45 protein-coding genes and 1 riboswitch are annotated in these 57,221 nt (G+C 74.6%); of the genes, 22 read left to right on the forward strand and 23 right to left on the reverse strand.

Annotated features, from left to right (window positions below; translation table 11 throughout):
* Positions 1–126: 126 nt before the first annotated feature.
* Positions 127–315, reverse strand: a complete 189-nt coding sequence (locus ACFYUY_RS10310) for a DUF1508 domain-containing protein (protein ID WP_360208089.1) — start codon at positions 313–315, stop codon at positions 127–129.
* Between the two features lie 169 nt (positions 316–484).
* Between ACFYUY_RS10310 and ACFYUY_RS10315 the strand changes: the two genes are divergently transcribed.
* The 4 genes from ACFYUY_RS10315 to ACFYUY_RS10330 all read left to right on the forward strand — a co-directional run bounded on the left by ACFYUY_RS10315 (position 485) and on the right by ACFYUY_RS10330 (position 5,098).
* Positions 485–910 (forward strand): HIT family protein, encoded by a 426-nt coding sequence (locus ACFYUY_RS10315; RefSeq protein ID WP_360208092.1) that lies wholly within the window; start codon positions 485–487, stop codon positions 908–910.
* Between the two features lie 333 nt (positions 911–1,243).
* On the forward strand, positions 1,244–2,335 hold the full coding sequence (locus tag ACFYUY_RS10320) for a glycoside hydrolase family 19 protein (protein ID WP_360208095.1): 1,092 nt from the start codon (positions 1,244–1,246) through the stop codon (positions 2,333–2,335).
* A 303-nt stretch (positions 2,336–2,638) separates the two neighbouring features.
* On the forward strand, positions 2,639–3,709 hold the full coding sequence (locus ACFYUY_RS10325) for a serine hydrolase domain-containing protein (protein WP_387899826.1): 1,071 nt from the start codon (positions 2,639–2,641) through the stop codon (positions 3,707–3,709).
* A gap of 213 nt (positions 3,710–3,922) precedes the next feature.
* A complete protein-coding gene (locus ACFYUY_RS10330) occupies positions 3,923–5,098 on the forward strand; it encodes an alpha/beta hydrolase family protein (RefSeq protein ID WP_387899828.1) in 1,176 nt (391 codons plus the stop codon).
* A 291-nt stretch (positions 5,099–5,389) separates the two neighbouring features.
* Here ACFYUY_RS10330 and ACFYUY_RS10335 read toward each other — a convergent pair whose 3' ends face one another.
* Together ACFYUY_RS10335 and ACFYUY_RS10340 are read right to left on the reverse strand one after the other, a co-directional pair.
* Entirely contained in the window at positions 5,390–5,857 is a 468-nt protein-coding gene (locus ACFYUY_RS10335; RefSeq protein WP_387899830.1) for a hypothetical protein, read from the reverse strand.
* Between the two features lie 158 nt (positions 5,858–6,015).
* Entirely contained in the window at positions 6,016–6,192 is a 177-nt protein-coding gene (locus ACFYUY_RS10340) for a winged helix-turn-helix domain-containing protein (protein WP_387899831.1), read from the reverse strand.
* Positions 6,193–7,069: 877 nt separating this feature from the next.
* Here ACFYUY_RS10340 and ACFYUY_RS10345 point away from each other — a divergent pair.
* Together ACFYUY_RS10345 and ACFYUY_RS10350 are read left to right on the forward strand one after the other, a co-directional pair.
* Positions 7,070–10,750 carry a SpoIIE family protein phosphatase gene (locus ACFYUY_RS10345; RefSeq protein WP_387899833.1) on the forward strand — a complete coding sequence of 1,227 codons (3,681 nt, stop codon included), beginning with the start codon at positions 7,070–7,072 and terminating at the stop codon, positions 10,748–10,750.
* A gap of 243 nt (positions 10,751–10,993) precedes the next feature.
* Positions 10,994–11,398, forward strand: a complete 405-nt coding sequence (locus ACFYUY_RS10350; protein WP_387899835.1) for a nuclear transport factor 2 family protein — start codon at positions 10,994–10,996, stop codon at positions 11,396–11,398.
* Positions 11,399–11,402: 4 nt separating this feature from the next.
* Here ACFYUY_RS10350 and ACFYUY_RS10355 read toward each other — a convergent pair whose 3' ends face one another.
* The 3 genes from ACFYUY_RS10355 to ACFYUY_RS10365 all read right to left on the reverse strand — a co-directional run bounded on the left by ACFYUY_RS10355 (position 11,403) and on the right by ACFYUY_RS10365 (position 14,304).
* A complete protein-coding gene (locus tag ACFYUY_RS10355) occupies positions 11,403–12,470 on the reverse strand; it encodes an S-adenosylmethionine:tRNA ribosyltransferase-isomerase (RefSeq protein ID WP_387899837.1) in 1,068 nt (355 codons plus the stop codon).
* A complete protein-coding gene (locus ACFYUY_RS10360; protein ID WP_387899839.1) occupies positions 12,467–13,231 on the reverse strand; it encodes an SDR family NAD(P)-dependent oxidoreductase in 765 nt (254 codons plus the stop codon). Before ACFYUY_RS10360 ends, ACFYUY_RS10355 begins: the two co-directional genes overlap by 4 nt.
* Before the next feature lie 113 nt (positions 13,232–13,344).
* Entirely contained in the window at positions 13,345–14,304 is a 960-nt protein-coding gene (locus ACFYUY_RS10365) for a pseudouridine synthase (RefSeq protein ID WP_387899840.1), read from the reverse strand.
* A gap of 133 nt (positions 14,305–14,437) precedes the next feature.
* Between ACFYUY_RS10365 and ACFYUY_RS10370 the strand changes: the two genes are divergently transcribed.
* The gene (locus ACFYUY_RS10370) at positions 14,438–15,526 is read left to right on the forward strand and encodes a PP2C family protein-serine/threonine phosphatase (protein WP_387899842.1); all 1,089 of its coding nucleotides are present in this window, start codon (positions 14,438–14,440) and stop codon (positions 15,524–15,526) included.
* 86 nt (positions 15,527–15,612) lie between these two features.
* Complete coding sequence (locus tag ACFYUY_RS10375) at positions 15,613–16,002, forward strand: DUF3224 domain-containing protein (RefSeq protein WP_360208119.1); 390 nt, start codon at positions 15,613–15,615, stop codon at positions 16,000–16,002.
* Between the two features lie 108 nt (positions 16,003–16,110).
* Here the strand turns inward: ACFYUY_RS10375 and ACFYUY_RS10380 are convergent, their stop codons facing one another.
* Positions 16,111–17,550, reverse strand: coding sequence for a GuaB1 family IMP dehydrogenase-related protein (locus tag ACFYUY_RS10380; protein ID WP_360208121.1), 1,440 nt, complete (start codon positions 17,548–17,550; stop codon positions 16,111–16,113).
* Positions 17,551–17,829: 279 nt separating this feature from the next.
* Here ACFYUY_RS10380 and ACFYUY_RS10385 point away from each other — a divergent pair, with 279 nt between their 5' ends.
* Together ACFYUY_RS10385 and ACFYUY_RS10390 are read left to right on the forward strand one after the other, a co-directional pair.
* Positions 17,830–19,338 (forward strand): SDR family NAD(P)-dependent oxidoreductase, encoded by a 1,509-nt coding sequence (locus tag ACFYUY_RS10385; protein WP_387899845.1) that lies wholly within the window; start codon positions 17,830–17,832, stop codon positions 19,336–19,338.
* Positions 19,339–19,358: 20 nt separating this feature from the next.
* Positions 19,359–19,808 (forward strand): NUDIX domain-containing protein, encoded by a 450-nt coding sequence (locus tag ACFYUY_RS10390; RefSeq protein WP_360208124.1) that lies wholly within the window; start codon positions 19,359–19,361, stop codon positions 19,806–19,808.
* A 141-nt stretch (positions 19,809–19,949) separates the two neighbouring features.
* Here ACFYUY_RS10390 and ACFYUY_RS10395 read toward each other — a convergent pair whose 3' ends face one another.
* The 3 genes from ACFYUY_RS10395 to ACFYUY_RS10405 are packed head-to-tail and all read right to left on the reverse strand — an operon-like array spanning position 19,950 to position 23,388.
* Entirely contained in the window at positions 19,950–22,184 is a 2,235-nt protein-coding gene (locus ACFYUY_RS10395) for an FtsX-like permease family protein (RefSeq protein WP_387899847.1), read from the reverse strand.
* Positions 22,181–22,867 (reverse strand): ABC transporter ATP-binding protein, encoded by a 687-nt coding sequence (locus ACFYUY_RS10400; RefSeq protein WP_360208129.1) that lies wholly within the window; start codon positions 22,865–22,867, stop codon positions 22,181–22,183. Before ACFYUY_RS10400 ends, ACFYUY_RS10395 begins: the two co-directional genes overlap by 4 nt.
* The gene (locus tag ACFYUY_RS10405; protein WP_360208132.1) at positions 22,864–23,388 is read right to left on the reverse strand and encodes a PadR family transcriptional regulator; all 525 of its coding nucleotides are present in this window, start codon (positions 23,386–23,388) and stop codon (positions 22,864–22,866) included. The genes ACFYUY_RS10400 and ACFYUY_RS10405 overlap by 4 nt, the downstream gene beginning before the upstream one ends.
* A 433-nt stretch (positions 23,389–23,821) precedes the next feature.
* Here ACFYUY_RS10405 and ACFYUY_RS10410 point away from each other — a divergent pair, with 433 nt between their 5' ends.
* On the forward strand, positions 23,822–24,481 hold the full coding sequence (locus ACFYUY_RS10410) for a hypothetical protein (protein ID WP_360208135.1): 660 nt from the start codon (positions 23,822–23,824) through the stop codon (positions 24,479–24,481).
* A 62-nt stretch (positions 24,482–24,543) separates the two neighbouring features.
* Here ACFYUY_RS10410 and ACFYUY_RS10415 read toward each other — a convergent pair whose 3' ends face one another.
* The 3 genes from ACFYUY_RS10415 to ACFYUY_RS10425 all read right to left on the reverse strand — a co-directional run bounded on the left by ACFYUY_RS10415 (position 24,544) and on the right by ACFYUY_RS10425 (position 27,782).
* The gene (locus ACFYUY_RS10415) at positions 24,544–25,224 is read right to left on the reverse strand and encodes a YoaK family protein (protein ID WP_360208137.1); all 681 of its coding nucleotides are present in this window, start codon (positions 25,222–25,224) and stop codon (positions 24,544–24,546) included.
* Between the two features lie 80 nt (positions 25,225–25,304).
* Positions 25,305–26,039 (reverse strand): MgtC/SapB family protein, encoded by a 735-nt coding sequence (locus ACFYUY_RS10420; protein WP_360214764.1) that lies wholly within the window; start codon positions 26,037–26,039, stop codon positions 25,305–25,307.
* 69 nt (positions 26,040–26,108) lie between these two features.
* Positions 26,109–27,782, reverse strand: a complete 1,674-nt coding sequence (locus ACFYUY_RS10425; protein ID WP_387899849.1) for an NRAMP family divalent metal transporter — start codon at positions 27,780–27,782, stop codon at positions 26,109–26,111.
* Positions 27,783–28,137: 355 nt separating this feature from the next.
* Positions 28,138–28,314: riboswitch (M-box (ykoK) riboswitch) on the reverse strand.
* A 167-nt stretch (positions 28,315–28,481) separates the two neighbouring features.
* On the opposite strand from ACFYUY_RS10425, the gene ACFYUY_RS10430 reads away from it, so the two are divergent.
* From ACFYUY_RS10430 to ACFYUY_RS10445, 4 genes are all read left to right on the forward strand, one after another.
* Positions 28,482–29,243, forward strand: coding sequence for an ABC transporter ATP-binding protein (locus tag ACFYUY_RS10430; protein ID WP_387899851.1), 762 nt, complete (start codon positions 28,482–28,484; stop codon positions 29,241–29,243).
* Positions 29,240–32,005: an FtsX-like permease family protein gene (locus ACFYUY_RS10435; RefSeq protein WP_387899853.1), complete on the forward strand. Its 2,766-nt coding sequence runs from the start codon at positions 29,240–29,242 to the stop codon at positions 32,003–32,005. Before ACFYUY_RS10430 ends, ACFYUY_RS10435 begins: the two co-directional genes overlap by 4 nt.
* A 186-nt stretch (positions 32,006–32,191) precedes the next feature.
* Complete coding sequence (locus ACFYUY_RS10440; protein ID WP_387900023.1) at positions 32,192–32,560, forward strand: BlaI/MecI/CopY family transcriptional regulator; 369 nt, start codon at positions 32,192–32,194, stop codon at positions 32,558–32,560.
* Positions 32,557–33,456 (forward strand): M56 family metallopeptidase, encoded by a 900-nt coding sequence (locus ACFYUY_RS10445; protein WP_387899855.1) that lies wholly within the window; start codon positions 32,557–32,559, stop codon positions 33,454–33,456. The genes ACFYUY_RS10440 and ACFYUY_RS10445 overlap by 4 nt, the downstream gene beginning before the upstream one ends.
* A gap of 91 nt (positions 33,457–33,547) precedes the next feature.
* Here the strand turns inward: ACFYUY_RS10445 and ACFYUY_RS10450 are convergent, their stop codons facing one another.
* Positions 33,548–34,618 carry an NlpC/P60 family protein gene (locus ACFYUY_RS10450; RefSeq protein WP_387899857.1) on the reverse strand — a complete coding sequence of 357 codons (1,071 nt, stop codon included), beginning with the start codon at positions 34,616–34,618 and terminating at the stop codon, positions 33,548–33,550.
* Between the two features lie 337 nt (positions 34,619–34,955).
* Between ACFYUY_RS10450 and ACFYUY_RS10455 the strand changes: the two genes are divergently transcribed.
* Genes ACFYUY_RS10455 through meaB form a run of 3 tightly spaced genes read left to right on the forward strand, consistent with a single transcriptional unit; the run spans position 34,956 to position 40,054 of the window.
* Entirely contained in the window at positions 34,956–36,833 is a 1,878-nt protein-coding gene (locus ACFYUY_RS10455; protein WP_360214782.1) for a methylmalonyl-CoA mutase subunit beta, read from the forward strand.
* Positions 36,830–39,037 carry a methylmalonyl-CoA mutase gene (scpA, locus tag ACFYUY_RS10460; protein ID WP_387899860.1) on the forward strand — a complete coding sequence of 736 codons (2,208 nt, stop codon included), beginning with the start codon at positions 36,830–36,832 and terminating at the stop codon, positions 39,035–39,037. The genes ACFYUY_RS10455 and scpA overlap by 4 nt, the downstream gene beginning before the upstream one ends.
* Before the next feature lie 12 nt (positions 39,038–39,049).
* A complete protein-coding gene (meaB, locus tag ACFYUY_RS10465) occupies positions 39,050–40,054 on the forward strand; it encodes a methylmalonyl Co-A mutase-associated GTPase MeaB (protein ID WP_387899862.1) in 1,005 nt (334 codons plus the stop codon).
* A gap of 131 nt (positions 40,055–40,185) precedes the next feature.
* On the opposite strand, the gene ACFYUY_RS10470 is transcribed toward meaB, so the two are convergent.
* Both ACFYUY_RS10470 and ACFYUY_RS10475 read right to left on the reverse strand, forming a co-directional pair.
* Positions 40,186–41,031, reverse strand: a complete 846-nt coding sequence (locus ACFYUY_RS10470; protein ID WP_387899863.1) for a polysaccharide deacetylase family protein — start codon at positions 41,029–41,031, stop codon at positions 40,186–40,188.
* 202 nt (positions 41,032–41,233) lie between these two features.
* On the reverse strand, positions 41,234–41,836 hold the full coding sequence (locus ACFYUY_RS10475) for a superoxide dismutase (protein ID WP_387899865.1): 603 nt from the start codon (positions 41,834–41,836) through the stop codon (positions 41,234–41,236).
* A 370-nt stretch (positions 41,837–42,206) separates the two neighbouring features.
* On the opposite strand from ACFYUY_RS10475, the gene ACFYUY_RS10480 reads away from it, so the two are divergent.
* Positions 42,207–44,522, forward strand: coding sequence for a M9 family metallopeptidase (locus ACFYUY_RS10480; RefSeq protein ID WP_387899867.1), 2,316 nt, complete (start codon positions 42,207–42,209; stop codon positions 44,520–44,522).
* A 136-nt stretch (positions 44,523–44,658) separates the two neighbouring features.
* Here ACFYUY_RS10480 and ACFYUY_RS10485 read toward each other — a convergent pair whose 3' ends face one another.
* The gene (locus ACFYUY_RS10485; protein WP_360214814.1) at positions 44,659–45,129 is read right to left on the reverse strand and encodes a DUF5990 family protein; all 471 of its coding nucleotides are present in this window, start codon (positions 45,127–45,129) and stop codon (positions 44,659–44,661) included.
* Positions 45,130–45,143: 14 nt separating this feature from the next.
* Positions 45,144–47,153 (reverse strand): ABC transporter ATP-binding protein, encoded by a 2,010-nt coding sequence (locus tag ACFYUY_RS10490; protein WP_360214817.1) that lies wholly within the window; start codon positions 47,151–47,153, stop codon positions 45,144–45,146.
* A gap of 668 nt (positions 47,154–47,821) precedes the next feature.
* Between ACFYUY_RS10490 and ACFYUY_RS10495 the strand changes: the two genes are divergently transcribed.
* Positions 47,822–48,418 (forward strand): hypothetical protein, encoded by a 597-nt coding sequence (locus tag ACFYUY_RS10495; protein ID WP_360214820.1) that lies wholly within the window; start codon positions 47,822–47,824, stop codon positions 48,416–48,418.
* Between the two features lie 200 nt (positions 48,419–48,618).
* On the opposite strand, the gene katG is transcribed toward ACFYUY_RS10495, so the two are convergent.
* Positions 48,619–50,835, reverse strand: coding sequence for a catalase/peroxidase HPI (katG, locus tag ACFYUY_RS10500; protein WP_387899870.1), 2,217 nt, complete (start codon positions 50,833–50,835; stop codon positions 48,619–48,621).
* 188 nt (positions 50,836–51,023) lie between these two features.
* On the opposite strand from katG, the gene ACFYUY_RS10505 reads away from it, so the two are divergent.
* Positions 51,024–51,437 (forward strand): Fur family transcriptional regulator, encoded by a 414-nt coding sequence (locus ACFYUY_RS10505; protein WP_360214826.1) that lies wholly within the window; start codon positions 51,024–51,026, stop codon positions 51,435–51,437.
* 73 nt (positions 51,438–51,510) lie between these two features.
* On the opposite strand, the gene ACFYUY_RS10510 is transcribed toward ACFYUY_RS10505, so the two are convergent.
* Positions 51,511–52,830, reverse strand: a complete 1,320-nt coding sequence (locus ACFYUY_RS10510; protein WP_387899872.1) for a cytochrome P450 — start codon at positions 52,828–52,830, stop codon at positions 51,511–51,513.
* Between the two features lie 165 nt (positions 52,831–52,995).
* Positions 52,996–53,883, reverse strand: a complete 888-nt coding sequence (locus ACFYUY_RS10515; protein ID WP_387899874.1) for a helix-turn-helix domain-containing protein — start codon at positions 53,881–53,883, stop codon at positions 52,996–52,998.
* A 167-nt stretch (positions 53,884–54,050) separates the two neighbouring features.
* Between ACFYUY_RS10515 and ACFYUY_RS10520 the strand changes: the two genes are divergently transcribed.
* Positions 54,051–54,713: an NAD(P)-binding domain-containing protein gene (locus ACFYUY_RS10520; RefSeq protein ID WP_360214835.1), complete on the forward strand. Its 663-nt coding sequence runs from the start codon at positions 54,051–54,053 to the stop codon at positions 54,711–54,713.
* Between the two features lie 82 nt (positions 54,714–54,795).
* On the opposite strand, the gene galK is transcribed toward ACFYUY_RS10520, so the two are convergent.
* Positions 54,796–55,950, reverse strand: a complete 1,155-nt coding sequence (gene galK, locus ACFYUY_RS10525) for a galactokinase (protein WP_360214930.1) — start codon at positions 55,948–55,950, stop codon at positions 54,796–54,798.
* A gap of 53 nt (positions 55,951–56,003) precedes the next feature.
* Positions 56,004–57,104, reverse strand: coding sequence for a galactose-1-phosphate uridylyltransferase (gene galT, locus ACFYUY_RS10530; protein WP_360214838.1), 1,101 nt, complete (start codon positions 57,102–57,104; stop codon positions 56,004–56,006).
* Between the last annotated feature and the right edge of the window lie 117 nt (positions 57,105–57,221).

The following is a 57,221-nucleotide window of genomic DNA, read 5'->3' on the forward strand; positions in this document are numbered from 1 at the left end:
AGCAGTCGGCACGGTGGGGGCCGGTCCGGGTGGACCGGCCCCCGGCCGTGTTCGGCACGGTGGGCGCGCGGTCGGCGCTCACCCGCGCCGTGCACGACCGTGGGTCCGGCCCGCTCAGGCGGCCGCTCAGGCGGCCCTGGGGAGGTCCACCACCGGGGCCCCGTCCGCCGCCCGCTGGACGGCCTCCACGCCCTTGTGGGCGGCCTCCTTGCTGGAGTAGCCCTGGCCGGTGGCGACGATCTCGCCGTTGCCCGCCTTGAGCCGGAACCGGTACTTGCCGCCGGCGTCCTCGTAGACCTCGAACTTGCCCGCCATCCGGGCCACCTCCTCCTGGGGCGCGCAGTGCGCACGTTGGTCGGCCCCCTCCAGCACGGTGCGCCCCGCCGCCCGGCCGCCGCACCCCGTCCGGGGCCGGACGGGTGACGCCGGGCGCGGGCCCGTTGCGGGGGGTGCCCATCCCGCCGCCGCTGGCTTGAATGGACGGATGGACGGACGGACGGACTGCGTCTTCTGCGCGGTGGTGGCGGGCGGGGCGCCCGCCCACCTGGTGCTGGACGACGAGGCGGCGGTCGCCTTCCTGGACCGGCGGCCGCTCTTCCCGGGCCACGTGCTGGTGGTGCCGCGCGCCCACCACGGCACCCTCGCGGACCTGCCGGCCGCCGAGGTGGGGCCGTTCTTCCTCCGGGTCCAGCGGATCGCGGCCGCGGTGGAGCGGGGGCTCGGCGCGGCGGGCAGCTTCGTGGCGGCGAACAACCGGATCAGCCAGTCCGTGCCGCACCTGCACGTCCACGTGGTGCCGCGCAATCCGAAGGACGGGCTGCGCGGGTTCTTCTGGCCGCGCGGGACGTACCCGGACGAGGCGGCGGCGGCGGAGGTCGCGGCCCGGCTGCGGGCGGCGCTCGAGGAGTGAGGGGCGGGGGCCGGTAGGGCGTCGGGGAGGGTTGGTGGGGGGTTGGTGGGGGCTCGGAGACCGGCGGGGAGCCGGTGGGGGGTCCGGGGCGGTCGGGGCCGGGGTGGTTCGTGGGCGGCGCGGACGGTGCCGTTCCCCGCCCACACTGAGCCGCTTTCACCGACCCTCTTGACAGGTATAGACCACTCCGCTTGAGTCGGTGTCGGCCCCGTACCGGCCCACACCCCGGTCGGCCGTCCCCCACGACGCGCCCCCACCCGGGGCCAGGCTCCCAGCCCCGCTCAGGTCCCTGTCCCGACGACGTGCGGCCCCCACCGCACAAGGGGTGATGACGTGTCAACGAAACGCCTGCTCGCACTGCTCTGCGCCGTGGTCACGGCGCTGGCGGTCGCGGTGCTCCTCCCCGCCTCCGCCAGCGCGGCCGCCTGCGGCACGCCGTGGAACGCGACCGCCGTGTACACCGGCGGCGCGTCCGTCTCGTACAACGGGCACAACTGGACCGCCAAGTGGTGGACCCAGAACGAGCCCCCGAGCGCCGGCGGCTCCGGCGTCTGGGCCGACCAGGGCGGCTGCGGCGGGTCCACCGACCCGACGCCCACGCCGACGCCCACCCCCGGCACCTGCAGCTACCCCGACTGGGTCGCCGGCCGCACCTACACCACCGGCGCGATCGTCCGCTACACCAACGGCGGTTACTACCGCGCGACCCACGACAACCCGGGCTACGACCCGGTCATCAGCACCTGGTACTGGGAGCCGTACGCCTGCGGCACGACGCCCGACCCGACCCCGACCCCCAACCCGGGCGGATTCCCCGTCAGCCAGGCCCAGTTCAACCAGATGTTCCCGAGCCGGAACGCCTTCTACACCTACCAGGGGCTGGTCGACGCGCTCGGCGCCTACCCCGGCTTCGCGGCCACCGGCAGCGACACCGTCCGCCGGCAGGAAGCCGCCGCGTTCCTCGCCAACGTCAGTCACGAGACCGGCGGACTGGTCTACGTGGTCGAGCAGAACACCGCCAACTACCCGCACTACTGCGACACCTCGCAGCCCTACGGGTGCCCGGCCGGGCAGGCCGCGTACTACGGCCGCGGGCCGATCCAGCTGAGCTGGAACTTCAACTACAAGGCCGCCGGCGACGCGCTCGGGATCGACCTGCTGCACAACCCGAACCTGGTGCAGACCGACCCGGCCGTGGCCTGGAAGACCGGTCTCTGGTACTGGAACACCCAGAACGGGCCCGGCACCATGACCGCGCACAACGCCATGGTCAACGGCGCCGGCTTCGGTGAGACGATCCGCAGCATCAACGGCTCGCTGGAGTGCAACGGCAACAACACCGCCCAGATGCAGCACCGGATCAGCCTCTACCAGAGCTTCACGCAGATCCTCGGCACCGTTCCCGGGGGCAACCTGAGCTGCTGACGGGCCGTCGCCCGGGCGGGCGTCCCGCTCCGCCCGGGCGGGGTGCCGTGGCGCGGCGCGGCGCTTCCGGGTGCCGCGTCGCGCTGCGTGGCGCTTCCCGGTGCCGCGTTGCGCTTCGTTGCGCTTCGTGGTGCCGCATTGCGCTTCGTGGCGCTGGACGGTGCTTCGAGGTGCGTACCGACCTGCGTGGTGCGTACCGTGCGGAGCGTAGTGGGGCGTACGCCTGGAGGAGCAGTCGGGACCGGTGGAAATCGTCGTTCCGGCGGACGATTTCGCTGGTCGCGACGCTCTAGGCTCACCACCATGAACGAACTCGCCCGCCTCGACCGCCTCGTCCAGCAGACCGCCGACCGGCTCGCCGGCCAGCAGGTCGGCACGGTGGTCGCCGGGCTGGCCGGCGGCGCCGTGCAGATCCACGGCGCCGGGCGGACGAGCCCGGGCGGCGGCGTGCCCGGGCCGCGCACCCTCTTCGAAATCGGTTCCGTCACCAAGGTGTTCACCTCGATCGTCCTCGCACGGCTGGTGCTCGACGGCTCCGTCGAACTCGACGCACCGCTCGCGGAGGTCCTCGCCGACGCCCGGCCCGGCGGCGCCACCGTGCCGAGCAGGGGCGACACACCCATCACCCTCCGACACCTCGCCACCCACACCTCGGGGCTCCCCCGCCTGCCCCGGGGCATGACGGCGACGGCCCTGCTCAGGCCCAACAAGCCCGATCCGTACGCCCACTGCACCGCGGCACACGTCCTCGACGGCCTAGCCCGGACGAGGCTGCGGGCCGACCCGGGGCGCGCCTTCCGCTACTCCAACCTCGGCGCCGGACTGCTCGGGCTCGCCCTCGCCCACCGGGCCGGCACCGGCTACGAGGAGCTGGTGACGCGTGAGGTCTGCACGCCGCTGGGCCTGGTGGACACCTGCCTGCACCCGGACGCAGCCCAGGCGGAGCGGATGGCGCACGGGCACACCGCCGGCGCCCGTCCGGTGCCCCACTGGGACCTCGCGGACATCCCCGGCATGGGCGGGCTCCGCTCCACCGCCGCCGACCTCGCGATACTCCTGCGGGCCCAGCTGGCCGCCGAACACGAGCCGGACGCGCCGCTGTCGCCCGCGATCACCCTCACCCGGGAGACCCGACACCGCGTCAACCCGTTCGCCTGGATGCACCTGGGGTGGCTCGGCCACCGCCTGCACACCCAGCAGGGCGGACACCTGCAGATCTGGCACAACGGGGAGACGGGCGGCTTCCGCTCGTTCGTCGCCTTCGATCCGGAGAAGCAGGTCGGCGTGGTGGTCCTCGCCAACACCCGCCGCTCGGTCGACGCGGCCGGGACGGCCCTGCTGCGCACGCTGCAGAACGAATTCGCGGCGGCGTGAGGCCGTGGGGGCACGGGGGCCTGCGGGCTTGCGGTCGTGGGGCCGTGGGGCCGTGGGGCCGTGCCATCGCGGGAGGTCGTGCGGTGCGAGGCCCGTACCCCCTAGGGGTCCCCACGGAGGTGCCCCGGAGCGACCGCCGCCACCGTCTCCGGAGCCACCCCTACGCCCCTGAGGCGACGTCAGATGCCGTGCCGGAAGCCTACGGTCGAAGACATGAGCCGACTCCGTCGAACCTCCGCCGCGGCAGCCCTCCTGCTTGCCCTGCCGCTCTCCGTCGCCGCCGCGCCCGCCCTGGCCGCGCCCTCGCCCACCACCGCCTCCCCCTCCGCCACCACGCCCGCGATCCGGGTCGACCTGCCGCGGCCCACCGGTCCCAACGCGGTCGGGCGGGAGGTCCTGCACCTGGTGGACCAGGACCGGCCCGACCCGTGGGTCCCGTCCGCCGGGCCGCGCCAGCTGATGGTGTCGATGTACTACCCCGCCAAGGCGGGGACGGGCGGCCCCGCACCGTACATGACGCCGGAGGCCGCCCGGCTGCTGCTGGCCGAGAAGGTCCCGGGCAACGTCATCCCGGTCGAGGCCGTGACCGGGGCCCGCACCTGGGCGGAGTCCGGCGCCCGCCCGCAGCACGGCCGGTTCCCGCTGGTCGTGCTCTCCCCCGGCTTCACCATGCCGCGCAGCGAACTGACCAGCCTGGCCGAGGACCTGGCCAGCCGCGGGTACGTCGTCGCCTCCGTCGACCACACCTACGAGAACACCGGGACCACCTTCCCCGACGGCAGCACGCTCACCTGCGTCGTCTGCGGCCACCTCGACGACTTCGGCGGCGCGGAGGCGGTGTCCGCGAGCCGCGCCAAGGACGTCTCCTTCGTCGTCGACCAGCTGACCTCCCACCCCCACCCGGCCTGGCGCTACGCCCGCATGATCGACGAGGACCGGATCGGCATGGCCGGGCACTCGCTCGGCGGCGCCGCAGCCGTCCCGGCCCTGCTGACCGACGACCGAATCCGGGCCGGCGTGAACCTCGACGGCACCATGGACCTCACGGTCCCCGAGTCCGGGCTGAACGGGAAGCCCTTCCTGATGATCGGCCACCCGCTGCCCGGTACCGAGGACCCGACCTGGACGACCAGCTGGGCCCGGCTCGACGGCTGGAAGCGCTGGCTCACCTTCGAGGGATCCAACCACGGCACCTTCACCGACAACCCGCTGTTCGCCGAGCCCTACCACCTGCCCGTCCCGCCCGGCACGACGATGTCCGCGCAACGCGGCGTCGAGCTCACCCGCTCCTACGTGGCGGCCTTCTTCGACCTGCAGCTGAAGGACGAGCCGCAACCCGTCCTCGACGGCCCCACCACCTCCGCCCCCGAGGTCACCTTCCACCGCTGACCCGCCCTCGTCCGCGGCGAGCTCCCCACCCGGGTCACCGACGATGAACCCACCGCGCAGGAAGTCGGCCACGTCGACTTCCTGCGCGCCCGCACCCGGCCTGCCCCGGCAGGATCCAGCTGAGCGCCCGGCCGGGAGCATGACCGATGGCACCACCATGGCGGCGCTGGCGGGTGGGGGTACGCGAGCCCATGTGGCCACACCGGCGGGCCACTGAACGTGAACTCGGATGCCGGTCGGCTCGTGGCAGCGGCGTCAGATCCGAGACGGCCGGCTGTTGTCGGCCCGGGTTCAGGACGGTGGCTGTAGCCACCGCCGCGCCGCGGCGAGATTCACCTCGACGTCATCGCTCCAAGAGCAGACCTCCAGCCATGAGAGGTAGCCGCCTTGCGCGAAGACCAGAACCTCGCCGGGGCACTCTCCGGTTTCGGTGACCAGCTGTACGCCGGCAGCCACAACAGTGCCAGCGTCCGTTGGCGCGGGCTCCACCGCGTCGGCGTCGAGCTCGAAGTAGGCTGTGCCGCACCCGCACTTACAGCGGGATTGCACCCTGAGGTGGGACACCTGCCGTCGGAGGGCGAGGTGAACCGGCTCGTCCGGGTTCAGGACGAGGTCCAGCACGTCAGCTACGTCCTCGGGCAGGCTGGCACTCATGCCGCCAACGTAGCTGACCAGCACCTTCGGGCTTCGACCGGTGCCTGCGAGGCAGCCGTCGATGACCTCCGGTCGGCACTGCAGCATCTTCAGCTGGCGCTTCACGGCGCGGACGATCCGGCCGAGGTCGGCCGCGGCGAGGTTGCCGATGTCACGCTTGACCAGCGACCAGACACCCCTCGGTCGGGTTGCGGTCCGGAGCAATCGACTGCCCGGCCTCGTCCTCGAAGACGATCCAGGTGTTGCGCTCCGCCGCGGTGGCCTCACCCGCGGCCAGGTCTCCTTCTTCCAGACTCGACCGCGTCGTCATCGCGCTCGATCGCGTGTCTGGTGGGCTGCTGCCAGCTCCAGCCGTGGTGCTTCAGTAACCGCCAGGTGCCCTCGACCGGCCCGGCGCTACCGCTCGACCGACCGCACGCCGATCCGCAGGGCAGCGGCAATCACCGCGTTCTCCTGCCCGCCCTCGAATCGCTCCACGGCCTGCAGCCACAACCTCTCCGCGTGGTCCTCTCCGGCATCGGTCAGTCCGCCGCCCTGCGCGCACCTCACACCCCACGGCTACCGGTGCCGCCGACAGCCAACGGTCAGGCGAATGGCACCGACATCACCCGACCAAGTTCAGCACCGCGCAGGAAGTCGGCCGTATCGACTTCCAGTGCCTCGCACTCGGCGACGCCCGGCACGCTGCGGCTGATCACTGTCGGGGCACACCGTGCCGAAGCCGCGGAGTCGACGGGCCCCTGCCTGGCGGGGAGCAGGGCCGACCGAGCCGCTGGGACGCGGGTCGGCTGCGGCGGGCCGGCGCGCAGGAAGTCGGCTGCTTCGACTTCCTGCGTCGCCGCACCAGACCACGCCCGGCAAGATGCGCCCGGTCCCCCGGCAGGCGCGGGGCTTCGGGGCCGTGGAATCGACGGGCCCTGCCCGGCGGGGGCGGGGTCACCCGACTGCGGCGGGCTGCCGCACGGGAAGTCGGCCACGTCGACTTCCTGCGTCGCCACGCCCGAACGCGCCCGGCGCAGTGTGGCTGATCCTCGGCGGGGGCGGGGTGGCCTGGCTGCGGTGGGCTACCGCGCGGGCCAGCGCGCAGGAAGTCGGCTGCTTCGACTTCCTGCGCCGTCGCGGCCTGCCGCGCCCGGCGGGGTGGGGTGGCCCGGCGGTGGTGAGCTGGTGCGGGGGACGTGGGCTGGGTCGACTTTCCGTGGCACGGCGTGGGGGCGGTAGCGCATCGGGCGGGCTGGTGCACGGTGAGCGGGGCGCGGGGGCTGCGTGCGAAGATGGCAGAGCTGGCTGAAACGATCTCCGGACGGTTCTCTGGCCATGGTGAACGAGAACGAGCAGCACCGAGGGGATCCGCGGCAGGACGCCCTGCTGATGGTGCCGATCGCGACGGCCCTGATCGAGGCCGACGGGCGGATCCTGCACTGGAGCGGCGACGCCGAGGCACTCCTCGGCTACTCCCCCACGCAGGCGATCGGCGAGAAGGCCGCGCAGTTGCTGGCCTCCGACGACCAGCGGCCCGAGGTCCTGGCGCTGTTCCAGCAGATCCTGGACGGCCGGGCCTGGTCCGGTGTGTTCCCGGTCCGGCACCGGGACGGGCACGCGGTGAACCTGGAGTTCCGCACCCATCCGATCACCGGGCCGGACGGCCGCCCGCTGGTGCTGGCCGTCGCCTCGGACGTGACGACGCTGCGCCGGATCCAGGCGGACCTGGCCGTGCTCGACGGGTTCTTCACGCAGTCCCCGGTAGGCATGGGCGTGTACGACACCGAACTGCGGTTCGTCCGGCTGAACGAGGCGCTGGCGAGGGCCAACGGCCTGCCCGCCGGCGAGCACCTGGGCCACCGGCTCACCGAGATCCTGCCGGGGATCAACGGTGCGGAGGCCGAGGCGGTGATGCGGAAGGTCCTGGAGACCGGCCGGCCGGTCGTGGACACCCGCTCGCACGGCCGCACCCCCGGTGACCCGCAGCACGACCACGCGTGGTCGGCCTCGTACTTCCGGCTGGAGGAGCCGGGCGGGCGGGTGCTGGGCGTCAGCTCGACCGTCATCGACATCACCGAGCGCTTCCGCGCCGACGCCCGGGCGGCGCGGGCCCAGGAGCGGCTGGCCCTGCTGGTCGACGCGACGGCCTCCATCGGCACCACGCTGGACCTGCGGCAGACCGCCCGGGAGCTGGCCGACGCGATGGTGCCGAGGGTCGCCGACATCAGCGGGGTGTTCGCGCTGGAGGCGCTGGTCGCGGGGCGCAACGTCGAGCCGCCCGAGCCGGACGCGCCGAAGCTGGTGCGCCGGCTGGCGCTGGCCACCACCGACCCGCTGTACCCGGCGGAGGCGCTGCCGGTGGATGCGCTGTACGAGCTGCCGGCCGACTCCCCGTACGCCCGGGCGATGGACACCGGCCGGACGGTGGTGGTGCCGTCCTGGGAGCTGCCCCTGCTGAGCGAGGCCATCTCGGAGAGCCGCCGCCAGGCCTACCTGGGGGACCGGCCGCGCTCGGTGCGGATCACCCCGCTGGTGGCCCGCGGCACCACGCTCGGCATGGTGGTGTACTCGCGGCGCGGCGAACGGGAGTCCTTCGCGGAGGCGGACATCACCCTCGGCGACGAGCTGGCGTCGCGGGCGGCGGTGGCGATCGACAACGCCCGGTTGTACCTGCGCCAGCACCAGACCGTGCTGGCCCGGCAGCAGGCGTTGCGCGAGGCGAAGGCCGCCCAGGAGCGCCTGGCACTGGTCAACGTGGCGTCCACCCGGATCGGGACCACGCTCGATCTCGCCCAGACGGCGATGGAGCTGGCCGAGGTGGCGACGCCGCGGCTGGCCGACACGGTGGTGGTGGAGGTGCTGGAGGACCTCGTCCGCGGCGAGCGCGAGGCCCGCGCCCCGGCGGACGGGTCGGCGATGCTGCGCCGGATGGCCTTCCACTCGGTGCACGGTTCGACGCTGCAGCCGATCGCCCGCACCGGCGGGGTGCACCGCTTCCTGCCCAGTTCGCCGTACGCGTGGAGCCTGGCGCACCGCAAGCCGGTGCTGGTGCCGCGGATGGACGCGGACGGGCTGGCCTGGTTCGCCGACGACCCGGTGCGCACGGCGGCGGTGCGGGAGCAGAACGTGCGTTCCTTCATGGTGGTCCCGCTGATCGCGCGCGGTACTCCGGTCGGCGTGGCGGGGTTCTACCGGACGCTGGTGGAGCGCCCGTACGAGGACGACGACCTGGCCCTGGCCGGGGAGTTGGCGGTGCGGGCCGCGGTGTCGATCGACAACGCGCTGCTGTTCACCCGGGAGCGCGACGCGGCGGACGCCCGGCAGCGGGCGCTGGACGAGGCGTGGGCCGCGCAGCAGCGGCTGTCGCTGCTCAACGAGGCCAGCAACAGGATCGGCACCACGCTCGATCTGCACCGCACCGCCCAGGAGTTGGTGGAGGTGGTGATCCCGCGCTTCGCCGACTTCGTCACCGTCGACCTGCGCGACGCGGTGCTCGGCGGGGACGAGCCGGGGCCCGTCCCGGAGGACGGTTCGGTGCTGATGCGGGCGGTGGCGGTCGGCGAGTCGGCCCCGGACGGCACGATGACGGCGGCGGCCGACGAGGTCGGCGGGACCTCGCAGTCCGCCCAGGTGTACGCGCAGAGCCTGCGCTCCCGGCGTTCGATCCTGGTCTCCCAGGTGACCGAGGAGGAGCTGCGCCGGATCGTGGCCGCCCCGGACCGGGTGCAGCCCGGGCTGGACGCCGGGGTGCACTCGTACCTCATGGTGCCGCTGGTGGCGCGCGGACTCGTGCTGGGCGGCGCGGAGTTCGTCCGGACCCACAACCCGCTGCCGTTCGGCCCGGCGGACCGCTCGCTGGCCGAGGAGCTGGTCGCCCGCACCGCGCTGGCGATCGACAACGGGCGGCTCTACCGCCGGGAGCGGGACACCGCGCTGACCCTGCAGCGCAGCCTGCTCCCGCAGGAGATCCACCGCACCCTCGGCCTGGAGATCGCCTACCGCTACCTGCCGAGCAGCGTGGTCAGCGAGGTCGGCGGCGACTGGTTCGACGTCGTCCCGCTGTCCTCCGGGCGGGTCGCCCTGGTGGTCGGCGACGTGATGGGCCACGGCATCCGGGCCGCTGCCACGATGGGCCAACTCCGTACGGTGGCGCGGACGCTGATCACCCTCGAACTGGACCCGTCACGGGTCCTGCACCGGTTGGACGAGGCCACCACGGCGATCGGCGAGGGCCAGTTCGCGACCTGCGTCTGCGTGGTCTACGACCCGGTGGACCGCCGCTGCACGGCCGCCTGCGCCGGGCACCTGCCACCGGTGGTGGCCGACGCGCACGGGCGGGCGCACCTGGTCGAGCTGCCACCGGGCGTACCGCTGGGCGTGGGCGGAGTCCCCTTCGAGAGCGTGGAGTTCATCCTCCCCGAGGAGGCCATCCTGGCGCTCTACACCGACGGGCTGGTGGAACGCCGGGGCCGCGACCTCGACGAGGGGGTGCAGCTGCTCTGCCGGACCGTCGCCAACCGACGCCGTTCGCTGGAGCAGACCTGTGACGCCGTGCTGGCCGAACTCACCGGCCACCCCAGCGAGGACGACATCGCCGTCCTCATGGCGCAGGTCCGGCCGACCGGTGCCGACCGGATCGCCACCCTCCAGCTCACCGGGGACCTCGCCATGGTCGCGCACTCGCGCCGCTTCACCCGCGAGACGCTCACCGAGTGGGGCCTCGGCCCGCTGGCCGACTGGGCGGAGCTGCTCACCAGCGAGCTGATCACCAACGCCCTGGTGCACGCCGGATCACCCACCCAGCTGCGGCTGTTCTGCAACCGGTCGCTCACCGTGGAGGTCGCCGACCAGGAGGGCGAGGGGCCCCGGATCCGCCGCGCCCGCGCCGAGGACGAGGGCGGGCGGGGCATCCACCTGGTCAACGAGCTCGCGCACCGCTGGGGCAGTCGCCGGACCGGGGACGGCAAGGTGGTCTGGTTCGAGCTGGAGCTGCCCCCGGGCGGCGCGTCGGCCTAGGGCGCGCCTTTCGGGCCGGTCCGGGCGGGCAGGCCGACAGACTGCGATGACAACCACCGGTTGTCGCCCCGGCGGGGCGGTTGTTGGCCGGTTCGGGCGCCGGAGGGCTTTCCTGGTGCCACGGCGGGACAGCCCCCGACCGAACCGACCGGACCCGCCGGACCCGCCGGACCCACCGGACCCACCGGACCCGCCGCACCCACCGCACCGGCCGAACCCACCGGACCGACCCGAGGAGCCACCGTGCAGCAGACCGACGCCCGCACCGTCGTCACCGCCTACGTCACCCTGATCGCCGCGGGTGAGCGCGAGGCCGCCATCGCCCTGTTCGCCGAGGACGCCACCTGGGCCTACCCGGGCGGCCTCGCCCTGTCCCGCGTCTGGCGCGGCAAGAAGGAGATCTTCGGCGACTTCCTCGGCCAGGTCGGCGCCCTGTTCGCCCCCGACGGCCTGCCCCGGATCACCCTGACCAACGTGCTGGCCGACGGCCCGCAGGCGGTCGCCGAGTGGACCACCGAAGGCACCGCCGCCAACGGCTCCGCGTACCGGAACCGCTGCCTGGGCGTGTTCACCGTGGAGGACGGCCTGATCACCGAGGTTCGCGAGTACCTGGACACCCACCACGTCACGCAGACCCTGCTCGCCTGAGCGGTCAGTCGGGCAGCAGCAGGTTCACGTCGCCGAACTCGTGCCACAGGTACCGCTCCCGGACGGCCTCCCGGTAGCAGGCGGCCAGCAGCGGGCGGCCGGCGACGGCGGCCAGCATCAGCAGGTGCGACGCGCGGGGCTCGTGCCAGCCGGTGAGCAGGCCGTCGACGGCCCGGACGCCGCGCTCCGGGGTGATCACCAGCTCCGTCCAGCCGTCGGCCTCCCGGACGGTGCCGTCCGGCCCGGCGGCCGACTCCAGGGCCCGCACCACCGTGGTCCCGACCGCGATCACCCGCCCGCCGCCCGACCGGACGTGCCCCACCAGGCCGGCGGTGGCCGCCGGGACGTGGAACCGCTCGGCGTACGGCGCCTCGTGGGCCTCGGGCGAGGCCACCCCGGTGTGCAGGGTGACGGGCGCGAGCAGCACCCCGCGCCCGGCCAGCCGGGCCACCACCTCGGCGCTGAACGGCCGTGCCGCACTGGGCATCTCGCTGCTGCCGGGGACGGTGGCGAAGACCGTCTGGTAGGCCTCGATCGGCCAGTCGCGGTCCACGTAGCCGTAGCGGATCGCCCGGCCGTGCCGGTCGAGGTAGTCCGGCAGCGGGGCGGGGAGCACGAGTCGGGCGTACCAGAGCCGGGCCGTGAAGGGCCCGGTCAGCTCGGCCGCGCCTCCCGCGGGCAGGGTGATCCGCAGTCCGGGGCGGGCCGGGGTCTCCGCCGGCGGGTAGTAGGCGGCCGCCCGGCCCGGCATCGCCCGGCGCAACTCGACCAGGTGGCCGCCGCGTTCGTCGGGCTGCGCGGAGGACAGGTGCAGGGCGACCGCCGTGCCGTCCGGCAGCCGACCTGGCAGCGCCGCCGGGAGGGTGGCCGAGTTGTTGACCACCAGCAGGTCGCCGGGGCGCAGCACCCCGGGCAGGTCGGTGAAGCGGTGGTGCTCGACGCTCCCCCGGTCGCGCCGGCCGACCAGCATCCGCACCCCGTCCCGCGCCCCGCCGCGCGCCTCCGCCGGTGCGCGGGCGGAGAGTTCGGGCGGAACGGCGACGTCGAGCCGCACCTCCGCGAGGGTGGTCATCGCCCGCCTCGGGCGGCCGCCAGGTCCGCGGCGCGGTAGCGGCCGGAGGCGGCACCGTCGCGCAGCAGGCCGAGCAGCACCGGCGCCACGTCCTCGGGCAGCGGCTCGCCGGAGATGTCCTCGCCGGGGCTGGCCTCCTGGAGCATCCGGGTGCGCATGCTGCCCGGATCCACCGCCCAGACCCGCAACTGCGGCTCCTCCCGGGCGAGTACGGCGGTGGCGAGGTCGAGCGCCGCCTTGCCGGCGCCGTAGCCGCCCCAGCCGGGGTAGGCCACCACGGCGGCGTCCGAGCTGATGTTGAGCACGGCGCCGGCGCGGGCGCGCAGCTGCGGCAGGAGCAGCTGGGTGAGGGCGATCGGGGCGAGCGCGTTGACCTCGAAGGCCTCCAGCAGGTCGGGCAGCGGGAAGTCGGCCAGCCGGGGCAGCGGGTCGGCGCCGGGGGCGCTCGCGCCGTTGAGCGTACCGGCGTTGTTGATCAGGAGGTCGGCGCCGCCGAGCCCCGCGGCGGCCTCGGCCAGGCGGGCGCGGTGGTCGTCGTCGACGACCGAGCCGGGGAGGGCGACGACCTCGGTGACGGCGGCCAGGTCCGCCGCCGCGGCGGCGAGTTCGGCCTCGCCGCGGGCGGTGACCACCAGCTGCCAGCCGTCCGCGGCGAGGGCCCGGGCGAGGGCGAGGCCGAGGCCGCGGGAGGCCCCGGTGACCACGGCGACGGGGGCGGACGTGGGGGCGGGGTCGGGAGCGGTGTGCTGTGCTGCGTTCATGCCCCCACCCTCGCCCCGCCGGGGCCCCGGCCGGATCGGCCGCCGGAACCGGGACCCGCTCCTCCGTTGGCCCTAGACCCTGGCCGCCGGACGGACGCGGCCCGGGGCCGGTCTCAGGCCCCGCTCGGGGAGCCGTCCTGCCAGTGCTGCGGGTCGGTCCAGGCGGCGAGCGTGCGGCGGGTCTCGAAGCGGTGCTCCCGGCCGGTGAGCGGGTCGGTGAACTCGACGGCCGAGGCGAGCAGTTGGAGCGGGCGGCGGAAGTCGTCCGGGGCCGGTTCGGGCAGCACCACCGGGTAGACCGGGTCGCCGAGGATCGGCACCCCGAGCCCGCTCATGTGCAGTCGCAGCTGGTGGGTGCGTCCGCTCAGCGGCCGCAGCCGGTAGTGGCCGAGGCCGTCGCGGTGCTCCGGCAGGTCGATCCGGCTCTCGCTGTTCGGGGGCGCGTCGAGCTCGCGGGCCGCGATCACGCCGCGCTCCTTGAGGATGTGGCTGCGCACGGTGCGCGGCAGGTCCAGCTCGGGGTGGTACGGGGCGACGGCCCGGTACTCCTTGCGGACCAGCCGGTCGCGGAACAGCGTCTGGTAGGCGCCGCGGTCGGCGGGCCGCACCACGAACACGGCCAGGCCGGCGGTGAGCCGGTCGAGCCGGTGCGCGGGGCTGAGCTCGGGCAGGTCGAGGTCGTGCCGCAGCCGGGACAGCGCGGTCTCGACGACGTGCCGGCCGCGCGGCGTGGTGGCCAGGAAGTGCGGCTTGTCGACGACGACCAGGTGCTCGTCCCGGTGCAGCACGGCCAGCTCGAACGGGACCGGGGCCTCGTCCGGGAGGTCGCGGTAGAACCACAGGTGGGTGCCGGGCCGGAACGGCTCGTCGGGGGCGACCGGTCCGTCCGCGCCGACGATCTCCCGGCCCCGCAGCGCCGTGTCGATCCGCTCGGCGCCGACCGCGGCGAGCCGTTCGAGCAGGTAGTCGCGGACGGTCGGCCAGGGGCCTTCGAGCGGCAGCCGCAGGTGCACCGGGTCGACGCCGCGGCGCTGCGGGAGGGGGGAGGCCGGGCGGCGGCTCTTGCGTCTCATCTCGGGGCCCAGCCTAGTCGGCGGGTCCGGGCGGCCCCGGCCGGGCCCGAGGTGCCGCCCGTGGGGAGCCCGGAGAGAGTGGACGGTGGGGCCCTTTCCAGCCGGGTGGGGCCCTTTCCAACCGGGAGGACACGTGCGCGCCGACGGACCGGACGGGATGCCGCCGCTGCACCTGCCGCGGCGCACCCGGCTGCTGTTGCTCTGCGCGTTCCTGCTGCTGGTCGCCGCCGTGGTGGCCGATCTGGTCAGCGGGCCGGGGACGACGCTGTCCCCCGTGCTGGCGGTGGCGCCGGTGCTGGCGGGGGCGACCACCCGCAGTGCCCGGGTGCCGCTGGCGGCGGGCGGGCTGGCGGTGGTGGCCGTCGGGCTGCTGGAGACCACCAACACCGAGCTGCCGACCGAGGTCCACCTCACCGCACTGATCACCGTCCTCGCCGCGACGCTGGCCAGCGCCGCCAACGTGGTGCTGGTGGCGGCGCGGGAGCGGGAGCTCTTCCAGGTCCGCACGGTGGCGGAGGCGGCGCAGCGCGCCCTGCTGCGCCCGCCGCCGGAGCGGATCGGGCCGTTGCGGGTCGCCGTGCGCTACGTCGCCGCGGCCGCCGAGGCTCGGATCGGCGGGGACCTCTACGCCCTGGTGGAGACCCGGCACGGGGTGCGGATCCTGCTCGGGGACGTGCAGGGGCACGGCCTGCCGGCGGTGGAGACGGCGGCGGACGTGCTGGGGGTGTTCCGCGAGGCGGCCCGCACCGAGGCCGATCTCGGGCGGCTCGCCGAGCGGCTGGACGCCGCGCTGGCCGCCCGCCCCGGGGAGGGGCGCTTCGCCACCGCGCTGCTGCTGTCGGTGCCGCCGGGGCGGGAGCCGGTCGCTCTGGTGAACTGCGGCCATCCGCCGCCGCTGCTGCGCCGGGAGGGCCGGGTGAGCGCGCTGGCGCCGCCGGCGGCCGCGCCGCCGCTGGGGCTGCTGGGACTGACCGGCGGCGGGTACCCCGCGGGCCGGTTCGAGGCCCGCCCGGGGGACCTGTTGTTGCTGCACACCGACGGGGTGACGGAGGCGCGGGGCGCCGGGGGCGTCTTCTACCCCTTGGAGGACCGGCTGCCGGGGCTGCCCGCGGGGAGCCCGGCCGACCTGCTGGACGGACTGCTCGCGGACGTCGGGGAGTGGGTCGGTGCCGCCGGTCTGACCGACGACGCGGCACTGCTCGCGATCCGCTGGGAGGCGTGAGGGGCGGCGGTGTCAGTGCCGTGTGCAAGGCTCGGTGCACGGCCGGCGGGGTGCCGGGCGGGACGGATCGTCGAGGGGACGGTGCCATGGGTGGCAGGGCCAGCGGGTCGTTCGAGGTGACGGCGTTCGAGCCGGTCGAGACGGAGGAGCGGGAGGGGGCCGCCTTCGGCCGGATCCGGATCGCCAAGGCGTTCACGGGTGGCCTGTCGGGCGGCAGCGAGGTGCGGATGCTCTCGGTCGGGGGGCCGTCGGGCGCCCCGGCCTCGTACGTCGCGGTGGAGCACGTGACGGGCGAGCTGGACGGGCGGAAGGGCTCGTTCGTCCTGCAGCACTCGGCGTGGGACACCGGCGGCACGACGATCCGGGTGGTGCCGGGCACGGGTGCGGGCGAGCTGGCCGGTCTGACCGGGGAGTTCCACCTGACGGTCGCCGAGGACGGCACCCACCGCTACGTCCTGGACTACGAGCTGGGCTGACCGGCAGCAGGACGGCCCGGGCGCCGGCGGCGAACGGCGGCGAACGGCCGCGGCCGGCCGGCCCCGGGGGTACGGGGTCGGCCGGCCGCGGGCGGGGTGGTCGGTCGATCAGGCCCAGCTGGAGTGCAGCGGCTTGCCCTCGGCGTAGCCGGCAGCGCTCTGGACGCCGATGATCGCCTTCTCGTGGAAGTCCTCGAGGCTGTTCGCGCCCGCGTAGGTGCAGGAGCTGCGCACGCCGGCGATGATCGAGTCGATCAGGTCCTCGACGCCGGGGCGGGCCGGGTCCAGGAACATGCGGGAGTGCGAGATGCCCTCCTCGAACAGCGCCTTGCGGGCGCGGTCGTAGGAGGAGTCCTGGGCCGTGCGGTTGCTGACGGCGCGGGCCGAGGCCATGCCGAAGCTCTCCTTGTACTGGCGGCCGTCGGCGGAGGTCTGGAGGTCGCCCGGGGACTCGTAGGTGCCGGCGAACCAGGAGCCGATCATCACGTTGGAGGCACCGGCGGCCAGCGCCATGGCGACGTCGCGCGGGTGGCGCACGCCACCGTCGGCCCAGACGTGCTTGCCGAGGCGGCGGGCCTCGGCGGCGCACTCCAGGACGGCGGAGAACTGCGGGCGGCCGACGCCGGTCATCATCCGGGTGGTGCACATGGCGCCCGGGCCGACGCCGACCTTGAGGATGTCGGCACCGGCCTCGACGAGGTCGCGGACACCGGCGGCGGAGACGACGTTGCCGGCCACGATCGGGATCTGCGGGTCCAGGCCGCGGACGGCGCGGAGCGCGCTGATCATCGACTCCTGGTGGCCGTGCGCGGTGTCGACCACCAGCACGTCGGCGCCGGCCTCGATCAGGGCCTTGGCCTTGCCGGCGACGTCGCCGTTGATGCCGACGGTGGCGGCGATCCGCAGCTTGCCGGCGGCGTCCACGGCCGGGGTGTAGAGGGTGGCGCGCAGCGCGCCCTTGCGGGTCAGGATGCCGACCAGCCGGCCGTCGCCGTCGACGACGGGGGCGAGCTTGCGGTGCGCCTCGGTGAGCTTCTCGAAGGCGGCGCGCGGGTCGACGTCCTCGGCCAGCAGCAGCAGGTCGCGGGACATGATGTCGGCGAGGCTGGTGAAGCGGTCCACGCCCTGGCAGTCGGAGTCGCTGACGACGCCGACCGGGCGGCCGTCCTCGACGACCACGAGGGCGCCGTGCGCGCGCTTGGGCAGCAGCGACAGCGCCTCCGCGACGGTGGCGCCGGGGGCGAGGGTGATGGGGGTGTCGAAGACCAGGTGGCGCTGCTTGACCCAGGAGACGACCTCGGCGATGACCTCGGTCGGGATGTCCTGCGGGATGGCGACCAGGCCGCCGCGGCGGGCGACGGTCTCGGCCATCCGGCGGCCGGCGATGGCGGTCATGTTGGCGACGACGAGTGGGATGGTGGTGCCGGTGCCGTCGTTGGAGGAGAGGTCGACGCCCTGCCGGGAGCCCACGGCGGAACGGCTGGGGACCATGAAGACGTCGTCGTACGTGAGGTCGTACGAGGGCTTGAGGTCGTTCAGGAAGCGCATGAAGGGGGGCTCTCTGGCTGGGAGAAATTACACCTCGGGTGCGGTTGCGGCGGTGCCGCGGGGCGCACTCGGGCGCCCCGCACCCAACGTTCGATTCTCCGGGACGGTGGGGGCAAAAGCCAGTTCGGGGGCGATTGCTGGCGCTGTACACAAACCATGATCAAAGCTCCGCGCGTAGACATGGAGGATCATCCAAAAGATCGGCCTTTCGCCCCGGCCGGGGCCACTCCCGTAGCATTCACGCGGTAACGGCGAGGCGATCGGGAAGCGGCGACAGGCATGACGGCGGGCGTGGACATCGAGCAGGACCAGGGCGGCACGGACACCGAGGAGGAGATCGACTACGGTCCCGGCCTCGACCCCGAGCGCCTGCGGCTCTGCCTGGACGTGCTCGCCGAGCTCGACGGACTGCACGTCGACCACCCGGACGCGATCACCGTCCGCCAGGCCGTCGGCGGGGTGTTCCGCACCCTCAAGCAGCGCCGCCGCCAGGAGACCCGGGCCCGCAAGACCGCCAACGACCGTGCGGTGACCGCCCGCACCGCCACCGGCGCCCCCACCCGGATCGACGACGAGACCGCCGGCGCCTTCGGTCTGACCACGGCCACCACCACCGAGATCGCCGGCATCCTCGAGCGGCCCCGCTCCTGCTACACCTGCAAGGGCCGGTACGTCGAGGTCGACGCGTTCTACCACAACCTGTGCCAGCCCTGCGCGGCGAAGAACCGGGCCCACCGGGACGCCCGGGCCGACCTCACCGGCAAGCGCGCGCTGCTCACCGGCGGCCGGGCCAAGATCGGGATGTACATCGCGCTGATGCTGCTGCGCGACGGCGCCCACACCACCATCACCACGCGCTTCCCCAACGACGCGATCCGCCGCTTCACCGCGATGCCGGACAGCGCCGACTGGATCCACCGCCTCAAGGTCGTCGGCATCGACCTGCGCGACCCGGCCCAGGTCCTGGCGCTCGCCGACGAGGTCGCCGCGGACGGCCCGCTGGACATCCTGATCAACAACGCCGCGCAGACCGTCCGGCGCCCGCCGGAGTCCTACCGCGAGCTGATCGCCGCCGAGTCCGCGCCGCTGCCGGCCGGCGAACTGCCGCAGTCCACCACCATCGGGCGGTTCGGCAGCGGCAGCGTCGACCTGCCCGCGCTCCCCCACCAGGCGGGCGAGGACGACCGGCGGATGGCCGCCGAGGACGTCACCTCGCTGGCCCTGGTCACCGGCTCGGCGACGCCCGACCGGATCGCGGCCGGCACCGCGATCGACGCCGGCGGCCTGGTGCCCGACCTCGCACCCACCAACAGCTGGGTGCAGACCGTCAGCGAGGTCGGCCCGATCGAGCTGCTGGAGGTGCAGCTCTGCAACTCCACCGCGCCGTTCATCCTGATCAGCCGGCTGCGTCCGGCGATGGCCGCCTCGGCCTCGCGCCGCAAGTACGTGGTCAACGTCTCCGCGATGGAGGGCGTGTTCCACCGCGGCTACAAGGGCGCCGGCCACCCGCACACCAACATGGCCAAGGCCGCGCTCAACATGCTCACCCGCACCAGCGCGCAGGAGATGTTCGAGGCCGACGGCATCCTGATGACCGCCGTCGACACCGGCTGGATCACCGACGAGCGGCCGCACCCGGACAAGATGCGTCTCGCCGACGAGGGCTTCCACGCCCCGCTCGACCTGGTCGACGGCGCCGCCCGGGTGTACGACCCGATCGTCCGCGGTGAGCAGGGCGAGGACCTGTACGGCTGCTTCCTCAAGGACTACGACCGCTCCAACTGGTGACCACCGAAGGAGAACGCGAGTTGACCCACGCACCGCTGCTCGGCGCCGGGATCATCGTGCCCACCGGCGACGGCCGGGTCCTGATCGGCCGTCGGACCACCGCCGGTGAACCGCCCACCTGGAGCCTTCCGGGCGGGAAGGTCGATCCGGGCGAGTCCTTCGAGGAGACCGCGGCGCGGGAGCTCGCCGAGGAGACCGGCATCGTGCTGGCCGCCGGGGAGATGCGGGTGCTCGCTCTGCTGCTCGACCACGAGCTCGGCCGGCCCCGGCTGACCGCCGCCGTGCTGGCGCCGCCGAGCCTGGCCGAGGCCGTCGTCACCGAGCCGCACGCCTGCGGCGGCTGGGAGCGCTTCCCGGTGGACGCCCTGCCGGAACCGATGTTCTACCCGTCCGGGCTGGTGCTGGACAGCTGGCTGCCGGGCGCCGGCGTCACCCGCCGCCCGGGGACGCACGGCTACCCGGTCGGCTGACGGCGCGCCGCGGCCGTCCGGGCACGGGACGCGCCGGTGCCCCGGGACTCCCCTGTGGTCCCGGGGCACCGGCCGTCGCGGGGGCGTGGTCCGCCCACGGCGGGTCAGCCGTCGCGGGGACGATCCCGGCCGTGGCGGCCGTCAGCCGTTGCGGGCCGCCTCGGGCCCGGTGATCCGCTTCAGCAACGGCAGCGTCGAGGCGATGATCCCCAGCGAGGCGACCAGCCCGAAGGCCGTCAGCCCGTAGTAGACCGCGCCCGGCGACACCAGGTCGTACTCCATCTGCGACTTGAGGAACATGGCCGCCGCCGCGAAGCCCGTCCCGATGGCCACCCCCGACACCAGCAGCAGCGGCAGCGCGCTCTCCAGGCCGATCACCCGTTGCAGCAGCCCCAGCGGGGCTCCGGTCAGCCGCAGCATCGCGAACGGCCGGCGGCGGTCGGAGAGTCCGGCCACCACGCTGACCGCGAGGCTGCAGCCGGCGATCGGCAGGGTGGTCAGCAGCACCACGTCGGCCAGCTGGCGCCAACCGGCGAGCTCCTTCTGGAAGGCGGTGCCCCAGTCCTGGACCATCCGGGCCTGGTAGGTCGGATAGGCCCTGGTGAAGAGGGTGCGCAGCTGCTCCATCGCGGCGGACGAGCCGTCGGTGGTCGCGTAGATCATCTTCACCGGCAGCCCGGCGACCTCCTCCGCGGGGACCGGCACGGCCGGCCACTCCTGCTCCTCGGCCGCCGCGCGCAGGCTGACGAACTGGAACACCGGGACGGCCGCGACGCTCGCCCCGGGGGCGCAGTGGCCGAGCACCGGCACCTGCGCCAGCTCCGAGCAGAGCACCAGCGCCGGTGCGAAGCGCGGCGGGTCCGCCGGGTCCCGGCCGACCCCGGTCGGGTTGGTGTGCGCCAGTGCGAGCCCCCGGAAGCCGGGGACGGCCCGGGCGTCCGCCAGGAGGCCGTCGGAGACCCGGTCGATCGCCTGCGGGTCCAGGATGTCCCGGGAGGTGTGGACGACCGAGGCGCGGGTCTTCGGATCGCCGCTCAGAGCGCCGCGGTTGTCGTTGATGGTGCCGATGATGCAGACCGTCGCCGTGGTGACGAACAGGGCCAGCACCAGGCCCGCCACCGAGCGGAACCCGGCCTTCGGGTCGTCCGCGAGCCGGCGCACCGCGATCAGCGCGGCCGGGCGGCTGGTGCGCCGGGCCACTGCCCGGGCGGCGGCCATGGTCAGCCACGGTCCGGCGACCACCAGCCCGAGCATCACCAGCAGGAAGCCGGTGAGGTAGGCGGCGGTCTGCCCGTTGGTGGTGGCCGGCCGGTGGCCCACGAAGACCCCGAGCTCGACCAGGCCGAGCGCCAGCGGGACGAGCCGCCAGGCCCGCGGCGGCTTCGGCGTCACCCGCCGGGAGACGCCCAGCGGCGAGATGGTGACCCGGCGCAGGGCGAGCCGGGCGGCCAGCGCCGCGGCGACGGGCACGCCCAGGGCCACCCCGAGGGCCTGCGGCGCGCCCAGCCCGAGGTCGCCGGCGAAGAAGCGGTCCCCCGTGAAGGGCACGGCGGCCACCAGCGGGCGCAGCGCGTAGGAGAGGCCGAAGCCGGCGGCGGTGCCGATCACCGAGGCCACCGTGGACTCGACCGCCGAGACCACCGAGATCTGCCCGGGGGTCGCGCCGACCAGCCGCATCGCGGCGAAGCGCTGCTCGCGGGTGGCGGCGGACAGCCGGGTCGCGGTGCCGATGAAGATCAGCACCGGGAAGATCAGCGCGCCCGCCACCGTGGAGAGGATCAGCGTCATCGCGTCGCCGCGCACGCCCTCGCCGTAGCAGTCGCTGTCGCACTCGGCGGGGACGCCGGTGGCGATGGTGGTGACCCGGGTGGCCCGCGGCGCGGCCGCGACCTCCTCGGCGGTGCGCCCGACGATGACCGTGAGGGTGTCCGGGGAGGGCAGTGCGGCGTCGCCCAGGACGCCGGCCGACCGGCCCGGGAGGCGGTCCGCGAGCTGGACGCCCGGGACGCCGCGGAGCAGCTTCGCCAGTGCGGGTGAGGCGTAGTACTCGCCGGGCGCCGGCAGCCGGTCCAGGCCGGGCGGGACGGGCGAGGTGGGCCCGGTGGCCGCGACGTCGACCTCGAAGATCCTCCGGCCCTGGTAGTAGTCGTCGTGGGCGTACCACCAGAGCGGGTCGACCGGGGCGGTGTCGGTGCGGCTCTTCGTCCCGGTGTTCATCCAGTGCTGGCGCTCGTTGGCCTTGCCGATCGCGTTGACGCCGGCGAGCGTGGACAGCAGCAGGCCGACGCCGATCGCCACGGCGGCCGCGATCATGACCAGGCGGGCGACGGCCTCGCGGCCGCCGCTGACGGCCAGGCGGAGCGAGAAGAGGATCACCGGACCACCGCGCCGGCGGAGATCGTCCGGGCCCGGCCGTCGCGCACGACGGCCTCGCGGTCGGCGTAGGAGGCGACCCGCGGCTCGTGGGTGACCAGGATGACGGTGGTGCCCTGCTCGCGGGCCGAGTCGACCATCAGCTCCATCACCTGCTCGCCGGTCAGCGAGTCCAGCGCGCCGGTCGGCTCGTCGGCGAACAGCACCTGCGGACGGGCCACCAGGCCGCGTGCCAGGGCGACGCGCTGGGCCTGACCGCCCGACAGCTCACCGGAGCGGCGTTGCTCCATGCCGTCCAGGCCGAGCCGGGCGAACCAGGGCCGGGCCTCGGCCAGCGCGGACGCCCGCCGCACTCCGTTCAGCAGCAGCGGCAGGGCGACGTTCTCCTCCGCCGTCAACTCCGGCACGAGCTGGCCGAACTGGAAGACGAAGCCGAACGCGTCCCGGCGCAGGGCGCTGCGTCGGGACTCGGGCATGGTGTCCAGGCGCTGACCGTTGAAGTGCACCTCGCCCGCGTCCGGCACCAGGATGCCGGCCAGGCAGTGCAGTAAGGTCGACTTCCCCGAGCCGCTGGGGCCCATGACGGCGAGCACCTCGCCGGCCGCCACGGACAGGCTGGCCCCGCGCAGGGCGGGCGTCTCGCCGAAGGCGAGGGTGACGTCGCGGGCCTCGATCACGGCGGTCACGGGCGCACCGCCTCGGCGAGCGCGTCCAGGCGGGCGGCGGTGAGGTCGATCCAGCGCAGGTCCGCCTCCAGGTGGAACAGCCCGTGGTCGGCGAGCAGCGCGTCCACCAGGGCTCCGCTGCGGCGCAGTTCGGTGAGTTCGCGCATCCGGCGCAGGTGGGCGGCGCGCTGGGTGTCCAGGTACTCCTCGGCGTCGCGGCCCAGCATCAGGGCCAGCACCACCTTGGTGAACAGCGTGCTCTGCAGGGTGGGTTCGGGTGCGACCGGGTCCTTGAGCCAGGTCTCGAACTCCGTCACCCCCGCCTCGGTGATCACGTAGCGCTTGCGCTCGGGCCCGTCGCCGGGCTCGGCCTCGCCGGCCACCACCTTGCCGTCCCGGGCCAGCCGGCCGAGGGTCGCGTACACCTGACCGTACGGCAGGGGCTTCCCCCGCCCGAAGAACTCGTCGTAGTCGCGCTTGAGGTCGTAGCCGTGGCTCGGCTCTCGCTCCAGCAGCCCCAACAGGGTCAAAGGAACACTCATGGGGAGACCATACCCCAGGCGTATACTCCGAGTGTATAGCTGGCGAGAATACGCCCATGAGCTGCGGAAACACCGAGGAGAGGGTGCGGGCGGGCAGGAGGCGGCCCCACGTCCGACCCCTGCACCGCACCCGGCCCGGCACCCCCACGGTCGACCGGACCCGGCCGCGCCCCGGCACGAGGGGGCGGCCGGACCAAGCCTGCCCCGGACGCGCACCGGCTGCCGAGGGCCGAACGTCCCGGATGCGGGCGGCCCTCGACCGCTCCGGTGGTCCCGGCCCGTCCGGCGCGGGCCCGGGCCGGTGGTCCCGATGGTCCCGGTGGTACGAGCCCGCACGACTCTTGTGCCCGGGCGTCCACCGGGGGAGATTGGGTGAAGAACTCCGGCGGGCGCCACCGCCGTTCCGCCCCGACGCCACTGAGGAGCCGTCACCGTGCCCGACTCACCGCGCCCGGCCCGGCCCGCCTCGCCCCTGCGGCGAACCGGCCGCCGGCTGCGGTGGGCCCTCGGCGCCGGAACCGACCCCCTGCTCCGGCCCGTCGACCGGGCCCGCTCCCGCGCCTGGCTGGCCGCCCTCCTCGGGGCGCTGCTCGCCCTGGCGCTGACCGCCGGCGGCGCCCTGGTCGGCTACCGGACCGCCGTTCCCCGGGCCGACGCCGACCGCGGGCTGCTGCGCGTCGTGGACGCCGTCGTGCTGAGCGTCCCCGAGGACCACCGCGCCGTCTCCGGCAGCCGCTTCGGCGGCAGGCACCACGACCGCGTCGACGTCGAGGCCCGCTGGACGTCCCCCGACGGCGTCCCGCACACCGGGACCGTCCAGGCGCCGCGCGCGACCACCGCCGGGTCGGTGCTGCCCGTCTGGGTCGACCGGGCCGGGGAGCCGACCGGGCCCCCGCTCGACCACACCGCGATCGCCGTCTCGGCCGCCTGCACCAGCCTCGGCGCCCTGCTCGCCCTGCTGGCCCTGCTCGTCCTCGCCCTGCGGCTGCGCCTGCACACGCTGGAGCGCCGCACCGACGAGGCCTGGAGCCGCGACTGGGCCCGCCTCGAACCCCTCTGGAGCGGCCGCGCCGGCCACCGCCAGGACGACTGACCCGACGCCATGACTCGGCCCGACCTGGCCCGAACTGCCCTGATGCGGCCCGGGCCGGCGCCTCAGAGCGGGTCGGTCCAGCCGGGCGGCGCGGCGTGCGGCCGGGCGGCCCGGTGGGTGAGCGCGGCGACCAGGACGAGGAGGGCCACCGCCAGGGCCAGCGCGGCGGGGACGTCGGTGTGCAGGACGAGCACGGCGCCGAGCAGCGCACCGGCGAACATCCAGGCCGCGGAGGCCAGCCGGCGCGGCCCGGTGCGGTCGGCGGCGAGGGCGGTGATGGTCATGGTGAGCACCGTGGTGGTCAGGTCCGGCACCTTGAGCGAGCGCACCACCGCGTTCTGCCCGCCCATCGCGAAGCCGAGCAGGCCGATCAGGGTGTAGCGGACCGGGTCGGAGCCGTGCCCGGCGACGGCCGCCAGGACGGTGCCCGCCGCGACGAGCACCGCCTGCGCGGTGACCGCCGTGCTCAGTAGGTGCCCGCGGTGGCCGGGCAGCCGCTCCGCGAGGCGGCCGCCGGCCAGCGCGCCCAGCAGGAAGGCGCCGAGGGCGGCCAGCGAGGCGGTGGCGGAGAGTCCGGGGGCGCCGGCCAGGGCGAAGCCGAGGAAGACCACGTTGCCGGTCATGTTGGCGACGAAGACGTGCCCGAGTTCGAGGTAGCTGACCGCGTCCACCACGCCGGTGACGAGGGTGAGCACCAGCAGCATCGGCACGAGCGGTCCGTGCCTGGGGTCGGGTGTGGGCATCGGACCTCCCGGTGTCGGTGCTGGGTCGTTGGCGTGACGGTACCTCCGCTCCGCGGGCCGTCCCGGTCGCCGGGCTCGTGCTAGGCGAGCGCCGGGCGGTCCGGGTCGTCGGGCTCCTCCTCCAGGTGCCAGTGCAGGTCACGGACGCCGGGTTCGAGGGAGAGCCGGCTGACGACCTGTTCGAGGGCGGGGGCGACCTGTCCGGTGACGGCGACGGTGGCGCGCAGGCTGGTGGCCTCCCCGTGGTCGGCGCGCCGGGCGCGCAGACCGGTGGGGGCGAGGCCGGAGGCGGCCAGGGCCTGCAGCAGCAGGGCGCGGATGTGGGTCTCCGAGGTGCGCTCGCACTCCACGTGGACGGTGGCCCGGTTGGTGGAGTCCGGGTCGCTGCCGGACTGCGGCGCCCGGTCGAGCAGCCGCCCGGCCGGGCGCAGGACGAGGTGGACGGCGAGCACGGCCAGGGTGCCGAGGACGGCCAGTTCGAGCTTGCCGGCCGCGGCGAGCACCCCGACGGCCGCCGAACACCACAGGGTGGCCGCCGTGTTGAGGCCGCGGACGCCGGCTCCGTCGCGCAGGATGACGCCGCCGCCGAGGAACCCGATGCCCGAGACGACGTAGGAGGCGACCCGGGTGGGGCTGCCGACGTCGACGACGGCCTCGCTGTACAGGACGAACAGGGTCGCCCCGGCGGCGACCAGGGCGTTGGTGCGCAGGCCGGCCATCCGGGCCCGCCACTGGCGTTCGATGCCGATCAGCGCGCCGCAGGCGATACCGGTGGCGAGCCGGACCAGGAAGTCGACGGTGGTCAGGGTGTGCACGACGGCACCTCCTTCGCTCGGGGGCGGACGGGCCGCGGGCTGCTGCCCGCCCGCCGGGGCGGTCTGGCCTCAGTGACCCAGGGCGGTCTGGACGATCTTGATGATGACCATCACCATCGCCAGCAGCAGGTAGGCGCGCAGGGCGCCCATGCCGACCTTGCGGGTGGTGGACATCACCGGCTTCGCCAGGGTGTCCAGCGGCGGCATCCGCCACTCGCCCCTGGCCTCCGGCCCCGGGCGCCCCCGGCCGCCGGTGCGCTCGGCCGGGCCCTCCGCGCCGGCCGGGCGGCCCGCGGCGAAGGCGTACCCGGCGACGAGGACGCCCGCCACGCCGCAGCCCGTCATGATCCACAGGATCGCCCGCGAGCTGATGCCCGGCCAGACCACGGAGGCGGTGAGGATCAGCGACAGCATCACCAGGACGCCCACCACGGCCGAGGTGAAGGCGTTCGTCCGCGGCCCGTTGACCCAGGGGCCGAGCACCTCGCGGTCGTTGCAGAGCAGCAGCAGGAACACGGTGGCGGAGGGCAGCAGGACGCCGGCCAGCACCTGGACGAACTGGGTCATCAGGCCCTGGGTGTACTCGGTGGACAGCAGGGTGATCGCGGCGGCCACGGTGACCAGCCCGGCGTAGATGCCGTAGAAGCCCTTGGCGCCCTTGACGCCCCGGTGCAGCGAGTGCCGGATCCCGAAGACGTCGCCGATGGCGTAGGCGGTGGAGAGCGAGACGGCGAAGGCGCCGATGATCGAGGCGTCCAGCAGCGCGACGGCGAACAGCACGCCCGCCAGGTGGCCGGCCCTGGCCTCGATGCCGCGCGCCACCGCACCGGCGTCGGAGAACCCGCCCGCGCCGTCGGTGCCCGCGAAGGCCGCGGCGGTGATGCCGATCATCGCGGCGGCGCCGACGATCACGACGACGATCCCGATCCACAGGTCGACCTTCTCGTACGTCATGAACCGCGGGGTGATCCGCTTGTCGATGACGTACGACTGCTGGAAGAACAGCTGCCAGGGGGCCACGGTGGTGCCGACGATGGAGATGATGACCAGCATCACGGCCGCGAGCTGTCCCGAACCCCCGGGCATGCTCGGCACCGTGAGGTCGTGCGCCATCTGTGAGGTCTTCGGGTGGACCAGGAAGTAGACCGGCACCAGCAGCAGCGAGCCCGCGCACAGGGTGACGGCGACCCGCTCGAAGCGCTGGAAGGAGCCGGTGAAGGCCGAGGCGATGATGACGGCGGCGGCCAGCACCACCGAGGCCGCCTTCGGCAGACCGAGGTAGCCCGCCGCGAGGGTGACGCCGATGAACTCGGTGACCAGGGTCAGCGCGTTCAGCAGGAAGAGGTCGATGACGCTGAAGGCGCCCCAGAACCTCCCGAAGCGCTCCAGGATCAGCCGGGCGTGGCCGACCCCGGTGACGGCGCCGAGCCGCAGCACCATCTCCTGGTTGACGTACAGCACGGGGACCAGCAGCAGCAGCGTCCACAGCAGCTGGGTGCCGTAGTTCTGGCCGGCCTGCCCGTAGGTGGAGAAGGCGCCCGCGTCGTTGTCGCCGACCATCACGATCAGGCCGGGGCCGATGACGGCGAGCAGCGTCCTGAAGCGGGCGGAGAGCGCGTGGCGCGGGGTGGTGTCGTCGAGTCGGATGGTGCCGAGCGCGCCCTTGATGTCGCCGGTGTGGGCGTCGTCGAGCACGGCGGTGCGGGCGGTGGGGACGGTCGGGTCGAGCATCGTGTCGGTCATGACGGGTCCTCCCTGCCCCCTGCGCGGGGGCGGGCCGGGGCATGCGGCGGGGCCCCTGCGGGCACGGCACCGGACCGCACGGCGGCGCTGAGCGGCGGCGGCCGTGCGGGCATGACGGTGCGTCCGATCGCCTGCGTCAGGGCGCGGTCGGGCGCCTGACGAAACGTCAGAGGTGGTGTGCGACAGGGGGGTCGGTCAGCGCGTGCCGGAGGTGATCGAGAGCATGCGGGGGTGGGGGCGACTGTGGCCCGGACTACTGCAGTCCATGTCTCTCGCCTCCTCCCGGCCGGGGGCGCACCGTACGTGCGCCGCATCGCGACACGGCAAGGAGCGGACCGGCGCCCGCGACGGGACCGGCACACCCCAACTCGTCAGAGCTTTGGCACTCCACGGCGTGTCCGGCCCGGCGGGTCGGAAGCCACTTGGGGTCAACCCTTAACTCGGGAAGACCTGTCCTGAACCTGGGCGTCTCTCGACGTCGTCGGGTCAGTGGCCTGTGTCCGTGAAGACGCCTCACCGAACGAGGTGCCTTGCAAACCTCGGCAAGCATAGCCCCTCTTCAGCGGCCCGGGGGCGGTTCCGGGGCCGAACTTTTACACCTTTGTAGAACCTTGACCGACCCGGACCGCCTACACGCTCGCGTCTCCGGCATATATAGTTCAGCGACATATTCCGCTGAACAGCGCACGAGGGGGAAGTGTGTCCCACACCGATCCGAACAGTCCCGCGCCGGTCCTGCACCTGGCCGACGTCACCCGGGTGCACGGCCGCGGCGCGGCCGAGGTGCACGCCCTCAGGGGCGTCGAACTCGCCGTCCGACCGGGCGAGTTCGTCGCCGTCATGGGCCCGTCCGGCTCCGGCAAGTCGACCCTGCTCACCCTGGCCGGCGGCCTGGACGCCCCCAGCAGCGGCCAGGTGGTCGTCGAAGGGGTCACCCTCGGCACCCTCGGCCGGCGCCGACTCGCCGACCTGCGGCGGCGTTCCATCGGGTACGTCTTCCAGGACTACAACCTGATCCCGGCGCTCACCGCCGCCGAGAACGTCTCGCTGCCCCGCGAACTCGACGGCCTCTCCGCCCGCGCCGCCCGCCGCGAGGCGCACGCCGCCCTGGAGGAGCTCGGCATCCCCGAGCTCGCCGACCGCTTCCCCGACGACATGTCCGGCGGCCAGCAGCAGCGCGTCGCCATCGCCCGCGCCCTGATCGGCGACCGCCGCCTCGTCCTCGCCGACGAACCCACCGGCGCCCTCGACTCCACCACCGGCGAGGCCGTCCTCGCCGTGCTGCGCGCCCGCTGCGACGCCGGCGCCGCCGCCATGATGGTCACCCACGAAGCGGGCTACGCCGGCTGGGCCGACCGCGTCGTCCACCTCCGGGACGGCGCGGTCGAGGCCACCACCACCGTGCGCGGCTCCGACGTCCGGCCACTGGTCGGCCGCGAGGTCCGGGGAGCGGCCCGATGAGGCTCGGCGCGTGGCGGGTCACGCTGCGCATCGCCCGCCGCGACGCCGTCCGCGCCAAGGGCCGCAGCGCCCTGATCGCGGCCATGATCGCGCTGCCCGTCCTCGGCGTCACCGGCGCCGACGTCGTCCACCGCAGCGGACAGCTCAGCCCGGCCGAACGGGTCGAGCGGGTGGTGGGCGGCGCGGACGCCCTGGTCACCGCCCACTCCCCCGGCCGCACCGTCGAACAGGCCCCGATCGCCGAGGACGGCAGCCTCGCCGTCGGACCCCGCGAGGGCGCGGCACCGACCGCCGAACAGCAGAGGGCCGCCACCACCGGCCCGCTGGCCCTGGCCACCGCCCTGCTGCCGCCCGGCAGCACCCTCACCCCCGCGCGCTCCGGCCCGGAGACCGGGGCGACCTCGCCGGAGGGACTGGTCCGCACCCTCCTCGCCGAAGCCGACCTCAGCGACCCGATCTGGCACGGCCGGCTCGACCTGACCGGCGGCCGCGCCCCGAGCGCACCGGGCGAGGTCGCCGCCACCCGGGCCTTCCTGGACCGCGCAGGCCTCGCGACCGGCGCCACCACCACCCTCCAGGGGCTGCCCGGCACGACCCTCACCATCACCGGCGTCGTCGAGCACCCGGGCGACCTCGGCCGCGTCGAACTCGTCGCCCTCCCCGGCGGGTTGATCGACCAGCTGGCCGCCGCCGCACCGCCCGCGCAACCCACCGGGACGGCCGCCGGAGCACCGGGGGGCGACCGGCGGGACGCCGGGCCCGGCGCCTGGCTGGTCCGCCTCCCGGCCGGGGCCCGCCTCGACTGGGCGAAGGTGCAGGAGTTCAACGCCCACGGCCTCACCCTCACCGCCCGCTCGGTCGCGCTCGACCCGCCGCCGCGCGGCGCCGTCCCCTACTACCGGGACGCGTACCGCACCGCCGACGCCGCGGCCGGCAACACCACCAAGGTCGTGGTGGCCACCGTCACCGGCATGGGACTGCTCGAAGTCGCCCTGCTCGCCGGGCCAGCCTTCGCGGTCGGCGCCCGCCGCGCCCGCCGTCAGCTCGCCCTGCTCGGCGCCGCCGGCGGCCGGCGGTCGCACGTCGGCGCGGTGGTGCTCGGCGGCGGCCTCGTCCTCGGACTGGTCGGCGCGGCGGTCGGCGTGGCCGCCGGCATCGGACTGGTCGCCGCGCTCCGCCCGTGGATCGAGCGGATCGGGGGCTCCCGCTTCGGACACTTCGCGGCGCCGCCGCTGGACCTGCTCGCCATCGCCGGGATCGGGCTCGCCACCGCCCTCCTCGCCGCCGCGCTGCCCGCCCTCCAGGCCTCCCGCCGAAGCATCACCGCCGGACTCGCCGACCGCGACACCGTGCGCCCCCCGAACCGCCGGGTCACCGTCCTCGGCCTGCTGATGCTCGCCGCCGGAGCGGCCCTGGCGCTCTACGGCGCCGCCTCGGTGCCGCGCGGCCTGCCCGTGGTCAGCACCTACGACACCCGCACGCTCACCGTGCTGGCGGGCTCCGTCACGGCCGAACTCGGCCTGCTCGCCTGCACGCCGGTGCTGGTCGCGCTGGTCGGCCGGGCCGCCCGGCGGATGCCGCTCACCGCCCGGCTCGCCCTGCGCGACTCGGCCCGGCACCGCTCGCGCACCGCCCCGGCGATCGCCGCGGTGATGGCCGCCGTGGCCGGCTCCGTCGCCATCGGCGTCTACACCACCAGCACCGACGCCGAGAACCGGCGCGACTACCGGCCGCAGGCCCCGTACGGCGCCGTCCAGCTGAGCTCCGTCGCCGACGGCGACCAGCTCGCCCGGCTGCGCTCCGAGACGGAACGCGAACTGACCGGGCTGGGCGCGCGCGCCGACCTCGCCGACGCGATCTACCGGTTCTGCCCGAACTGCTCCAGCCTCGTCCAGCTCAAGGACACCGGGCAGCAGCGCACGCCCACCGGCCCGCCGCGGCTGGCCGCCGGCGACGCCACCGTGCTGCGCGCCCGCTTCGGCGTCCACGACCCGGCCGCCGAACGGGCCCTCGCCGCCGGCCGGGTCCTCGTCTTCGCGCCCGAGCTGCTGGCCGGCGACGGCAAGGCCGTGCTCGAGCTGCGCGGAGGCGGCGGCGCCCCGCTCAAGCCCGGCGAGATCCCCAAGCCGGACCTCCAGGAGGTCACCGTCGACGCCACCCTCGTCGACGCCCCGGACGCCGCCCGCTACGGCCAGGCCCTGGTGCTCCCCTCCGCGCTGCCCGCCCTCGGACTCGACGCCCGACCGACCGGCTCGCTCTGGCTGCCCGCCACCCCGCCGGACCGCAAGGCGCAGCAGCGCGCCGAGGCCGCCGCGATCCGCCTGGACCGCGCCGCCCAGCTGGACGTCGAACGCGGCTACCAGCCGAAGGGTGACGCCCAGACCCTCGCGCTCGGCGGCTTCGCCGCCCTGGTCGTCCTCGGCGCCGCCGGGATCGCCACCGGCCTGGCCGCCGCCGACTCCCGGCAGGACCAGGCCACCCTGGCCGCCGTCGGCGCACCGCCCGGCATCCGGCGGACCCTGGCCGGCCTGCAGTGCGCCCTGATCGCCCTGCTGGGGGCGCTGCTCGGGGCGGTCAACGGCTTCGTCCCGGCGGTGGGGCTGCTGAAGTCCCGGGCGAGCGGCTTCGGCGCCAAGCCTGCGCTGATCACCGCGCCGTGGGGGCAGCTGCTGCTGATCACCCTGGTGCTACCGGTGCTGGCCGGGCTGCTCGCGGCGCTGCTCACCCGGTCGCGGGTCCGGCTGGGCCGGCGGCTCTCCTGACCGGCCGCTGAACGGCCGGCCGTCCCCTCCGGTCCGTCCCCGCGCGCCCGTCCCCGTCCGCCGGGGGCGGGCGCGCGCCGCTGCCGTGCGCCGGAGTCGGCGGGCGCCCCGCACCGGGCGCCCGTACCATGGGCGGGTTCGGCGGGCGGAAGGCGTCCGCGGGTGACGAGGGAGGGCTCGGCGGTGCTGCGCGGGTTGGGCGATCTGGAGGCCGAGATCATGGACCGGCTGTGGTCCTGGGGCCGGCCGGCCACCGTGCGCGAGGTCGTGGACGACCTGCAGCGGCAGCGCCCCGTCGCGTACACCACCGTCACCACGGTGGCCGACATCCTGCACACCAAGGGCTGGCTGCGCCGGGACAAGGTCGGCCGGGCCTGGGTGTACGAGCCGGCCTGCACCCGGGAGGCGTACACCGCGCAGCTGATGCACCAGGCCCTGGAGACCACCCCGGACCGGGCCGGCGCACTGCTGCACTTCGTCGAGGGGATCAGCGGTGACGAGGCCTCCGCCCTGCTGGCGGCGCTGGAGCAGGTGAAGGACCGGGGCACCGCGTGACCCTGGCGCTGCTCGGCCTCCACCTGGCCGTGACCGGGGCCCTGCTGCCCCGGTGGCTCACCCGTTCCGCCCGGCTCCAGGCGCGGCTCCAGACCCGGCCGACCGCCGCGGCGGCGCTCTGGCTGGCGCTGATGGCCTCGTTCCTGGTCGCGCTGCTGCTCGCGGCGCACCACACGGTGGAGCCGTTCGCCCACGAGCCGGCCGGTCTGGTCGGCCTCTTCCCGCACACCGAGCCGACCGGGGCCGTCCTCCCGCACACCCACGACTGGTGGCTGTTGGCCGCCGCCGGGGCCGTGCCCGGCACGGTGGCGGCGGCCGTCGGGGTGCGCGCCGGGCGGGTGCGGCGGCGGCACCGGGCGCTGCTGGACGTGGTCGCCGTCCGGGACGGGCGCTGGGACGCCCTGGTGCTGGAGCACGCCCGGCCCACCGTCTACTGCCTGCCGGGCCGCCGCTCCCGCGTGGTGCTGTCCCGCGGGGCGCTGCGCCTGCTCGACGAGCGGCAGCTGGCGGCGGCCGTGGCCCACGAGCACGGCCACCTCCGGGGCCGCCACCACCTGTTCCGGCTGCCGGCCGACACCTTCGCGCTGCTGTTCGGCCGGCTGCCGCTGGCCCGGCTCGGGCGGGCGCAGGTGGCGCTGCTGCTGGAGATGGCGGCCGACGACGCGGCGCTGGCGCGGGCGTCCCGCACCGAACTGGCCTCCGCGCTCTGCGTCCTGGCCACGTCCGCCGGGCCCCCGGAGGCCGCGCTGGCGGTGGCCTCCACCGGCGTCCTGGCCCGGGTCCAGCGGCTGGCCCGGCCCGGCCCGGCCCACCGGCGCGACCGGCTCGCCTGGCGCACCGCCGTGCTGGCGGCCCCGCTGCTGCCCTACCTGCTGGCCTGCGCGCCGCATCCGTAGGAACCGACGGGCCCGACGTCCGACGGGCTTCGGGGCCCGACGGGCCTTGGGGACGCGCGGTGTCCCGGCCCGGCGGGACCCGCCGGGCCGGCTACGGCCGGACGGCGCCCATGTACGGCATCGCGGAGATCGGCAGCACCTCGATGTTCTTGCCGGTGCGCGGGGCGTGGATCATCTTGCCGTCGCCGATGTACAGGCCGACGTGGTGCAGGTCGTTGTAGAAGAAGACCAGGTCGCCGGGCTGGAGGTTGGCGCGGTCGACGTGCGGGCCGTCGTTCCACTGCGCCTGGGACGTCCGGGAGATCGTCACGCCCGCCGCGCGGTAGGCGGAGCTGGTGAGCCCGGAGCAGTCGAAGCTGGCGGGGCCGCTCTTGGCCCAGCCGTACGGCTTGCCGAGCTGGGCGGAGGCGAACTGGACGATGGCGGCGGCCCGGCCGCCGGCGGGCGGCGCCGGGGCGTTCATGTCGGGGCGCTCGGCGGAGCGGGAGGCGCGGTCGGTGGCGGCCGCCCGCTGGGCCTCGGCCTTGGCCTTCTCGGCGGACTGCTGGGCGTTGATCTTGGCGCGGTCCTCGGCGCTGAGCTTGTTGAGCATCGCCTGGGCCGCGGCCAGCTTGGTCTGGATGTCCTTCTTCTGCTCGGCCAGCTGGGCGCCGACCGAGTCGAGCGCGGCGAGGGTGGCGGTGGCCTCGGCGCGGTCCTGGTCGAGCTTGCGCTGCTCGCCCTGGGCCTGCTTCAGCAGGTCGGCCTGGGAGCCGGCGACCTGGTTCTGCACCGCGGCCCGTTCCAGGTACCCCGCCGGGTCCGAGTCGAGCATCAGCTGGAAGGACGGGTCCATGCCGTTGCTGCGGTACTGGTCGGCGGCCACCGCGCCGAGCCGGGTGCGCAGTTCGTTCATCGCCTCCTGCCCGCGGGCCACCTTCTCCTGGATCCGGTTGGCCTCGCCCTGGAGCTTCTGCTGCTTCTCCTGGAAGCCGTTGTGGCGCTCGATGGCCTGCTCGGCCTCCTCGTTGAGCTGCTCCACCTGCTCCTTGACGGAGGCGAGGCTGGGGGTGGGCTCGGCGTTGGCGGTGCCGGCGCCGAACACCGCGCCGCCGGCCACGGCCGTCGTGAGGACCGCCAGGCGTGCCCGGCTCGGAGGGCTGGGCTTGCGGCGCTTTCCCATGGGCGATGGGCTCCTTCAGGGGGGTCAGGGCGCGGCCCCGGCAGCAGCCGGAGCAGGGTGAAGGACGGGCGGGGGCGCACGGGGGCGCACGGGGGAGGAGCTCCCCACCCACCTTCTTCGAAGTAACTTAATAGATGACCCGCGGGGTTCCGCAATCCCCCTTCCGCGACCCCCGCCCCCGACCCCCTCCCACGACCCGCGACACCACCTCTGACCTCGGGTGCCACCCGCTACGGCACTCCCCGCCGCCCGGAGTGCTAACGGTCCGCTAAATCGAGGGAAAGGTCACACGGGTCGCCCCTCCTGCGCGCCTGCGAACGAGCGCTAACCTGCGGACATGAAGGTCCCGCCCGAAGGGCTCCCCCTCGCCGCCGAGTTCCCGGCCGCGCACCGTGAGCAGTGGCAGCAGCTCGTCGAGGGCGTGCTGCGCAAGTCCGGCGCACAGCCCGCGGACGGCCCCGCCGCCGAGCAGGCGCTCACCACCGAGCTCCCGGACGGGCTGCGCGCCCGGCCGCTGTACACCGCCGACGACACCTCCGCCGAGCCCGGCTACCCGGGCTTCGCGCCCTTCGTGCGCGGCGGCCGGCCGCAGGGCTCCGCCGTCTCCGGCTGGGACGTCCGCCAGCGGCACGCCGACCCGGACCGCACCCGCACCAACGAGGCCGTCCTCGCCGACCTCGAGAACGGCGTCGGCTCGCTCTGGCTGGAGATCGGCGGCGACGCCCTCCCGGTCACCGCCCTGCCCGAGGCGCTCACCGGCGTGTACCTGGACCTGGCCGCCGTCGTCCTCGACGCCGGACCCGAATTCACCGCCGCCGCCGAGCAGTTGTTCACCCTGTACCAGGAGCGCGAGGTCTCCCCCGGCGCCGCCACCGGCAACCTCGGCGCCGACCCGCTCGGCCTCCAGGCCCGCACCGGCGACACCGGGCGCACCGCCGCGCTGCTCGCCGAGGCCACCGCCCTCGCCACCCGCTGCGCCGCCGACCACCCCGGCCTGCGGGCGCTGACCGTCGACGCCCTGCCCTACCACGAGGCCGGCGCCTCCCCCGCGCAGGAGCTCGGCTGCGCCCTCGCCACCGGCGTCGCCTACCTGCGCGCGCTCACCGCCGCCGGGCTGTCCGTCGACGCGGCGCTCGGCCAGCTGGAGTTCCGCTACGCCGCCGACGCCGACCAGTTCCTCACCATCGCCAAGTTCCGCGCCGCGCGCCGCCTCTGGGCCCGCGTCGCCGAGGTGTCCGGCGCCTCCCCCGAGGCCTCAGCGCAGCGCCAGCACGCCGTCACCTCCCGGGTGATGATGACCGCCCGCGACCCGTGGGTGAACATGCTGCGCACCACCGTCGCCTGCCTCGCCGCCGGCGTCGGCGGCGCCGACGCCGTCACCGTGCTGCCCTTCGACAGCGCCCTCGGACTGCCGGACGCCTTCGCCCGCAGGATCGCCCGCAACACCCAGTCGATCCTGCTGGAGGAGTCCCACCTGGCCCGGGTGATCGACCCGGCCGGCGGCTCCTGGTACGTCGAACAGCTCGGCGAGGAGCTCGCCCGGGCCGCCTGGGCCTGGTTCCAGGAGATCGAGCAGGCCGGCGGCCAGCAGGCCGCGCTCGGCTCCGGCCTGGTCGGCGAGCGGATCGCCGCGACCTGGGCGCAGCGCTCCGTCAAGCTCGCCAAGCGGCGCGAACCCGTCACCGGCGTCAGCGAGTTCCCCCACCTCGACGAGCAGCCGCTGGTCCGCCGCCCGGCCCCGGCCGCCCCCGGCGGCGGCCTGCCGCAGGTGCGCCGCGCCGAGGCCTACGAGGCCCTGCGGGACCGCTCCGACGCCCACCTCGCCGCCACCGGCACCCGGCCCGCGCTGTTCCTCGCCTCCATCGGCACCGCCGCCGCCCACACCGCGCGCACCACCTTCGCCGCCAACCTGTTCCAGGCCGGCGGCATCGCGACCACCGCCGCCGAGGGCGTCGACCCGGCCGCCCTCGCCGCGGCCTTCACCGCCTCCGGCGCCACCGTCGCCTGCCTCTGCTCCAGCGACGCGCTGTACGGCGAACACGCCGAGGCCGTCGCGGCCGCCCTCAGGGAGGCGGGCGCCCGCCGGGTGCTGCTGGCCGGCCGGCCCGGCACCGCCCCCGCCGGCGTCGACGACTTCGTCTTCGCGGGCGGCGACGCCGTCGCCACGCTGACCGGACTGCTGAACGAGATCACCGACGAGAGCAAGGTGGCGTGATGATCCCCGACTTCACCGGAATCGGGCTGGACGGCGACACCGCCCCGGACGTCACCGACGAGCAGTGGCAGGCCGCCTGGCGGCAGTCCACCGGCAAGGACGTCGACGAGCTCACCTGGGACACCCCCGAGGGCATCGGCGTCAAGCCGCTCTACACCCCGGCCGACCTCGACGGGCTCGACTTCCTGCAGACCTACCCGGGCGTCGCCCCGTACCTGCGCGGGCCCTACCCGACCATGTACGTCAACCAGCCGTGGACCGTCCGCCAGTACGCCGGCTTCTCCACCGCCGAGGAGTCCAACGCCTTCTACCGCCGCAACCTCGCGGCCGGCCAGAAGGGCCTCTCCGTCGCCTTCGACCTGCCGACCCACCGCGGCTACGACAGCGACCACCCGCGCGTCACCGGCGACGTCGGCATGGCGGGCGTCGCCATCGACTCCATCTACGACATGCGCCAGCTCTTCGACGGCATCCCGCTCGACCGGATGTCGGTGTCGATGACCATGAACGGCGCCGTGCTGCCCGTTCTCGCGCTGTACATCGTGGCCGCCGAGGAACAGGGCGTACCGCCCGAGAAGCTGGCCGGGACCATCCAGAACGACATCCTCAAGGAGTTCATGGTCCGCAACACCTACATCTACCCGCCGCAGCCGTCGATGCGGATCATCTCGGACATCTTCGCGTACACCTCGCAGAAGATGCCCCGGTACAACTCGATCTCCATCTCCGGCTACCACATCCAGGAGGCCGGGGCCACCGCCGACCTGGAGCTCGCCTACACCCTGGCCGACGGCGTCGAGTACCTGCGCGCCGGCCTGGACGTCGGCCTGGACGTGGACGCCTTCGCGCCGCGGCTGTCGTTCTTCTGGGCGATCGGCATGAACTTCTTCATGGAGGTCGCCAAGCTCCGCGCGGCCCGGCTGCTCTGGGCCAAGCTGGTCAAGCAGTTCGACCCCAAGAACGCCAAGTCGCTGTCCCTGCGCACCCACTCGCAGACCTCCGGCTGGTCGCTCACCGCCCAGGACGTGTTCAACAACGTCACCCGCACCTGCGTCGAGGCGATGGCCGCGACCCAGGGGCACACCCAGTCACTGCACACCAACGCCCTCGACGAGGCGCTCGCGCTGCCCACCGACTTCTCCGCCCGCATCGCGCGCAACACCCAGCTGCTGCTCCAGCAGGAGTCCGGCACCTGCCGCGTCATCGACCCGTGGGGCGGCTCCGCGTACGTCGAGAAGCTCACCCACGACCTGGCCCGCCGGGCCTGGGAGCACATCCAGGAGGTCGAGGCCGCCGGCGGCATGGCCAAGGCCATCGACGCGGGCATCCCCAAGCTCCGCGTCGAGGAGGCCGCCGCCCGCACCCAGGCCCGCATCGACTCCGGCCGCCAGCCCGTCATCGGCGTCAACAAGTACCGGGTCGACAGCGACGAGCAGATCGAGGTCCTCAAGGTCGACAACTCCTCGGTGCGCGCCCGCCAGATCGAGAAGCTGCGGCGGCTCCGCGAGGAACGCGACGAGGCCGCCACCCAGGACGCGCTGCGCGCCCTGACCCGCGCCGCCGAGGCCGGCCCGCAGCGCGGCGGCTCCCTCGACGGCAACCTGCTGCACCTGGCCGTCAACGCCGCCCGCGCCAAGGCCACCGTCGGCGAGATCTCCGACGCCCTCGAGAAGGTGTACGGCCGCCACTCCGGCCAGATCCGTACCATCTCCGGTGTGTACCGAGACGAAGCCGGCCCCTCCGCCCCCCTCCAGCGCACCCGCGACCTCGTCGAGCGGTTCGAGCGCGCCGAGGGCCGCCGCCCGCGCATCCTGGTCGCAAAGATGGGCCAGGACGGGCACGACCGCGGTCAGAAGGTCATCGCCACCGCCTTCGCCGACCTCGGCTTCACCGTCGACGTCGGCCCGCTGTTCCAGACCCCGGACGAGGTCGCCCGCCAGGCCGTCGAGGCCGACGTCCACATCGTCGGCGTCTCCTCGCTGGCCGCCGGGCACCTCACCCTCGTCCCCGCGCTGCGCACCGCGCTCGCCGAGGCCGGCCGGGAGGACATCACCATCGTCGTCGGCGGGGTCATCCCCCCGCAGGACTTCGACGCGCTGTACGAGGCCGGCGCGGCGGCCGTCTTCCCGCCCGGCACCGTCATCCCCGACGCCGCCTACGACCTGCTGAAGTCGCTGGCGGCCGACCTCGGCCACGAACTGTGAGCCGCTGACCCGATGCCACCCCGGACGATCGACCTCGACCAGTACGCCGACGGTGTCCTGGACGGCTCACGCGCCTGGATCGCACGCGCCGTCACCCTCGTCGAGTCCAGCCGGCCCGACCACCGGGCGCTCGCCCAGCAGCTGCTCCAGCGGCTCCTCCCGCACGCGGGAGGAGCCGTCCGGGTCGGCATCACCGGCGTGCCCGGCGTCGGCAAGTCCACCTTCATCGACTCCTTCGGCACCATGCTCACCGGGCAGGGCCACCGGGTCGCGGTCCTCGCCGTCGACCCGACGTCCAGCCGCACCGGCGGCTCCATCCTCGGCGACAAGACCCGGATGGAACGCCTCGCCGTCGACCCGCACGCCTTCGTGCGTCCCTCGCCGACCTCCGGGACGCTCGGCGGCGTCGCCAAGGCCACCCGGGAGTCCATGGTGGTCATGGAGGCCGCCGGCTACGACGTGGTGCTGATCGAGACGGTCGGCGTCGGCCAGTCCGAGACGACGGTGGCGGGCATGGTCGACACCTTCCTGCTGCTCAGCCTGGCCCGCACCGGCGACCAGCTGCAGGGCATCAAGAAGGGCGTGCTGGAGCTCGCGGACGTCATCGCCGTGAACAAGGCCGACGGCCCGCACGAAACCGACGCCAAGGCCGCCGCCCGCGAACTCTCCGGCGCCCTCAGGCTGTTGCAGCCCCCGGACGCCGCGTGGACCCCGCCCGTCCTCACCTGCAGCGGGCGCGACGGCGCCGGCCTCGACGTGCTGTGGGAACGGCTGCAGCAGCACCGCAAGGTGCTGGACGCCACCGGCGCGCTGGCGGCGAAGCGGCGGGAGCAGCAGGTCGAGTGGACCTGGTCCATGGTCCACGACCAGCTCTTCGCGCGGCTGCACGAACACCCCGAAGTGCAGCGCCTCGCACCCGAGTTGGAGTCCCGGGTCCGGGCCGGAACCCTACCGGCCGGACTGGCCGCGCAGCAGCTCCTCGACGGCTTCTTCGGCACCGGGCACCAGGAGGCGTAGCACGTGGCCACCATCGTCCAGGACGTCCCGGTCGACGCCCCCGCGGACCGGGCGCCCAGGTCATGAAGCCCACCCCCTGAGGCCCACGACCAGCGCTCCCGCCGGGAGCGGGAGCGCTGCCCGCTCGGGCCTCAGGGGGTGGACTGGACGGGGAAGCCGGTGGGGCGGCCCTGGTCCTTCAGCCAGGTGAGGACCTGGTCGAGGGCTTCGACGGTCTGCTGGCGGTCGCCGCCGCCGTCGTGGAAGAGGACGGTCGGGCCGAGGCGCATCTCCTTCTTGACGGTGGCGACGATGGTGGCGGTGCCGGGCTTGTCGAAGTCCTTGGAGTCGACGTTCCAGCCGAGCGGGCGCAGGCCGTTCGCGGCGGCGATGCGCCGGCTGTCGGGGGTGAACGAGCCGCCGGGGGCCCGGTAGTAGAGCACCTTGGCGCCGCCCGCGGCGTCCTCGATCATCTTCTTCGCGTCCAGGATCTGCTTCTCCTGGTAGGCGACGGGCTTCTTGTCCATGGAGGTGTCGTGGTCCACGGTGTGGTCGCAGAGCCGGTGGCCGGCCGCGACGACCTGCTTGACGAGGTCGGGGTGGGCCTTGGCCTGCGGGCCGATCATGCAGAACGTCGCCTTGACGCCGTGCCGCTTGAGCACGTCGAGGACCTTCGGGGTCCAGGTGGGGTCGGGGCCGTCGTCGATGGTGATGTTGACGGCGTTGCCTCCGCTCTCGGAGGCGTGGGCTATGCCGTCGGGTATGCCGCCCTGCTGGGTGCCGCCGTCGCCGCCCTGGGCTCCGTCCCCGCCGTGGGAGCCGTCCCCGCCGGTGCCGCCGGCGGCGGAGCCCTGTCCGTGGGCGATGTCCTGCCGGGGTGCGCCGTCCGAGTCCGTGAGGGTCGCGACCCCCCAGACACTGGCGGTCAGGGCGAGGGCGGCCACGGCGACGGCCACCCGACTGCCGCTCAGGTCCTGCATGCGCGCTTTGACGTCCATCGTCCGACCGCTCCCCCGCCTGTGTGCGAACTCTTCGAGGGTGATGACGTGAGCCGGGTCGGCGGGGTTCCACGGATTCGCCCGTCGTTGCGAACGGAGGGCGACGACGGGCCACGGGCCGTGGGAGGTGACGGGCACCGGCGACGGGGAGGGCCCCGGACCGCCCGACCGGTCCGGGGCCCTCCCGCTCACCCGGTGAGGGTCAGGCGCCCTGGACGGCCGCGAAGCGGGCCGAGACGTCCTGCCAGTTGACGACGTCCCACAGGCGGGTGACGTAGTCGGGGCGGACGTTGCGGTACTGCAGGTAGTACGCGTGCTCCCAGGCGTCGAAGGCGAGCAGCGGGGTGGTGCCCTGGCCGACGTTGCCGTGGTGGTCGTAGACCTGCTCGACGATCAGGCGCTTGCCGAGCGGCTCCCAGGAGAGGATGCCCCAGCCGGAGCCCTGGACGCCGGTGGTGGCGGTGGTGAGCTGCTTCTTGAAGGCCTCGAAGCTGCCGAAGTGCTCGGTGATGGCGTCGGCGAGCTCGCCCTCGGGGCGGTCGCCGCCCTCCGGGGAGAGGTTCTGCCAGAACAGCGAGTGCAGCACGTGGCCGGACAGGTGGAAGGCGAAGGTCTTCTGCAGGCCGACCAGGCCGCCGAGCTGGTCCTTGTCGCGCGCCTCGGCGAGCTGCTCCAGGGTGTCGTTGGCGCCCTTGACGTAGGCGGCGTGGTGCTTGGAGTGGTGGAGCTCCAGGATCTCGGCCGACATCGCCCGCTCGAGTGCGGAGTAGTCGTACGGCAGGTCGGGAAGCGAGTAGGTGCCCATCAGGACACGGCCCCTTTCGGCGGGTTGAACGGTGGTGATCGTGCCGGCACCACACTATTGCGTATGAGTTGCAGGAACGAAGCATGGGCTCCTGCTTATTCCTCACGTCACCTCACGTCACGGGGCGTCACGGGAGGCCGCCGGGTTCCCGCGGGCCATCGGGGGCCGAACCGGAACGAAGGGGACGCCCGGGCGCCGGGGCCGGCCTGACGGCACGTCCGCCCCGGCAACGGTTCGGTCTCGCCGGGCGGAAATTCACACCCGGGCCTTCCCCCGGTCGCCAGCCTGTGACATTTTACATGTCACACATCAGGCGATCGTGTGTCCCCAACCACACGACGACCCTCAACGGCCCCGGAGGCCCCCACAGATGCGTCCCTTCCGGATATCCACGGCGCAGGCGCGCAAGCTGCCCGCGCTCGGTGCCGCGTTCTTCCTCGCACTCGGCCTGTTCGCACCGCAGGCCCACGCGGCCGGCGGTGGCGGCTCCACGCCGGTCACCACCCCGGCCGCGGCCGCCAGGACGGCCACCAAGGCCGCCGGCGCGTCGGCCGCGCCGCAGGCGATCCCCGTGCCCAAGTCGCCCGACACGCCCAAGGACCCCCGCCCGCTGGCGGCGGACTCCCAGGGCAAGGCCAAGGCCCCGAGCGCGGGCAGTGCCGTCGGCACGGGCACCGCCGCCAAGGCGCCGAAGCAGTTCTCGGCCGCCGCGGCCGGCACCGGCTGCGACGTCTCCGCCTTCACCGGCACCTCCGGCGCCGCGCTGGTCCAGCAGGTCAAGGCCGCGAGCCTGGACTGCGTCAACTCGCTGTTCACGCTGACCGGCAACGACGCCAGGGGCGCCTTCAACGAGGCCCAGATGGTGACCGTCGCCAACGCCCTGCGCGACGTCGCACCGAGCTACCCCGGGGACGACTCGACCGCGGCCGGCCAGCTGGTGCTGTTCCTGCGCGCCGGCTACTACGTCCAGTGGTACCACTCGGACGTCGTCGGCCAGTACGGCACCGCCCTGCAGGGCGCGATCCGCGGCGCCCTCGACGGGTTCTTCGCCGCCCCGCACAGCAAGGACGTCACCGAGGCCAACGGCCAGACCCTCGCCGAGGCCGTCACGCTGATCGACAGCGCCCAGGAGAACGCCCGCTACACCGGCGTCGTCAAGCGTCTGCTGGCCGGCTACACCAGCACCTGGACCGGCTCGATGGCCACCGCCGTCGCCAACACCGAGACCGTCATCTCGCGCGGCTTCGACCTGCCGGCCTTCACCGCCGCGCTGCAGGCCGACCCGGACTTCGCCACCACCATGGCCTCGTTCGTCACCCGCAACGCCTCGCAGCTCAACGGCGGTGACCTGGTCACCTCGATCGGCATCCAGATCGGCAACCTGCTCGTCACCGACGCGCTCAAGGCCCAGGGCCGGCCGATCGTCAAGGACCTGGTCAACCGCTACCCGCTGGTCGGGGCGACCGGTCCGCTCACCATGAACCTGGTCTGGTTCGCGGAGAACAAGGACGCCGGCAACTGCGCCTACTACGGCACCTGCGACCTGCCGACCCGGCTCGTCCCGCTCGTGCTGACCGTCGACCACACCTGCAACGCCAACCTGCGCATCCGCGCCCAGGACATGACCGCGCAGCAGCTCGCCGACACCTGCACCAGCCTCGTCAACCAGGACCAGTTCTTCCACAAGGTGGTCAAGGACAACGGCCCGGTCGCCAACGACAACAACACCAGCCTCGAGGTCGTCGTCTTCGACGACTACTACAACTACAGCCTCTACGCCTGGCTGATGTACCACATCGCGGTCGACAACGGCGGCATGTACGAGGAGGGCAAGCCCGACGCGGCCGGCAACCAGGCCCGCTTCATCGCCCACGAGGCGTCCTGGCTGCGCCCGTCCTTCCAGATCTGGAACCTCAACCACGAGTACACCCACTACCTCGACGGCCGCTACGACTTCTACGGCGACTTCGACGCCGGGATGACCACCCCCACCATCTGGTGGGTCGAGGGCCTCGCCGAGTACGTCTCGTACAGCTACCGGGGCGTCCACTACGACGACGCCGTCGCCCAGGCCGGCAAGGGCACCTACGCGCTGAGCACCCTGTTCGACAGCACCTACGACAACGCGGACTCGACCCGGATCTACAACTGGGGCTACCTGGCCGTCCGTTACATGCTCCAGTCGCACCCGCAGGACGTCGACGCGCTGCTCGCCAAGTACCGCGTCGGGGACTGGAACGGCGCCCGCGCCATCCTCAAGAACACCATCGGCACCTCGTACGACGCCGACTTCGCCACCTGGCTCAAGGCCTGCGCCGCCGACAACTGCGGCTCGCTGCCGACCAACCAGGCCCCGCTCTGCACCGCCGCCGACACCCGGCAGTTCGACAAGAACTGCCGCCGGGACAACGTCGCCGCCACCACCGGCAACTACAGCTACAGCTTCCTGTACCTGCCGGCCGGGGTGAAGCAGCTGACCATCACCACCGCCGGCGGCACCGGCAACGCCGACCTGTACTACAACGGCGGCGCATGGGCCACCACCGGCGCCAACCTCGCCAGGTCCACCAACGCCGGGAACGGCGAGACGCTCACCGTCGCCAACCCGCCGTCCGGCTGGGTGTACTTCAGCCTCTACGGGCAGCAGGGCTTCAGCGGCGTGACCGTCACCACCACGTACAACTGACCTTCACCGCACGAAGGGTGGGCCCCGCGGCGACGCGGGGCCCACTCGCTTTCCGGCACCTGCCGTCCGGCACCCGCTTTCCGGCACCCGCCGGTCGGCACCCCGCCGGTCGGCGCCGCCCTCCGGCGTCGCGCCGTCAGTCCGCCGCCGGCCGCTCCCCCGCCGACCAGGCCACCAGCGGCGGACGCACCGCGGCGCACAGCGGGTGCCCCTTGGCGTCCGTCAGCCGCAGCCGGGCCACCAGCAGGCCGCCCGCCACGGCCGCCTCGACCGTCTCCCGGTCGACCGCCGCCAGCATCAGCTTCGCCCGACGGAACAGCGACCAGCCGTCGCCGTCCCCGGTCACCCAGTTGAGGTAGACGAACCGGCCGCCGGGGCCGCCCTGGACGTAGCGACCGGTGATGTCCGCCCCGCCGCCCGGCAGCGGCCTCGCCTCGCACTCCAGCGACCAGCCGGCGCGCGCCGCGTCACCGGGGTGCAGGTCGAGCAACTCGGCCGGGCGCCCCCGGCGTTGGACGGCGACGTGGATGTCGCGGTAGCCCGGGAATCCCGGGGTGGCGCCGCACTCGCGCCCCGGCAGGTCGGTGGCCTCGATCCTCAGCTCCATACCGCCATCCTCCCTCACGCCGGCTCCCCGGTCCGCTGGGCGGGGACGGCGCGGTCCCGCTGGAGGTCCAGCAGTTCGCGGAACAGCCCGTCCGGGCGGGCGGCCAGCTCGGCCCAGGTGCCGGTCTGCACGATCCGGCCGGCGTCCATCACGATCACCCGGTCGGCCACCGCCGCGTTGGCGATGTTGTGGGTGACGAGGAGGGTGATCCGCCCGGGGGCGAGGGCGCGCAGCGCGTGCAGGATGCGGTGCTCGGCGCGCGGGTCCAGGTCAGAGGTCGGCTCGTCCAGGATCAGCAGACCCGGGCTGCGCACCGTGCGGTACAGCGCCCGGGCGACGGCCGCGCGCTGCCAGCCGCCGCCGGACAGCTCGGCCCCGCCCCACCAGCCCTGGGCGAGCAGGGTGCGCCAGCCCGAGCGCAGCCGGGACACCACCTCGTCGAAGCCGGTCCGGGCCGCCGCCAGCTCCACGTCCGCCATCAGCCGGTCGGTGAGGTGCCCCAGGTGGATGTTCTCGGCCGCCCCGAGCGGCCAGCGGGCGAACTCCTGCGGCACCCGGGCCACCCGCGCCCACATCCCCTCGGCGTCCAGCTCCTCGACCGGCACGCCGTCCCAGCTGATCCGGCCGGACTGCGGCAGGTAGAGGCCGGAGAGCAGCTTCAGCAACGTCGACTTCCCGCTGCCGTTCTGGCCGATCACCGCGACCACCTCACCGGCCCGCAGGGTCATGCTGACGCCGCGCAGCGCCGGCTCCTGCTGCTCGCCGGGGTAGACGTGGCCGAGGTCCACGACCTCGACCAGCCGCGGCGCCCCGGGCAGCAGCCGGCCGCGCCGGATCCGGTGGCCGCCGGCCTCGTCCAGGAAGGTGAAGTAGTCGTCCAGGTAGAGGCCCATCCGGTAGAGCCGGGCGCCGTTGCCGACCAGGCCCTGCAGGCCGGACGACGCGGTGCGCAGCGCGAAGGTCGCCGTTCCGGCGGCGGCCAGGTCGATCCGCCCGCTCGCCACCAGGTAGAGCAGGGCGCCCCAGATCAGCGCGTGGCCCGCCCCGGTGCCGAGCGCGGCCAGCAGTGACACCTTCGCCGCCTCCCGGGTGGCCCGGTCGGTCGCCTCGACGATCTTGGCCTCCGCCCGGCGGTACTTCGCCATCAGGAACGGGGTGACCTGGTCCGAACGAACCTGGTCGGCACGGGTCTTGTCGACCAGGAACCAGCGGTAGACGCGCAGCGCCCCGCGGTCCTCGTTGGTGGTCACCGCGGCCAGGTAGTGGATCCGCGCGGTCCTCACGGCGGCCACCCCGGTCGGCACCGAGCCGAGCAGCAGCAGCGGTACCAGCCAGGGGTGGAGGGTCGCCAGGACGCCGGCCGCGGCCGCCAGCGAGACCGTGGAGGCGATCACGTCCTGGGCGTTCGACAGCAGGTCGGGCGTGGTCGAGGCGCCGCGGTCGGCGGCCTCCCACTGCTCGTTGTACGCGGGCTCGTCGTACGCCTTCAGCTCGGCCGCGCACCCGGCGGCGATCAGCGCCAGCTCCGCCTCCCGGGTGATCCGCGGCGACACCCGGCCGGACAGGCCGACCACCGCGATCCCCAGCACGGCGCGCAGCCCCGCGGACGCGGTCAGCAGCAGCAGCGACGGCGCGGCCGCCCGCAGGTGCTCCCCCACCGGGCCCGCCACCAGCAGCGCGTCCAGGGTGCCGGTGGTGGCGTACAGCGCGAGCGCACCGAACACGCCCGCGAGGGCCTGGCAGACCAGCAGCAGCACGGTCGACACCCGGTCGGCCGACCAGGCCAGCGCCAGCGCCCGACGCACCAGGTGGGGCAGGCGGCGCAGCATCGCGCCGGCGGACATCGAGGCGCCGGCCCGGGCCCGGCGGTCGCCGGGGAACCGCAGGCGCAGCTCCTCCTCGTGCTGGTCCTCGTGGTGTTCCTCGTGGTGCTCGTCCGGCTGTTCCGCGGGGTGCTCCTCGGGCCGGTGCTCCGGCGGGGCTTCGGTACGGGGTTCGGCGGGTTTCACGAACTGCTCGGACACGGTGGCTCCCTGCTCCCTGGTACGGCGGCCTGTGGCCGCGGCGGATCCGCAAACGGGCAGCCCTCACCGCCGGACGGGCGTGGCGGGGCGGCAGCGGTGCCGGTGGGCACTCTGCGAAGGGGCGGGCTGCCGGTGCGGACCCCGATCCTGGCAGCGGTGCGCGGGGCCGCCCGGCGTGTCCCGGCCGGTCTCACTCGATCCGGGCGATTCCGTGTCGGCGACGGCGAGTTGGTGGCGGCCGATCACCGGAAGCGTCCGCGGACACCGGGGCTGCGCGGCCGGGTGCCGGGGCATCCGGACGAGCCCGCTGATCCCGCCGACCGGATGCGGCGGGAGGTTCCGGCGGTACCGATCATTTGGCGGACGCGGTTCTCCGGACGCGGGCGGCCACCCTGCCTCGGGCGATCGCCGGGAGCCGTCAGGAGGGCGTCGGGAGCCGTCAGGAGGGCGCCCGGGGCGGGTGGACCGCCGGACGCCTCCGGCGGTGGCCCAGACCTGTCCGGAATCCGGGCGGTGGCGGGCGCCCCGGCCGGGCCCCTGGTTTGAACGGGCCCGGCCGGGCAGGCCCCGCCGCCCGTCGCTCCTGTGGCCGGGCCGGGCACCGAGGGTCACGATGGGAACCCGGACACCCCCGTGGCCGCACCCGGCCCCGGCCCGAACGGAGTGCGATGAGCGACCAGCACAACGTCGTCCTGCTGACCCTTCCGAGCGCCGACGAGTGGCGCCCGGCCTTCGACGAGGCGCAGCGGCTGCCGGGCCTGCGACAGGCGGCGGCCCTGGAGCGCAGCGCCGACGGGCTGCTGGAGGTCCGGGACACCTTCACCAAGGGCGCGGGCGTCACGACCGTCGGGTCCGGCGTCCTCGGCGGCCTGGTCGGGATGCTCGGCGGCCCGATCGGCGTCCTGCTGGGCTTCGCCGCGGGCGCGGCGATCGGCAACGCCGCCGAGGAGCACTACGCGACGGAGGGCGGCGCCGGGCTGATCATGCTGTCGCCGCGCGTCCCGGACGGCGGCGCCATGATCGTCCTGGAGCTCCGGGAGGCCTCCCCCGGCCCGGCCGACGAGCTGGCCGCCGGGCACGGGGCCGCCGTCGAGCGCATCGACGCGCAGACCTTCACCGAGCAGCTCCGGGCCGCCCAGCACAAGGCCGAGGAGCAACGGGCCGAGGAACAGCGGGCCGCGGAGGGGCAGGCCGCGGCGGAGACCGGAACGGCGGCGGCCCCGGACGGGCCCGCCGGGGAGCGGAAGGCCGCCGACGACGCCTGAGCACCCGCCCCGGCCCGCCGCCGCGCCGCCCGGACGCACGACGGGGCCCGGGGGCGAACCCCCGGGCCCCGTCCCGCGTCGAGCGGGAACCCACGGCCGTGACCACCCGGCCGTGATCACCGGGCTGTGACCACCCGGCCGTGACCACTCAGCCGGAGTCACCCGGCCGGCAACACCCGATCGTGATCACTCCACCGCGATCAGACCAGGTCGAACCGGTCGAGCTCCATGACCTTGGCCCAGGCCGCGACGAAGTCCGTCACGAACTTCGCCCCGGCGTCGTCGCTCGCGTAGACCTCGGCGACGGCGCGCAGTTCGGAGTTGGAGCCGAAGACCAGGTCGGCCCGGCTGCCCGTCCACCGGACCGCGCCGCTCGCGTCGCGGCCCTCGAAGGTGTGCGCGTCCTCGGACGTGGCCTTCCAGCTGGTGTCCAGGTCGAGCAGGTTGACGAAGAAGTCGTTCGTCAGCGCCCCGGGGGTGTCGGTGAGGACGCCCAGCGCGGACTGCCCGTGGTTGGCGCCCAGCACCCGCAGACCGCCGACGAGCACGGTCAGTTCGGGGGCGCTGAGGCTCAGCAGGTTGGCCTTGTCGAGGAGCAGGAACTCGGCCGGCAGGCGGTTGCCCTTGCCGACCCAGTTGCGGAAGCCGTCGGCCGTGGGCTCCAGCGCGGCGAAGGAGTCGACGTCGGTGAGCTCCTGGGTGGCGTCCACCCGGCCCGGGGTGAACGGCACCTCGACGGCGTGGCCGGCCGCCTCGGCGGCCTGCTCGACACCGACGGCGCCGGCCAGCACGATCAGGTCGGCCAGCGAGACCTGCTTCGCCCCGGCCCGTCCGTTGAACTCCTGCTGCACGCCCTCCAGGGTGCGCAGCACCGCGGCCAGCCGGTCGGGCTCGTTGACCTCCCAGCCGATCTGCGGCTGGAGCCGGATCCGGGCGCCGTTGGCACCGCCGCGCTTGTCGCTGCTGCGGAAGGAGGAGGCGGCCGCCCAGGCGGTGGAGACCAGCTCGGCCACCGACAGGCCGGTGGCGGCGATCCGCTGCTTGAGGTCGGCGACGTCGGCGGCGTCGACCGCCTGGTGGGTGGCGGCCGGCAGCGGGTCCTGCCACAGCAGCACCTCGCTCGGCACCTCGGGGCCGAGGTAGCGCACCACCGGGCCCATGTCACGGTGGGTGAGCTTGTACCAGGCGCGGGCGAACGCGTCGGCGAGCTGGTCGGGGTTCTCCAGGAAGCGCCGGGAGATCGGCTCGTAGATCGGGTCGAAGCGCAGCGAGAGGTCGGTGGTGAGCATCACCGGGGCGTGCCGCCGGGCCGGGTCGTGCGCGTCCGGGACGGTGCCCGCGCCGGCGCCGTCCTTGGGCTTCCACTGGTGGGCGCCGGCGGGGCTCTTGGTGAGCTCCCACTCGTAGCCGAACAGCGTCTCGAAGAAGCTGTTGTCCCAGGTGGTCGGGGTGGCGGTCCAGGCGCCCTCCAGGCCGGAGGTGATGGCGTCGCCGCCGACGCCGGTGCCGTAGGAGCTCTTCCAGCCGAGGCCCTGCTGCTCGATCGGCGCGGCCTCGGGGTCGGGGCCGACGTTGTCCGCGGGGCCGGCGCCGTGGGTCTTGCCGAAGGTGTGGCCGCCGGCGATCAGCGCGACGGTCTCCTCGTCGTTCATCGCCATCCGGTAGAAGGTCTCGCGGATGTCGCGGGCGGCGGCGATCGGGTCCGGGTTGCCGTTGGGGCCCTCGGGGTTGACGTAGATCAGGCCCATCTGGACGGCGGCGAGCGGGTTCTCCAGCTCGCGGTCGCCGGTGTAGCGCTCGTCGCCGAGCCAGGTGGTCTCCGGGCCCCAGTAGACGTCCTCGTCCGGCTCCCACTCGTCGACGCGGCCGCCGCCGAAGCCGAAGGTGGTGAGGCCCATGTCCTCCAGGGCCACGTTGCCGGCCAGGACGATCAGGTCGGCCCAGGAGAGGCTCCTGCCGTACTTCTTCTTCACCGGCCACAGGAGGCGGCGGGCCTTGTCCAGGCTGGCGTTGTCGGGCCAGCTGTTCAGCGGGGCGAACCGCTGCTGGCCGCCGCCGGCGCCGCCGCGGCCGTCGCGGATGCGGTAGGTGCCGGCGCTGTGCCAGGCCATCCGGATCATGAACGGGCCGTAGTTGCCGTAGTCCGCCGGCCACCAGTCCTTGGACGTGGTGAGCACCTCGGAGATGTCCCGCTTGACGGCCGGGAGGTCGAGCGCGCTGAACGCCGCGGCGTAGTCGAAGTCCCCGCCGAGCGGGTTCGCGACGGCCGGGTTCTTGGCGAGGATCTTCAGGTTGAGCCGTTCCGGCCACCACTGGCGGTTCCCGCCGCCCTGGGTCGGGTGCAGTGCCCGCCCGTGGTTCACCGGGCAGCCCTCCGCCTTCGCGTCGACAACGACTGCATCGTGGTTCTCAGACATGGGAATCCTTCCCTACAAGGCGGATCACGGTGTCTTCTGCTACCTAGGCTATCGCCGGAGCCGATCCTACGATGGACGCAATCCAAGTCAAGAAAGACACCAAACCCATATCCGATCGGGATTCGGAGAGAAGCCGACAACGGTTGGTAAAATCCGGTCTTCCCATTGACCTGAATAGGTGAACCGATATGAGTGACCTGCTGGAGCGGCTGCGCGGGCGCGGCTGGCGACTCACCTCGCAGCGGCGTGTCGTGGCGGAGGTCCTGGACGGCGAACACGTTCACCTGACCGCCGACGAGGTGCACGCCAGAGCCGCCGAGCGGCTGCCCGAGATCTCCCGGGCCACCGTGTACAACACCCTCGGCGAGCTGGTCACCCTCGGCGAGGTCATCGAGGTCGCCACCGACGGCCGCGCCAAGCGCTACGACCCCAACGCCCACCACCCCCACCAGCACCTGGTCTGCACCCGCTGCGGCACCATCCGCGACGTCCACCCCGTCGGCGACCCGCTCGCCGACCTCCCGGCCGACCAGCGCTTCGGCTTCGCCGTCTCCGACGCCGAGGTCACCTACCGGGGGCTCTGCCCGACCTGCGCCGGCTGACCCCCGGCACCCCTCCCCCGGCGACCGGCCGGCGGCACCCGGCCCGTGCCCGTCCCGCCCGCCTGCCCGCCGGTCACCCGACCGGCCAGCGGACCGGCAGGCTCTTCAGACCGTTCTGGAAGTTGGAGACCAGCCGTCGCGGCGGCCGCCCGGGCACCGGTTCCAGCCCGGGCAGCAGCTCGGCCACGTGACGCAGCACCGATCGCATCTGCAGGCGGGCCAGTCGGGCGCCCGGGCAGAAGTGCGGGCCGAACCCGAAGCTGACGTGGTCGTTCGGGGTGCGGGTGACGTCGAGGCGGTCCGGTTCGGGGAACACCGCCTCGTCCCGGTTCGCGGAGGCGTGGTAGACCACCACCTTGTCCCCGCGGCGGATCCTCCGGCCGCCGAGCTCGACGTCCCGGGTCGCCGTCCGGCGGAAGTCGATGACCGGCGGCCAGTAGCGGAGCAGCTCCTCCACCGCCGAGTCCGTCGTTTCGGGCCGCTCGCACAGCAGTCGGTACTGGTCCGGGTAGGCGAGCAGCGCGTGCAGGCCGCCGGGCAGGCCGTTGCGGACGGTCTCGTTCCCGGCGACGGCGAAGAGGAAGAACATCGTCTCGAACTCCGCCGCGCTCAGGCCCGCCGCGAGGGTCCGGGCGAGGATGCCGCCGCCGGACCGGGGGCGGCGGGCCAGGGCGTGCGCGTAGGCGAACATGTCGGCGAGGGCGGCCCGCGAGCGCGGGTTGACGGGGCGCCCGTCCGGAGCGGTCCGGCTGGTGGGGCGGTGTGCCAGGGCGGCGCGGCCGAGGTCGGTCAGCCCCGCCGGGTCGGTGGTGCCGGAGCCCGCGTAGTCGTCGTCCTGGTAGCCGATCACCCGGTTCGCCCAGTCCCGCAGCAGCCCCCGGTCCTGTTCCGGCACGCCCATCACCCGGGCGAGGGTCCACACCGGCAGGTCGGCGGCGAGCCGGACGAAGTCCGCGGAGCCGGCCGGTCGCACGGCCTCGACCAGCTCCCGGGCCCGGGCGTCGACGGCCTCGGCCAGCTCGGCCACGGCGCGCGGGGTGAACGCGGCGGCGACGATCCGGCGCAGCCGCGCGTGGTCGGGCGGGTCCTGGTTGAGCATCATGGCGCGGGCGAAGTCCAGGTCGGCCGGGGAGTCCGGGTCGCGGATCTGGGTCGCGCCGAGGTGGGAGGAGTACAGCTCGGGGCTGCGCAGCACGTGCTTCACGTCCGCGTGCCGCAGCACCGCCCAGTAGCCGCGCCCGGCCGGCCAGTCGCCGACCGCGGGCTCCTCCACCCACCAGACCGGCGCCTCGGCCCGCAGCTCCCGGAACAGCCCGTACGGCACGCCGTCGGCGTAGGTGGCGGGCAGGAAGATCCGGTTCACCCGTTCCTGCCGCGCGCGGTCGAGGGTCACGTGGACGGACGGTACGGCAGCCCGGGGCGCCGCGCCAGGGTGGCCGCGGGTACGCGTCCGGCACGTCCGGTGCAGCCGGTGCAACCGCCGGTTCCGCCGCGGCGGCGGGATCCTGACGCCGCGGCACCGTCCGCCTCACGGCGTGGCGCGGCCCCGGACCACCGCTCAGGGCCGGCCCGGCGACTCGGGCAGCGCCGCGCGGGTGGCCGGCGGCTCGGGGTGGGGGTGGGCGGACCAGGAGAGGAGGAGGCGCAGGGCGTCGTCGGAGGGGGTGCCGGGGTCGGCGGTGTAGGTGATCAGGGCCTGGCCGGGGTCGTCGGCGGGGCGGAGGGTGTCGTAGACGAGGTCCAGCGGCCCGACCACGGGGTGCTGGAAGACCTTCCGGCCGGAGGTCTTGTCGGCGACCGGGTGCTCCGCCCACAGCCGTCGGAACTCCTCGCTCCGGACGGAGAGTTGACCGACGAGTTCGGCCAGCCTGGGGTCGTCGGGGCGGCGGCCGGCCTCCAGGTGGAGGAAGGCGACGTTCTCGCGCGAGCAGGTCTCCCAGTTCGCGTAGAGCTCGCGCGAGGCCGGGTCGAGGAAGGTGATCCGCGCGATGTTGCGGTCCTCGGGGGCGAGCGCGGCGTAGTCGCCGAGGAGGGCGACGGCGGCGCGGTTCCAGGCCAGCACGTCCATCCGGTGGCCCATCACCAGGGCCGGGGTGTGGTCGAGTTGCTCCAGCAGGCGCAGCAGGGACGGCCGGGGCTGCTGGCGCGCGGTGCGGCGGGGGCGGGCGGTGCGGCCGGCGGGGCGGGCGAGGCGGTGCAGGTGGCCGGCCTCGTCGGGGGCCAGGCGCAGGGCGCGGGCGACGGCGTCGAGGACGGCCTCCGACGGGTTGCCGACGCGGCCCTGTTCGAGCCGGGTGTAGTAGTCGACGCTGACCCCTGCGAGGTGGGCGAGCTCCTCGCGGCGCAGCCCGGCGACCCGGCGGCGGCCGCCGTAGTCGGGCAGGTCGACGTCCTCGGGGCGCAGCTGGCCGCGGCGGGTGCGGAGGAACTCGCTCAGGGTGCTCATACGGGTGATTCTCGCCCCTCGGCGCGCCGCCGTGCCTGGCCCTGCCAGGACCAGGTTCCGGGCCTCCGCGCGGCCGCGAACGCCTCTCCGGGGCGGGAATCGGATCGGCCGGCCGGTCGTTGGGGCTGGGCGACGGGTACGGAGCGACGCGTGAAGAGGGGCTTCCCATGAAGATCGGCATCATCGGCGCGGGCAACATCGGCGGCAACCTGACCCGGCGGCTGACGGCGCTGGGGCACGACGTGTCGGTGGCGAACTCGCGCGGCCCGGAGACACTCGGCGCCCTGGTCGAGGAGACCGGCGCGAAGGCCGTCACGGCCGTCGAGGCCGTCGAGGGTGCGGAGGTCGTGGTGGTCACGGTGCCGCTGAAGAACGTGCCGGACCTGCCCGCCGGGCTGCTGGGCGGGCTGGGCGAGGGCGTCGTGGTGATCGACACCGGCAACTACTACCCGAAGGAGCGCGACGGCCGGATCGACGAGATCGAGGACGGCGGGCTGACGGAGAGCCGGTGGACGGAGCGCCGGCTCGGCCACCCGGTGGTGAAGGCCTTCAACGGCACCTACGCGCAGGACATCGTGGACCGCCCGCGCCCGGCGGGTGACCCGGAGCGCCTCGCCGTCCCGGTGGCCGCGGACGACGAGGCGGCCAAGCGCGTGGTGCGCTCGCTGATCGAGGAGCTGGGCTTCGACACCGTCGACGCGGGCGGCATCGACGACTCCTGGCGGCAGCAGCCGGGCACCCCGGTGTACGGGCTGCGCGCCGGGGTGGCGGCCGTGACCCGGGCGCTCGCGGAGGCCTCCCCGGAGCGCCCGGCGGCGCACCGCGCCTGACCCGGGGCCGGGCGCGGACCCGAGCGCCCGGACCCGAGCCTGGCCCGCGCCTGACCCGCGCCCGACCCGCGCCTGACGGGCCCTAGGAGAGGCGGCGCGCCCCCTCGGCCGGGACGGCGGTCAGGGTGCGCGGGGCCCGGTGTCCCGCGGCGCGGAAGGCGGCGGTGACGGCGGCGGCGACGTGCTCGGCGGCGTCCTCGTCGACGAGGGCGATGACGGACCCGCCGAAGCCGCCGCCGGTCATCCGTGCGCCGTGGGCGCCGGCGGCGACGGCGGCCTCGACCGCGAGGTCGGTCTCCGGGCAGGAGACCCGGTAGTCGTCGCGCAGCGAGGCGTGTCCGGCGGTGAGGATCGGGCCGAGCGCGGCGAGGTCGCCGGCGTCCAGGTGGGCGACGGCGGCCGTGACGCGCTCGTTCTCGGTGACCACGTGCCGGACCAGCGGCCGCAGTTCCGCGGGGAGCCGGGCCAGGGCGCCCGGCAGGTCGGCCGGCCCGAGCGCGCGCAGGGCGGGCAGGCCGAGCAGGGCGGCGGCCCGTTCGCAGCCGGCCCGCAGCGCGGCGTAGGCGCCGTCGCCGAGGTCGTGCTTGACCCGGGTGTCGAGCACCAGCAGGGCGAGTCCGGCGCCGGCGAGGTCGAACGGCACCTGCCGCATGGCGAGGTCCCGGCTGTCCAGGTGCAGGGCCGCGCCCGGGCGGCAGCACATCGAGGCCGTCTGGTCCATGACCCCGCAGGGGACGCCGACGAACGCGTTCTCGGCCCGCTGGGCGAGCAGGGCGAGTTCGGGCGCGGTGAGGCCGAGCCCGTACAGGTCGTTGCAGGCGAGCGCGACGGCGCACTCCAGGGCGGCCGAGGAGGAGAGGCCGGCGCCGCCGGGCACGTCACCGTCGAACCGGAGGTCGGCGCCGTCGACCGGGTGCCCGGCCTCGCGCAGGGTCCACACCACGGCGGCCGGGTAGGCCGCCCAGCCGGCGACGGAGCCGGGGGCGAGGTCGGCGACCCGCAGTTCGGTGACCGCGGCGTCGCCCTGGGCGGACCAGAGCCGCAGCACGCCGTCCGCGCGGCGCCGGGCCTGGGCGCGGACGGTCTGCGGGAGGGCGATCGGGAGGACGAACCCGAGGTTGTAGTCGGTGTGTTCACCGATCAGGTTGACCCGGCCGGGGGCGGCCCACTCGCCCTCGGGGGCGTGGCCGTAGAGCTCCTCGAAGGTGGCCGGCGGGGTGTTCGGCGCGGTGTTCACGGGGTGCGCGGTGCTCGGCGGGGTGCTCGCGGTGTCCGCGGGGTGCTCGGTGTTCACGGGGTGGCCTCCCGCAGCCGTCGGGCCGCGTCCTCGGGGGTGACGTCGTTGACGAAGGCGTCCATGCCGGACTCGACCCCGGCCAGGTACTTGAGCTTGTCGGCGGTGCGCCGGATGGTGAACAGCTCCAGGTGCAGGGCGAGTTCGTCGCGCCGCCCGGCGGGGGCCTGGTGCCAGGCGGAGATGTAGGGGGTGCGGCCGCCGCCGAAGAGGCGGTCGAAGCGGCGCAGCAGCTCCAGGTACAGGCCGGGGAACTCGGCGCGCTGCGCCTCGTCGAGGGCGGTGAGGTCGGGCACCCTGCGGTGCGGGTGAAGGTGCACCTCGTAGGGCCAGCGGGCGGCGTAGGGGACGAAGGCCGTCCAGTGCTCGCCGGTGAGCACCACCCGGGCGCCGTCGGCGCGTTCGGCGGCGACGAGGTCCTCGAAGAGGTTGCGGCCGGTGGCGGCGCGGTGCCGCTCGGCGCGGGCGGCCATCCGTTCGGTGCGCGGGGTGGTGAAGGGGAAGGCGTAGATCTGCCCGTGCGGGTGGGCGAGGGTGACGCCGATCTCGGCGCCGCGGTTCTCGAAGCAGTAGACCTGCCGGACGCCGGGCAGGGCGGCGAGTTCGGCGGTGCGGTCGGTCCAGGCGTCGAGGACGAGACGGGCGCGTCGTTCGTCGAGGTCGGCGAAGGAGGCGTCGTGGTCGGCGGTGAAGCAGACGACCTCGCAGCGGCCGGTGCCGGGGCCGCTGGTCCACGGCCCGTCTGCCGGGTGCACCGGTGCCGCCGTCCCGGCCAGGGCGGGGAAGCGGTTCTCGAAGACGGCCACCTGGTAGTCCTCGGCCGGGATCTCGCTGAGCCGGCCGTCCCGGGACGGGCAGAGCGGGCACTCCTCGGCGGGTGGCTGGTAGGTGCGGGCCTGGCGGTGGGCGGCGATGGTGACCCAGTCCCCGGTGGCCGGGTCGAGCCGGATCTCGGAGCCGTGGGCGGGCGGGTCGAGCGGTCGGCGGTCGACGGCGTCCCGGGGGACGGCCTCCCCGCTGTCGTAGTAGATCAGCTGCCGCCCGTCCGCGAGTGTGGTCACGGTCCTGGCGGTGGGCTGGGTCAGGGTCCCGGCCATGGCCTTCGTCCCTCTCTTCGGGCTAGCTATCCGACACGAAACAACATTATCCAACATTATCCATCAGACCTGGCTGTCCGGAAGCCGTCCGCGCCTGCCATGATGGCGGTGACCGTG

The organism is Kitasatospora sp. NPDC004745 (assembly GCF_042873275.1).
GTDB lineage: Bacteria > Actinomycetota > Actinomycetes > Streptomycetales > Streptomycetaceae > Kitasatospora.

What these genes read in the sequence shown, in the direction of transcription:
- ACFYUY_RS10310 (WP_360208089.1), bottom strand. Translation starts at nt 315, where the DNA reads ATGGCGGGCAAGTTCGAGGTCTACGAGGACGCCGGCGGCAAGTACCGG.
- ACFYUY_RS10315 (WP_360208092.1), top strand. Translation starts at nt 485, where the DNA reads ATGGACGGACGGACGGACTGCGTCTTCTGCGCGGTGGTGGCGGGCGGG.
- ACFYUY_RS10325 (WP_387899826.1), top strand. Translation starts at nt 2,639, where the DNA reads ATGAACGAACTCGCCCGCCTCGACCGCCTCGTCCAGCAGACCGCCGAC.
- ACFYUY_RS10330 (WP_387899828.1), top strand. Translation starts at nt 3,923, where the DNA reads ATGAGCCGACTCCGTCGAACCTCCGCCGCGGCAGCCCTCCTGCTTGCC.
- ACFYUY_RS10345 (WP_387899833.1), top strand. Translation starts at nt 7,070, where the DNA reads ATGGTGAACGAGAACGAGCAGCACCGAGGGGATCCGCGGCAGGACGCC.
- ACFYUY_RS10355 (WP_387899837.1), bottom strand. Translation starts at nt 12,470, where the DNA reads ATGACCACCCTCGCGGAGGTGCGGCTCGACGTCGCCGTTCCGCCCGAA.
- ACFYUY_RS10360 (WP_387899839.1), bottom strand. Translation starts at nt 13,231, where the DNA reads ATGAACGCAGCACAGCACACCGCTCCCGACCCCGCCCCCACGTCCGCC.
- ACFYUY_RS10365 (WP_387899840.1), bottom strand. Translation starts at nt 14,304, where the DNA reads ATGAGACGCAAGAGCCGCCGCCCGGCCTCCCCCCTCCCGCAGCGCCGC.
- ACFYUY_RS10375 (WP_360208119.1), top strand. Translation starts at nt 15,613, where the DNA reads ATGGGTGGCAGGGCCAGCGGGTCGTTCGAGGTGACGGCGTTCGAGCCG.
- ACFYUY_RS10380 (WP_360208121.1), bottom strand. Translation starts at nt 17,550, where the DNA reads ATGCGCTTCCTGAACGACCTCAAGCCCTCGTACGACCTCACGTACGAC.
- ACFYUY_RS10385 (WP_387899845.1), top strand. Translation starts at nt 17,830, where the DNA reads ATGACGGCGGGCGTGGACATCGAGCAGGACCAGGGCGGCACGGACACC.
- ACFYUY_RS10405 (WP_360208132.1), bottom strand. Translation starts at nt 23,388, where the DNA reads ATGAGTGTTCCTTTGACCCTGTTGGGGCTGCTGGAGCGAGAGCCGAGC.
- ACFYUY_RS10415 (WP_360208137.1), bottom strand. Translation starts at nt 25,224, where the DNA reads ATGCCCACACCCGACCCCAGGCACGGACCGCTCGTGCCGATGCTGCTG.
- ACFYUY_RS10425 (WP_387899849.1), bottom strand. Translation starts at nt 27,782, where the DNA reads ATGACCGACACGATGCTCGACCCGACCGTCCCCACCGCCCGCACCGCC.
- ACFYUY_RS10435 (WP_387899853.1), top strand. Translation starts at nt 29,240, where the DNA reads ATGAGGCTCGGCGCGTGGCGGGTCACGCTGCGCATCGCCCGCCGCGAC.
- ACFYUY_RS10450 (WP_387899857.1), bottom strand. Translation starts at nt 34,618, where the DNA reads ATGGGAAAGCGCCGCAAGCCCAGCCCTCCGAGCCGGGCACGCCTGGCG.
- ACFYUY_RS10455 (WP_360214782.1), top strand. Translation starts at nt 34,956, where the DNA reads ATGAAGGTCCCGCCCGAAGGGCTCCCCCTCGCCGCCGAGTTCCCGGCC.
- meaB (WP_387899862.1), top strand. Translation starts at nt 39,050, where the DNA reads ATGCCACCCCGGACGATCGACCTCGACCAGTACGCCGACGGTGTCCTG.
- ACFYUY_RS10470 (WP_387899863.1), bottom strand. Translation starts at nt 41,031, where the DNA reads ATGGACGTCAAAGCGCGCATGCAGGACCTGAGCGGCAGTCGGGTGGCC.
- ACFYUY_RS10475 (WP_387899865.1), bottom strand. Translation starts at nt 41,836, where the DNA reads ATGGGCACCTACTCGCTTCCCGACCTGCCGTACGACTACTCCGCACTC.
- ACFYUY_RS10480 (WP_387899867.1), top strand. Translation starts at nt 42,207, where the DNA reads ATGCGTCCCTTCCGGATATCCACGGCGCAGGCGCGCAAGCTGCCCGCG.
- ACFYUY_RS10485 (WP_360214814.1), bottom strand. Translation starts at nt 45,129, where the DNA reads ATGGAGCTGAGGATCGAGGCCACCGACCTGCCGGGGCGCGAGTGCGGC.
- ACFYUY_RS10495 (WP_360214820.1), top strand. Translation starts at nt 47,822, where the DNA reads ATGAGCGACCAGCACAACGTCGTCCTGCTGACCCTTCCGAGCGCCGAC.
- katG (WP_387899870.1), bottom strand. Translation starts at nt 50,835, where the DNA reads ATGTCTGAGAACCACGATGCAGTCGTTGTCGACGCGAAGGCGGAGGGC.
- ACFYUY_RS10505 (WP_360214826.1), top strand. Translation starts at nt 51,024, where the DNA reads ATGAGTGACCTGCTGGAGCGGCTGCGCGGGCGCGGCTGGCGACTCACC.
- ACFYUY_RS10515 (WP_387899874.1), bottom strand. Translation starts at nt 53,883, where the DNA reads ATGAGCACCCTGAGCGAGTTCCTCCGCACCCGCCGCGGCCAGCTGCGC.
- ACFYUY_RS10520 (WP_360214835.1), top strand. Translation starts at nt 54,051, where the DNA reads ATGAAGATCGGCATCATCGGCGCGGGCAACATCGGCGGCAACCTGACC.
- galT (WP_360214838.1), bottom strand. Translation starts at nt 57,104, where the DNA reads ATGGCCGGGACCCTGACCCAGCCCACCGCCAGGACCGTGACCACACTC.